The sequence below is a fragment of the Photobacterium sp. Hal280 genome, from assembly GCF_037162255.1.
Classification (GTDB): domain Bacteria; phylum Pseudomonadota; class Gammaproteobacteria; order Enterobacterales; family Vibrionaceae; genus Photobacterium.
Genome location: NZ_JARLUO010000004.1, coordinates 1 through 57,671, shown reverse-complemented (window position 1 = coordinate 57,671; position 57,671 = coordinate 1). Strand labels below are relative to the sequence as shown.

The window sequence follows — 57,671 nt, the reverse complement described above, 5'->3', positions numbered from 1 at the left end:
ACAACTTTGTTTTTAATCATGGTAGTGAATGACCAGTTGGTGTTGTGATGATCGCAAATACGTGAAAGACCAAGCCGGTAAGAGCAACAAAGAGGGCTGAGTCAAAAACGGGCCTTTGCGCGATGAGTCGATAGAAACCTGTCTTTAAAAGTAAGTAGGAGAGTAAGATTCTGAGAAAGAAAGCGAGCACCATGCATAACAGCAATGGTGAAACATATATCCCCAAAATATCGAGTTCGTTAAGCATCAGATGGTTTCCAGTGTGGTGCTGTTGGATAGAGGGCGATTCGCAATCCGGTTAATAGATGTAACACGTCAGTTTGATTTTCATGGTTCGCATGCTGAATGTTGAGATCAATTTGTCTGAGCCATTCGTCGGTCAATTGAGATTGGCTGTCACGGCGCTGGCTGAGGTTTTTCAGCAGTGGTTGCAATGTTGAGGGCATTGAGTGTTCGCTACTTAATTGTCTCAATTTGGCCGTTATGATGCTGGCTCTGAGTTGAGTCAGAAGGATGAGAGTGTCTTTACCGAGCGTTGCGCCTAGCCTTGATAGCTGTAAAGCTATTCTGTCTAAGGAGCGAATCACGTAGTTTTCGATTGCTACGTCATCAAACCTGTGCGTCAGTGCCTGTTGATCTTTTTGCTCGCGCTCCAACAGTTGGTGCAGTGCATGTTGTGCTCCCCAGCGGCGGCATAATGCGACGGCAACGAAAGCGACAAAGATACCTGTTAACGTTGCGACAGAGCTTTCCAAAAAGATGCCAATGTCGAAAGGTGCGTAATGATTTTGGAAGTTGATGTTACTCAGACTCAATGCCAGAACCAACATCGCGAACGGGTTTCTTGATGCCCAAATTCCCATTGGCAACATAAAAGCAGCCATGATCACCAGAAAGCTGGTTTGGTTATTTGCCAGTGGTAACAACAGGTATCCCAAAATAAACGCGGTAAAGGTGGCGATAAATGCAAAGCGTCCAAACTGAGTGATAGCGAGACCGGGTTCATCGCTGGCGCCAAAAAAGCTAATCGCCACCACACCCAGCAAGACTAAGTTGGGGCCCTGAGTCCATCCTGTCAGATACCAGACGGCACTGAGCAACGAGTACGTCAGTAATATCCCGACGAACATGCGTGACATCAAGCCCGTGTCTGGCAGAAGCGGAAATGCTCTGGCCTTCATCGCCGCGTAGCGCATGAAACCGTGAATGGGCTTTCCTTCCATAAGGCGTTGAAACGCAATGACATACTCCCAGTCTTGAATGTGCTGGTTGAGCAGTATCTGAATTCGATTGAGCACCAGTTTTTCCCACGGGGAAGATTGATGATAAACCGCGGCAGGTATCTCAATCGGTTGAATTTCCGATGCTTCGTTATTGGTTTTCAGGCTTTCCGAACTGGGTAACAGGCGTTCACGTGTTTCAGAAGATAAGTTGTGTATGGCATGACCCAGTGCAGAAATCGTCGGAATCATCTTCATGATTTGTCTTTGCAGTGCGATGACGGCTTGGCGTGTCTGCCGATCAACAGCGTGGTCACGCTTGATGGTTGAAACCAACAGAGACAATGATGAAATGTCGTTGAGAACTGCCAATCTGTCAGAGTCTGTCGAATGATCGGCAATGCCAGCGAGGCAATCATCACGCCATGTTTTAAGGTCACGGACCCAGTTATCCACTCGAGATTGAAGCATGGGTTGCGTGGTTCCCGGAAAAAACAGCGTATCGACGAAGGTGACCGATAATATACCAATGCAAATTTCGACAACTCTCGTCACAACCATCGTAAATATATGTTCTGGCTGACCGATGTACGCAACCAGCACTAACATCATGGTGACGCCAGCCAATTGCAGGCTGTAAGCGCTTGGTGTTCGGTCGGCAAAAGACAAAGCAAGGGTTGTAGAGGCAACCAGGCCTGTAACGATCACCAAAATGAAAGGTTCACTCGCTAGCCAGGCTGAGAGTAGCAGTGAGACGAGGCCAGCAAATAATGTTCCTGCAAACCGGTATGTGGCTCGGGCACGGACAGCGCCGGACAAAGGGTTGCTGAGCACACAGCTCGTCACCATCGCCCAGTAAGGGTTCGCTAATCCAATCTCTACCGCGACAAAATAGGCGAGCATGGCCGATACATAAATTTTGGCGGCAAATAGCCATTGTTGACGCGTGATGTTCATTTATTGGACTTGGATTGCAGCACAAACTCGTTGGCCCGCTTTTCAAACAACCGCAATACTTGAGTTGCTTGTTCAATCGCTGCCAAATCAACGTCATTCATCAGCTCAAGGCGCAACGCGTCCGCTGCCCGCTCTATGCTTACCGCGATCTCGGTTCCCTTTGGCAAGATATGCAGAGTTTTGATTCGGCGATCGGCAGTATCTTCACGGCGTTCCAGCAATTGTTCATTGCTAGCCTGATCCAATAGTCGAACTAAAGCGCCAGGATTGATGCCAATTTCCTCAGCTAACAATTTCTGATTTAAACCTTGTGGATTTCGATACACCAGAACAACGGCGCTTGCCAGGGACATCGAAATACCGTAATCCGCGATAATTTCAGATACGGCTCGTTTCCAGGCGCGTCTGACTGGTTGAAGACTATTCGTGAGTTCGTGAAGAAGTGCGATTTTTTCTTGCATAGTCATGCCTCATATCAAGATTTTTGTATGCCATTCGTGGTGGCGTGGAGCGGATGATAGGAAAATAATGTTGCTTTAGCAATAGTTTTAAAGGCAATGTATTTTTTGTGTGGCAGGCAGGATGAGGATTAAAACCCCAGTATTTTGGGGCTACTTTTTTATGGCGTGAAAAGTGCCCGTTTTTGTATCAGAAAGTCCATGAGAACTGTGATTGATGAGCGACCACACAAGGCCACGGAGGTAAATCCCCCTTTGATGGCTGCTTAACTTCTACTTTTAACTGCGGTTAAAAATGGGAGAATTGCCATAAATTGAGTCATTTCAAAAAAGAAAGACGTCAACCCTGACGTCTTTTCTTTTGAGTCACGTATTAGTCCATCAAGTGTTTTTGGTAAAACGGCACCAATTGCTCAAGTGCTTTTGAGGTCGCTTCTGGCTGATCATAAAGGTCATAGTGACTCGCACCATCAACAACCTGAATTGATTTTTCACTTGAGCGTGCTTTCGTGTACAGTTCGAAACCATCTCGGTATGAGCCAAAGGCACCTGCAACACTGCCTAATACGACATGTAATGGTTGTGTTAGCAGTTTATCTGCAAGATGAAAAGCATCCCAACCGACTGCAGGCCCAGTGCTTGATAAACGTAGTTTGTTCGGCGAACCTGCCGCTTGGCCTCGTGGTGTCAGGTAATAATCAATCGCCTCGATCATATCAACATCCTCGATTCCTGCCGCCTCTCGCTCTGCCTGATTATTGAATGGAATATAGCCAACGATAAGCGGGTCTTCTCCACGAGCCTCGGCTGTACGTAATTGGCCAATCGTTTCCAGCAAGTTCAGAGCAGCGTCGGGTGACATGTCTCCCTCACGCATCATGCGACCATAATTGGTTGCTACAACCGTACCAACCGCTTTGATACGCTTTTCTGTCATCGCCACGTTAGCTGCATAAGCACCGCCACCACATACACCCAGTACACCGATTCGTGCCGCATCAACATAATCCAGTGTCACGAGATAATCGACCGCACAGCGAAAATCTTCTGTTCGCGTACCTGGATCTTCACTGTATTGAGGCTGGCCACCACTTTGACCTTGGGTTGAAGCGTCGAACGCCAGTGTAATAAAACCAGATTTAGCCAATGCCTCACCATAGACGTTCCCAGCCGTTTGTTCTTTACAGCTACTAATTGGATGTGCACAGATAATCGCGGGATAACTTTTCGCGGAGTCAAAATTATCCGGGAAACGTATCGTCGCGGCGACATCCCAGTCGCGATTTTTAAAAGTGACGTTCTTCATTTTATCGGCCCTCGTTTGATGCATTGAATAGGTGTCCTGAGACAGTGAACTCAGTATAGGCTTGGACCGTTTCTTTGATTAGATGCCATAATGAGAACTCAGATATAAGTAATTCTTATGAATAAAGCGCGATTACTTGAAACAAAAAAAGCTACCTTTTCTCAGGTAGCTTTCGAGTGTTAAAAAGACGGTAATCAAGTTTCTACTACGGCCAGCATAATTCAATGATGACCTATAGATGACGAAGGAAGAATGGCGCAAGTTTGCTCATCGCTTCGGCTACGTTGTCTGGCTTGTCATACATACTGATATGCGTTGCCCCATCAACGATATGAAGCGATTTGTTTTCACTTGCTGCTCGTTCAACAATTTGTTCGCTTAACCAGCGAGTACCTGCTTCACTGCCGGCAATGATGCACAATGGCTGCGTCAGGAAAATTTCAGCATGATTGAATGCATCATAGGTGACGAGTTGTGCCAAACTGCGGGTCGTCATTTTACTCGGTGCATTACAGTGCCTGGCCCGTTCCGTACGGTAGTACTCATAAGCTTCTGCAAAGTCTTTATTGGGTGCTTCTTCTGCTGAGGCTGGTGTTGTCGGAAGATAGCCCACCTCAGCCCCTTTAGCTTCAGCGCTCATCTGCTCTGCGGCCATTTCTAGTAATGGCATCGCCTGATCAGGCGTTTGAGTGCCATCCCAGCCAAAACGATACATATCGCCATAGTTGACGGCACTCACCGTGCCTAATGCTTTCACTCTGCGGTCAACCATGCTTGCATGAGTCGCATAACCACCGCCAGCGCATACCCCCATAAGACCGATGCGCTCAGAGTCAATGCAATCTAAAGTGATCAGATAATCAATTGCAGCCCTGATATCGTCAACGCGTTGGTAAGGATTTTCTATGTGACGCGGCGCTCCTTCACTCGCACCCTGACACGAAGCATCATATGCCAATGTGATGAAGCCATGTTGTGCCAGCTTTTCAGCGTAAAGCCCTGCAGTTTGCTCTTTTACACCACCACTTGGGTGGACGAGAACTATGGCGGGGTATTGATTTCTTTCATCAAAATTGTCCGGAAAGAACAGGTTTCCAGCCATTTTGATTTCAGCCTTCATAAAGTTCACTGGTTTCATGATGAATCCCTCTCTGGTGTCGTCTGTTTTGTTGAGAAAGATTTTAGGTCTAGACATACCCTTTGATTAGCGCGAATAATGTGAACATTCTTATAAGAAGAGCTTATGAATCTATGAAAGAGAATTTGAGTGACCTGGTGACTTTCTTGAATGTGGTCAAAGAGGGGAGTTTTACCCGGGCGGCGGCACTCGCCGGAACCTCACAGTCGGCAGTGAGTCAAACAGTAAGCAACTTGGAACAGCGTCTGCAACTCAAACTGCTTCACCGAACGACGCGTAGCCTTACGCTGACAGAAGCTGGTGAAAAGTTAGTTGCATTAGTGGGACCAGCAATCGAAGACATTAACATCGGTCTAGAACAGTTAGGGGAACTCCGTGATACGCCTTCTGGAACAGTGCGTATCTCAGCCGATGAATATGCCATTCAACAAGTACTTTGGCCTAAGCTTTCCCCTGTCATTAAGCAGTTCCCAGAAATAAATCTCGAGTTGATGACGGATTATGGTTTAGTGGATATTGCGAAAGGCGGGTTTGATGCCGGAGTTCGTCGTGGCGGTTTAATTGCAAAAGACATGATTGCAATGCAAATCAGTAATGAGCATAAAATGTCCCTGGTTGTTTCTCCAGATTGTGCACAGCAAGATACTTTGCCTGAAGTGCCAAGTGATTTAGTCTCGTTACCTTGTATTAATCTAAAACTTCCTACTCACGGTGATCACTTCCCTTGGGTCTTTATTGTTGACGAGCACGAATATAGGATCCGTGTAAAAGGACAAATCGTCGTCAATGGTGTTAATCAAGTGGTACAAGCAGCTCTTGATGGTTATGGCTACGCGTATGTGCCAGAGGCGTTAGTGTTGAAGTTTATCGATTCAGGCCAACTCATATCTGTCTTGCCGTCTTACTGTATTACACATCCCGGCTATTACCTCTACTACACCAGCAGGCTTCAATCATCCGCGGCTTTTAAGGTAATCCTAGACGCACTCAAACATTCTAAATAATGAATAAAGTGTCTTTCACCTGGATGTGGATGCGAGATACTTTTCTATTCTGAATGTAACGATTTAGGGCAATCCCCCTGAGTCGATTTATCCACAACCGCATTGCGGCTTTCCATAGCAATGGGCATTGTTTCGTTGTCGTGACGATATGAAAGAAAAAATCTTACACGCTCTGGTGTAGGAGTTAAGCGAAGGCAAGGTGATGTCACCTTATGCTTCATTTCTATGTTAGCGTAATTCACATCTCCATATATTGATCGATCCTGTTCGAGTATGGACAGCTCTTTGATGTCACGATAACGATGTTCAATCCCAATTAACAATTATCAATATATGCATTTGACATCATAATTGAAGCCTTCTAGCCTTAGATGGCTAGTTTGTTGTCGTATATACGAAATTCAGCAATTTTTTTGACCCCAAACTTAAACTTATATCAATATTTATACGTTAATTATTAACTAAATTGACAATGGGAATAACTGAATGAAAAAATTCATCTTCGCAGCGGCAGTTGCTGGTGTGCTCGTTGGTTGTGATTCTGAGGATGTAGAACAGGCCCTTTCCAGTGAATTATCCAGTTCTGAAGCAAGAAGTGCTGCAGAGGACATTTTAGACGCGACCAGCTTGTTAATTGGTGACATATTATCTACATGTAACATTACAGCAAGTACAGATGTGTGTAATCAAAGCTATGATCCAGCCTCTCTCTAACTTTGGTGATAATGATGCGGACTTAAAAATTACGACGAATAGTAATATTATCATGTTAACTTCAGACGATTCTGGAAAATACTTTAAATATACACCACGGAACTTGAAAATATCTTATTCAAGTGAAGGAAGCCTAGACCATTTCCTGAAAATTGACATCAGCAATTATCCAGTTATTGCGGTGAGCTTTGATGCTCATAACATTAATGACGATGGTAACTTTGGTTCTTCAGCAGGGTCATTAGATTATAATTATAATGGAACTAATCAACTTAGCGGTCATATCAAGGTTTCTGAAGATCAATTCACTTGTTCAGATAACGCTTGCTAGTCGACTTCATATTATCATGAGATGTTAATTAAATTGAAAATATACAGTATGTAGCCGAGTAGTTATGCAATTTATGAGAAATTTATAGGTTGCAGAACAGCAAGGTTGTTTACATATTTAACCCAATCATGGGCTAGCTATCATGGCTAGCTCAGATCTGTTCCGTTGCTTTATTTGACACTGGTTTTATAAAAGGGTGAGTGCCTGTATCCACTGTCCCCGATTACTTTGAGTGCAGTTGTATCAATGGCAAGGTGGTGGATTTCGCCTCATACAGGTATTTCTATCGGCACATCAACAAATTTTAGCTCGTTTGCTATGGCGACTGTAGTTTGGACTGTTTTGTGGCGAATTCTTTAGCTGAAAGAGAGAGTCGGTAAACCTTTGCAGCGCTCATAATGACAGATTGAACACTTTCTGATTGTTGCAGAGAGAGTGTTTCAGCAAGATTTGAAATAGGCATATTGATACCTAGCGTTATGTTGTATTTTTCGTTGTTTACATACGAAGGAATCGTTTGGAATGAACGAAATAAGCATAAATCCAGAATAAAAAAATAAAACGGAATTATTTCGAATAATAGCTTTGTAAATAAGACATGCGGTAAGGGTAAACCATAAAGCCAGCATTCAGGCAAACCGACAATGGCTAAATCGGTGAAAACTAGAAGACTATATAAGAGACACACAATATCACGTTTTCACTCCGGGCAGTAAACCAGGCTAATAAGCAGAGTCGTTCCCTATGATTGAATCTCCTTGCATTAGTATTTGATAAGCGTGTTGTTGCATTTGTGAGCGGTAATGGATTAACAAGTTCTCATTTGTTAATTGGGTAGATGTCTACAAATGGGCTTAAAATATAAATCTGGGCTTCTGAGGGGGAGTGGGCATGTCCATACCACACAATAGTTCTAGGCGTAGGTTCATTAAACAATGCGTGATTGGTGGCGTTACCATTTATAGTGCTCCAATGTTGCTAAGCAGTGTCCATGCCTCGGAAAACAACCAGATAGAAAAATTCCGCGCGAACTGGAAACAAGACAATAAAACACATTTTCGTTTCGATGCCATCGAAAAAGTCACCGGGAAAAAAATTTATAGCCGGGATTTTCGTGCCGTCGATATGCCGGGCTGGCCCGATGAGCAGCATCATGCCCTGATCATACGCGCCTCGGTCGCCAACCGTATTTATCAGGGATTTGATCTCTCATTCCTGCCGGCTGGTATGCAGCCTTACAAAGTCATTACCGCTGACGATCTTAAATCGCATCACATTGATTTAATTGAAGAGTTTGGTGGGAACATGTTGCTCGAAAAGGGCCGTACACCAGATTATCTCGGTCATGAAATTGCCGTACTTTTATTTGATTCATTTGACGCCTTCAATAAGGCAAAAAGCCGCATTCAGTTCAATAAAGATGTGGTGCAATATGGCGAACAAACACCTCTGGTAGCCGCTTCAAGAGATCCCTATGCTTCCTGGCGTATCGTTCGTGAGCAAGGCCCGTCGGGGCAAAGGGATCGTTACAGCGCATTACAAGACGGCTTGTTTTTTCCAGATTATGCAGAACACAGACCCGTATGGCCGGATGCGGAAAACAGCCCGGATGATAACGGTAAGCGCGGCATGTTCTATGCGCAGCAGTTACAAAATGATATGGCTGACCACGATGAGTGGTTTGTTCTGAATCGTACTTATCATACCCAGTCGATTGAACCGATGGCATTCGAGCCAGAATCTTTCAATGGCTGGTATGACAAGGCGTCTAAAACCATGCACATAGTGATCTCAAGCCAGTCAGCGCAACATTTTTACTACGAAGCTGGCAAAGCCATCGCCAAGAGTTCACTGGCCAGTGATATTAAAAACGTAGTGGTGCATACGCCTTACATCGGTGGCGGTTTCGGCTCGAAGGACCACACCCATTTTCCTTATTATGGCATCCTGGCTACGCTCTTTGCGAAAGCTCCGGTACGTCTTGCAAATGACAGGTTCGAGCAGTTTCAGTACGGCCTGAAACGCCACCCATTCAAGATGGTGAACCAGCTTGCCTTTGATAAAAAGACCAAGAAAATTGCTGGATTGGTTTCAGATATGGAAGTAGACGGCGGTGGCCGAATCAACTTCTCGCCATCAGTGACTATGGTTGGCGCCAGCGCGCTTCAGGGAATCTATTACATTCCACGTAATGATATCGCCGCGGTATGTTACCCGTCACAAACGCCTCACGCGGGATCAATGCGTGGCTACGGCACATTACAGTCGATGTCTGCAATGGAAATGATGTTTAATGAAGCCGCCGCCGAGCTGAATATCGATCCGATAGCACTGCGTAAAATCAACGCCCTCCGGCCGGGAGAGAGGAATACGCAGGGCGCACGGCCCAATGGTGATATGCGTTATGTCGAGATGCTGGAGCTGGCTGAGAAGCACCCCATCTGGGTGAATCGACAATCGGCGAAAAAACGTTTGAAGCGGAGCATCCTGGGAAGCTCTATGGCGTGGGGTTTGGCATCGTCTCTAAAGATTATGGTACGGGTGCAGCAGCACCGTCTTCAAGTGTCGAGCTGACCCCGGAGGGTAAGATCATCGTGAAGACCTGTTCCGTGGAAATGGGCACAGGCATCGACACATCGCAAGGCGCCCTGGTGTCTAAATATTTAGGGGCCGCCGCTGATGAAGTGCAAATGGCAGTCACGGAAGAATTTGATGCCATGGAACTGTTCGCCACCGATAACCCGTATATCACTTCGCAGGAACGCCAGGAGGAAATGGCTAAGAATCCGCGCTGGACGCCTGTCGTATCTATGTCAACAGCGGCCAGTATGTCGAGCTTTTATCAGGCCCAAACCACAGAGAATGCAGCGCGCATCCTGTTTGAACACGCTCTGTTTCCAGCGGCGGTCGAGATCTGGAAGACCCGCTATTTTAACGGTGAATTAGCCACCCCTGATTTTGTCGATATTTCTGAGGCTCACTGGAGCAAAGATGGCCTGACGATAAAAGGTTACCCGCCCATAGATTTAGCCACACTGGCAAAAAAAGCACATCTAGATGGCGGGATAACTGCTGTGATGACCCATGCTTTTAACCGCTGGGCTTGGGCAACGGCCGAGTTTGAAGTCAATGGTGTTACCAAACGCTATCCCTTAGATGCGATCGCCGTCAAACGTGGCATTGGCGCCCGTAATGTGGCGACGAACCGCTTTGGATATCAGGTTATTGAACGCAAGAATGTCGATTATCCCAGCACTCAGCTGAACAATGCCATGGTGACTTATTACGCACCCTGCGCCACCTTAGCTGAAATCTCGGTAGAGAAAGCGTCGGGTAAGGTGGAAATCTTATCGACCCACACTTGGTTGGAGCCGGGGACCGTGTTGGTTGAGCCGCTCGTTGAAGGCCAAATAGAAGGCGGCCTGACGATGGGGGTGGGTCATGCGCTATATGAATACCTGCCAAGTGATGAAAACGGTGCCGGCAATGGTACGTGGAACCTGAATCGCTATCAGGTGCCGCTGGCAAAACATAATGGTGTGTGGAACCTCACACACACCATGCTGCCGCCGTTATCTGAGTCAGATCCTGCCAAAGGAATTGCGGAAGTGGTCATGATCCCTGTGGTGCCTGCATTGATAGAAGCGATTTATCAGGCCACCAATATCCGCTTTTACCGTACCCCAGTCAGGGCACAAGATATTGTCGAGGCAATGAAGTCATGAGTATGATCAGTGTAACCATCAACAATAAGTTGTACGGTCCGTTGGACGTTGATCCTGAAGTGAAAATGACCGACTTTCTGCATGAGTTCTTAAACTTAACCGGCACCAAATTCGGCTGCGGCCAGGGGGTATGTCAGGCATGTACCATCATCGTGGATAACGAAGATGGTACCAGTGACACAGTGAGAACCTGCATCACGAACGCCGTGGTCTTTCATGGCAAAAAGCTGCGTACGATTGAAGGCCACGCTACCACCAACCAAGCCGGTGAAATTATTGCACTGCACCCGGTGCAAGAAGCTTTTGTGACGAATTTTTCCTTCCAGTGTGGCTGGTGTACATCCGGCTTTACCAATAAAACCGTGGCTTTAATTGAAAAATTGAAACGTAATCCGATTCCCAAAGATCAGGTTCAGCAGGTCATTGAAGCTGAACTCAAAGATCATATTTGCCGCTGTACTGGCTATGTGAAGTACTACAAAGCAGTCAAAGAGCTGATCTTAGCGACTGAAGGAGCGACGGTATAATGCAGAAATTGGTCACTCTTGCTCTGCTATTGGTTATCAGCCAGCTGGCCATGGCCGATGCGGATACCGGGCTTGTCAAACAAGGCAAATACTTAGCCGAGATGGCAGACTGTTATGCCTGCCATACCGCGGAGGGGGAGAACCGTACGCGGGCGGATTAGCATTTAAAACCCCGTTTGGCACCATTTATTCAACCAATATCACCTCAGACAAACAGCATGGCATTGGCGACTACAGCTTTGAACAGTTCGACAAGGCTGTGCGCTTGGGTGTTGCTCCGAAAGGGAACTTATACCCGGCCATGCCCTATACCTCTTTCGATAAGATCACCCATGAAGACATGCAAGCGCTGTACGCGTACTTCATGGACATCAAGCCCTCAACGCAGCCCAATCCTGATAATGATGTGATGTTTCCGGCGAATATCCGTATGGGTTTGAAAGCATGGAATTTTTTCAATTTCAGTCCGCAAAAATATGTGATGGATAACAGCAAAAGCGAAGACTGGAACCGGGGGAACTATATCCTTAACAGCTTTGGGCATTGCGGGGAATGCCATACTCCCCGGGATATAACCTTTGCGATGGAAGAAGACAAGCATTATCAGGGGGCCATGATAGGCAATGTATGGGCACCGGATATCACCTCAAAAAGCTTGATTGCACAAGGCTGGAGCACCCGGGATGTGAAGGATCTGCTGAGCACGGGTTACTCACGCAAAGGGACAGTGGTGGGAGAAATGTACACTGCAATTTATCACAGCCTGAGTAAGTTTGATGCGCAGGACTTACAAGCGGCAGCAGTGTATTTGCTCGACAGCGATAAAGACGTGGCAGGCACGGCCCTGACCGTCAATAGTGAGGCTAACCAAGGTGCAGGCTACCAGCTTTACCTGGGCTACTGTGCCGGCTGTCACGGTATTGCAGGAGAAGGTAAGCCCAACTTTGCTCCGGGCCTGGCGGGCAATGGCTCTCTGGCCCATGACAATAGTGTCAACTTGTTAGTGGCGACGCTGTACGGTATTCAGCCCCAGCATTACTCGACCTTAGTGTCGTTTGATGATATGCCGGCTTTTGGCAACAAACTCAGTGATGCCGAGCTGACAGAGCTGGTGAACTACCTCAAGGCCGCTTTTACTGAGTCGCCGGTCCGTTACACAGTGGCGCAGATGGGCGCTTTACGTAAAGAAGTCGAGGACAATCAGAAACAGGCAACCCACTGATCTGAGTCTGTTGAAACGCTGAGCCATGCCCAGGCGGTCTTATCCTTTTGGTTGATGTGGCGCTTGTTTGAGCAGATTTCAGAAGGGAAGGCGTTTGATTTCAATGTACCGTGTTTAAATACTTTTGGGAGCAAACATGTCTCATCACTTGTTGTCTTTGCTGACCCAATGGCGTGATCTGAAAGATGTAGCAAACTGGGTTCTGGGTACCGTATATCAAACGGAAGGGCCGGCTTACCGTAAATCCGGGGCCATGATGCTGTTCAGTGATGCAGGGCACCAATTGGGCATGCTGAGTGGTGGCTGCCTCGAATCAGATATTCATTTGCACGCTCGTAAAGCAATTGTCAGTCAGCGAGCAGTGACACTGACGTACGACGGCAGCGATGAAGATGATGTCGCGTTTCAACTTGGCATCGGTTGTGGCGGAACTGTCCATATTCTTTTGCAGCCGTTGGCAGCCAGTAATCAATACCTCGGCCTTCTGCAGATTGTCGATGCACTGCAATGCCATCGCAAAGGCTATTATTTTCAAAAAATCTCCAATAAAGACATTGCTGCACGTTTTATGGCAGAGCCGGTGCACGGTGATCATCATAGCTTACGCGCTCAGCTTCTTGAACAGGACGACGGTCTGTGGTTGTGCACCCCGGTTGAAGCCCCTCTGCATTTGCTGATAGTCGGCGGCGGTATTGATGCCAGACCGGTTGCTCAGCTGGCATATCATCTCGGATGGCGTGTCAGTTTGTGGGATCCCAGGCCCGCGAATGGCCGCAGGGAATATTTTCCGCATCTGGCTCAGCGGCTGAGCGGAAAAGCCTGCAAACTCAGTGATTATTGTCTGACACATCATGTGTCGGCGGCAGTATTGATGAGCCACAATGCAACGCTGGATGCAGAGGCACTGGCGGCTCTGGCCGGGGTTGAGCTCAAGTATATGGCACTTTTGGGGCCGGTGAACCGCCGTGAATGCGTGATTGAACTGTCGGGGATCGATACCGGCAAGTTGCCGGTACCGCTCTCAGGACCCGCCGGGCTGGATCTGGGAGCTGAACTGCCTGAAACGATCGCGTTGTCGATTCTCGCCGAGTGCCAGGCTGCAATTACTCGTACCACTGCCCGGTCGCTAAGCGGGATATCAACAGCAGGTGAGATGAGACGGCATGGAAATTAAGAGATGCAGATCGCTGTAATGATCATGGCTGCCGGAGAGGGAAAGCGCTTCGGAGGCTGCAAACTGCTGAGCCAGCGGGATGCCAGACACAGTCTGTTGTCGTATGCCGTTGAGATGGCACTGGACAGTCAGGCAGGGCCGGTGTTTGTCGTCACTGGCCGGTGGCATAACGAAATTGCGCATGCGCAAAAGCAGGGGCTTCTGGCTCAGGTACCTTTGTTATACTGCTCCCGGTGGTCGCAAGGGTTAGGCCGTTCGATTGCACACGGAACCCAAATGTTAGCCTCTGATTTTGACGCAATTATGATCACCCTCGCCGATCAGGTCGCGCTGAGCAGTCAAGACTTCAAACGCATAGCGGCATTTGCGGCACCTGAACACATTGTCTGTGCAAGATATAACGACCGGCGAGGGGTGCCCGCACTCTTTCCTGCCCGTTGCTTTTCCCGGTTAACCCAATGTGAAGGAGAACACGGTGCCCGCCACTTGTTGCGCAGTGATATTTTCCCGGTACATGAAATTCCATTGCCTCATGCCGCCGATGACATTGATACACAGGAAGCATTCGTTGGCTGGCGACATCGCCTGCAACGTTAAGTCTCTGTCACATTGATGCAAAGGCGCGCATTGAAAATACGCCGGATCAGCGACCACGCCTTATCGAACTGGCCACCCATCTAAAGCCGGTCCCTTACCTTTAGGTTCACTAATTCTGCCAAGTGAGCCGATTTGGCTGGCGATGCATTCAGCTCTGGCACACGCCAGAAGAGTAAGGTTTGTTGCCGATTTTCTGAGTGATCTTGTGCTTCAGAATAACGGACTGTTGTGAACCGCACGCATTATGAATCCTGAGTGTTTTAGGGGAGTCCGGTTTTTTCTGTTTAGTCGCTTACTTTAAGTCTTCCCCCTTTTTATTATTATTTTAAATCGATGACATCGTTCTAACGCGCATGGCGTCCGTCAGCGTTTTAATCTCTGCTTGAGCGAGTGCGGCCAATACCACCAAGAAAGTTCGTGTGGTTTATTTGGCTCGTGCGGTGTTTTTGCATATTAAGATCGCGTTTGTATTTCATTTTGTGACCCAGACAGACCCCCATCCCCACGGATTCCTAACTGTCGCAGTAGTATTCTTTATCTCCTGCCTTTTTACGCTTTTTTTACGCGAACTCTCAGGGGCCATTTGCTAGAGTGTCCGTACTGATTGTTCTCTGAATCCGACTATGTTTACTGATTGGCGATACAGCCATTTTCTGTTTTCTTTCATGGCGTTGGCGAGTGCGCTCTCGGCCTCGTGGCTGGTTGATCAGGCGCTTGGCTCTACGATAGCGGTTTTGCTGATTTTACAACTTGCCGTTGTGGTGGTGGCGTTACAATGTACGGCGCGTTTTGCTTACGGTTTCGCGGTCATTGAAGCGCTGAGCTTCAACTTCTTGTTTACCACGCCCCGTTATTCACTGCAGATGTTCCATGCGGAAGACATCATTAATCTGGCTGTTTTTATGATTGTGGCACTGACAACCAGCCAGCTTGCAGAGCATTATCGCCGCCAGCAGGATGAATTAAAACAAGCCAAACTGCGCAACAGTATTTTGCTCTCGGTATCCCATGATCTTCGCACGCCACTGGCGACGATTATTGGCACACTCACCACGCTCAACGAATATCTGCCCAAACTCAGCGAGGGTGAAAAAAGAGAGTTGCTGAACAGCGCGACCGCAGAAAGCCATCGCTTACACCAGTATATCGAGAACCTTCTGCAAGCAACGAAGCTGCAGCATGGTGCGCTGAAAATCACCCGAAATGACGAGTCTCTGGCTGATCTCGTGCATCAGGCGGTTTTGCGATTACCCGATGTCCAAAGCAGAGGCAGGGTGCAGGTACACGGCCAGGTATCCCGCCTTTCGGTGAGCGGTGTGCTCATCGAGCAAGCTTTGTTCAATGTACTGGATAATGCGTTACGTTTTTCACCTGCGCACCAGCCTGTGGTTGTCACACTCTTTCAGGAACCGGCTGTTATCGGGATTGATATACAAGACAGAGGCGTCGGCATTCAGCGCGATGAAGCGGCGCGGATCTTCGATCTCTTTTATTCCAGCGCAGGCAAGAAAACGGCAGATTCAGGCTCAGGCATAGGTTTAGCGGTCGCAAAAGGCATTATTAGCGCGCATCAGGGCCACATTGAGTCTGTGCCTGTGTCGGAAGGCTGCCTGATCCGAATCTGTTTACCGAACGATCAGACCCCAAGCGGCCCTCAAGGTGAAAAATCATGAGCTATAAAATTTTAGTGGTGGATGATGAGCCACAGATTCACACCTTTATCCGCATCTCCCTTGCCGCTGAGGGATTTGACTATCTGGGAGCTGAGACTGTTCAGTCGGCGACAGCGTGTTTTGAAGCGCATGCTCCCCATGTGGTCGTTCTGGATCTCGGCCTGCCGGATGGCGATGGCGCGGCGTTTCTGGCCCGTCTTCGTCAGTCGCATAAAACCCCGGTCCTGATTCTGACAGCCCGCGATCAGGAAGAAGAAAAGATCCGCTTACTCGAAGCCGGTGCGAACGATTATCTGAGCAAACCCTTTGGCATCAAGGAGCTGATCGTGCGCATCAAGGTGCTGGTCAGAGATTTGGTTGATGATCCGGCAACTGGGGATGAAATGCACTGCGGCAGGCTGAAAATCCTGAAAAGTACGCATCAATTCTGGCTGGACGACAATGAAATACCGTTAACAAAGAAAGAGTTTGCTTTCATTGAGCAGCTGATTCAGCAGCCGGGAAAATTGGTGAAACAGTCGTCTTTGCTCGATGTGATCTGGGGAGCGACCCATCGTGATGACACACATTATCTGCGTATTCTGGTCAGCCAGCTGCGTAAAAAACTCAGGGACAGCGCAGATGAGCAACAGTTGATTAAAACCGAATCCGGGCTCGGTTATCGTTTGGTTCTCGGGCCATCGGATAGCGGTTAATCCAACACATATCAGCCATTTCGCATGCTTTGCGGGGCTGGCGAGATCACTCCCTCATTTTTGGAAAAAATAACGAAGGTATTGTATGGCACATTTTACAGTCATTGGCTTAGGGCGCTTTGGCGTGTCCGCCAGCCTGGAATTGATCCACCTCGGGCATACAGTGACAGGGGTCGACAGAGATCCGAAAATTGTCGAGAAGTATGTTGAAGATCTCACGCAAGCCGTGATTTGCGACTCAACCGATGAAAGCGCGTTAAAGGAGCTGGATCTGGCGAACAGCGAAGCTGTGCTGGTGGCGATTGGCGAAGACATGCAATCGAGCCTGCTGTGTACGCTGGCACTGAAGAACCTCGGGGTGAAGGAAATCTGGGTCAAAGCGAGTACCAAAGCGCATCACACCATAGTGTCGAAACTGGGTGTACAGCGCATTATTCACCCGGAAGAAGAGATGGGGATCCGCGTTGCCCAGTCGCTCAATTATCCGATGGTCAATAACTACCTGGCGATCGGGCACGGGTTATATGTGGTGGAAATCCATGTGAAACCTGCGCTGCATGATGTGCCGGTTTCCCGGGTACTGGGGGATGCGCGCGGCAGTGTGCAGGCTGTGTTGGTGAAGCGGGAGCAGGAAGTGTTCACCGGTATTCAGGCGGATTTTCTCTTCAAGAACACGATGTACTTTTACTTTGCGGCACCCGGGCGGAGCTGAAGTATATCGCGCCAAGGTTGGTGTAGCATGGTGTTGTGGCATCCTTCCGTCTCTCCCATAGAGCGCCGCCCCAAAGCTGGTAAAAAACTGCTGGGCGCACCGCCTTTCATCCTCAGCGCCAGCTTTTTGCTGTTAATCCTGATGGGGGCCGGGCTGCTAAAACTGCCGTTTGCGACTCACGAGCCCATCAGCTGGGTACAAAGCCTGTTTACGGCAACATCGGCGGTGACGGTGACCGGGCTGGTGGTGGTTGATACCGGCACTGTGTTTACACCATTTGGTCAAACCGTGATTGCCCTGCTGATTCAGTGCGGCGGGCTGGGTTTAATGACTTTTGCCGTTGTGACCCTGATTGCGCTGGGGGGGAAAATCGGCTTTTTAGAACGCACGGTCGCACGGGAAGCCTTTAACCAGACCGATTCATCCACACTGGCCTCTACGGCGAAATCGGTGCTGGGGTTTGCGCTGGTCGTCGAGCTGATAGGGATTACTGTGCTCACCCTGTACTGGCGGGAAGAACTGGGCTGGCAGACGAGCCTCTTTCACGGCTTTTTCTATACCATCAGCGCCTTTAACAATGCCGGATTTGCGCTAAGTGCCGACAGTTTAATGCCTTATGTGGATGACCCTGTTGTGAATATCACGATTACCGGCCTGTTTATGATTGGCGGTCTGGGCTTTTCGGTCTGGATGGATCTCAGGCGCAATCGCTGCTGGTCACGCCTGACGGTATACAGCCGGATGATGATCTCAGGCACGGTCATCATCAATCTGGTGGCATTAATCGCTATTTATCTGATTGAGTACGACAACCCGGATACGCTGGCCCCTTTGAGTGAATCCGGCAAGTGGCTGGCGTCCTGGTTTCAGGCGGTGACGCCGCGCACGGCGGGCTTCAATACCCTGGCCATTGATCAGTTAGAAGATGCGACCACTTCAATGATGTTAGTGCTGATGTTCATTGGTGGCGGCTCTCTGAGTACCGCAAGCGGGATTAAAGTGGTGACTTTTATCGTGCTTATTCTAGCGACATACGCCTATTTACGGCGCGATGAAGCGGTGGATGTGTTTAAACGTGAGATCACTAAAGAAACCATCAGCAAGGCGCTGGCACTGACCTTGATCTCTGCCGGCGTGACCTGGCTGGCCATTTTTGCCCTGTTACTGAGTGAAAACGCGCCCATGCTGGATATCGTCTTCGAAGCCGTGTCTGCGCTGGGAACGGTCGGTCTGTCGAGGGGGCTCACCGGCAATCTTTCCGCCGCGGGAGAATTCATCATTATCTTTATGATGTTCATGGGCCGGTTAGGGCCGCTCACGCTGGCGTATTTTTTAGCCAGCCCCAGAAAGAAAAAATCCGCTACCCCGAGACTAAACTGGCGATTGGTTAGTGTGGACTGTGCTGGTCGGGAAGCAGTCAACGCACTCCGGCCAGCACATCGGTCAGGCGTTGATGGGCAAATATTCCCAACATTTTCTGCAAGTGGCTCATTTATCGCCATAATTAGACGTAGTCATCATCAAAAAGTGACAACACATTTTTCGGACTAAGTGGGGTAGGGAGGCCAAATGAAGCAGCAGGCATTAGGGATGTGTTTGACGGCGGTATTAACGATACAGCTGTCAGGGTGTGGTGTGTTGTTACACCCGGAGCGAAAAGGTCAGCGGGGCGGTCAGGTGGATCCGGCTATTGCCGTTTTGAATGCGGCGGGCTTGCTCCTGTTTATTGTGCCCGGTTTGATCGCTTTCGGGGTGGATCTGTATTACGGCACCATTTACTTACCGGGCACGGCCAAGACTTTAAGTGAAGCAGATCTCAACAGGCTCAGGTCAGCCGATGGGCAGATCCAGCCAGAACAGCTTGCCAGATTTGTTTCAGAACAAACCGGTCAGACTATCCCTGCTGAAGAGATGGTGTCCTATCCGGTCGGCTCAGTGGACGAATTGACCTTGATGCTCACAGAGGTACAAAAGCGGACATCCTCTTAGATAATGGTCAGGCTGACGATGGGGGCGCGTAAGTCGGGAAGCAATCTTTCCACGAATGTTCCCCCGGCTGACGGGAATCACTGCACATAGCGTGAGTGTCAAACAGGCGATGGCATTGTGATTCTGGTATTAATCCGGAACAGGACTGGCAATCTGATCTTTGACATGCTCTATGAAAAGCGCGACCGATCGGGAGAGCCGGTTTGGACTCCAAACCATATGAATATCCCAGCTTGTCTCTTCTGGAAACGGGATTAATTGTATGGCGTCATAAAAGCCGAGAATGGCTTTTTTCGGCAAGATTGCCACACCCGTATTGGATGAAATTAGTGTAATTATGGTTTGCAAATCGGCTGAAATATTGGTGATATTGTATGTTCTGTTTTTTAATAAAGACATAGTATTGACATTGATCTGAGATTTACTGTGATTACTCATCATCAATAAGTTATATGTCTGTAAATAGAAATCAACATTGTCATTGTTATATTGGTTTTTTGACACAGCTAAAACAAACGCATCACTTGAAACAGGAATGCTGCAGAGTGACTGAGAGGACGGTTTTCTCATGAATCCAATATCTAAAGAACCTGAAAGTAATTGCTCCTCTTGATCCTGTGAGCATATATCTGACAGGGAAATAGAAATGTTACTTTGTTTTTTCTGGAACTCACGAATAAAAACCGGCAGGAAATCATTACTTGATTTACCAAAACCAATCGATAAAGGTGTCAGGTTATTCTGCGAGATGCTGGATATTAATTCATCTGTTTTCTTGATATGCCGATTTAACGCAGTAATTTCGTCAATCATGAGCTTTCCAGCATCTGACAGGGTGACACCCTGGCTGTCTCTGACAAAGATTTCGATTTCATAGGCATCTTCAAAGTTTTTGATCTGCTTTGACAGTGCGGGTTGTGAAATACAAAGTATCTGTGATGCAACCCTGAAGTTCTTCACGCTGGCAAGGATTTCAATCGAGTGTAAATATTTCGGATTAACCTTCATAACTTTACGTTATCGCCATAAAAATAAAATCACTATGCACTATAGCATAAATGGCGATAATTCTGATATCGACATTGATGAATGGGGTTTAAATGAAATATTGTGTGCTGGTGAAAGAAGACGTGCTGGTTTTTGAAGCACTTCATACGGAAAGTGCATCGGATATCATCTTGAGTTTATTCAGGCAGGGATTTGTATTAGCACCTGTATTAATTGAGGCAAACAACGCAGAGAATGCTAGAGCGTGTTACCAAAATCGTTATGAATGGAATGATGTTTCCATCGCATTTCAGCAGAAAAAGGTATTGGTCTGTTAGATTTTTGGATGTATGCCTGAATCCATAAAAATAGGGCCGAAGTTGTGGTTAATCGCTTATGCCAACAGTAAAAAAGAAATCCGTGTGCACCCTGTCGGATGGACTGACTGCGGAGCACACGGAAATCGACATGAAAGCGTTGGCGGACTATTTCAGGGCAGCATTCAAAATCGCATAGGCCGCTTTGATGCGTTCTGCGTTGGGGTAATTTTTGTTGGCCAGAATCACGATGCCGGTTTGTTCGGCAGGGATATAGGCGACGTAAGCACCAAACCCGCCGGTTGAGCCCGTTTTATTCACCCAGATCTGTGCAGGGAGTGGCTCGGGATCATCAATGGCCTGAATTGGCATCGGGTTGAGAATCATCTCGGTTGCGTTGCCAGCCAGCAGGGTGTCCAGCGTTACCGGATACGGATACATTTCCCAGCCCAGTCCCTGGGTTAGCGGACCGGACTGATAATACCCGGTTCTGGTATTTGCCAGTGCTTGCGACATGGCGGGGCTCACCTGCGCCGTCCCGACGTTTGCTTCGATATAGTGCACCATATCGGCAACCGTTGATTTAATGCCGTAGGCTTCGGCGTCCAGTACACCGGGAGTCACCCGAACCGCATCGCCAGCGGCGTTGTAGCCGAAGGCGTAGTCAGCCAGCTTGCTGGTGGGCACATTCACAAAGGTACGGGTCATGCCAAGCGCCGGCAGGATGCGACTTTCCATCAGTGTTTGGTAGGACTCTCCCACACTCAGTGCCGCTATATGGCCAAAGAGGCCAATACTCGGATTTGAATATTGCCTGCGGGTTGCGGCCGGAAATGCGGGTTGCCAGTGGCGGTAGTAGTCCAGCATGGTCGAGTGATCCGTCACCGGGTCCGGAAACTGCAGCGGTAATCCGCCTGCGGTATAGGTGGCAAGCTGGATTAAGGCGGTGTCGCCAATGGCACTGCCTTTCAGCATTGGCAGGTATGTCGATGCCTTATCTTCAAAAGACAGCTTTCCCTGAAGCTGGGCATCGCTGGCCAGCGTCGCGGCAAAGGTTTTGCTGACCGAGCCCAGCTCAAAAATCGTGTTTTCTGTGACAGGAAGATCACGCTGGACATCTGCCAGACCATAGTTGTAGTAATATGCTTTGCCATGAAGGGTGATGCCGATAGCCATGCCCGGAATCTGATAAGCAGCCATAAGTCTTGCTGCCTGCTGATCAACGACTTGTCTGATCGGGTCGGGCGCTGTTGTGGTTTGACTGTGAACCGGCGCAGCGGCTGATGCCAGACACAGGGCAGATAAAATCAATGTTCTGGTGTTGCAGAGAATATGGTTCATGGTGACTTCTGACTCGGTTAAAAGTGAATGGTTTTGATCGGAACCCCGGAGCGATGGGCGGATATTAAAGTGAGTTCATTTGAGGCACAATGTGCGAAATCTAAGAAGAGCAATAAGAAAATCTAGGGTCTTGAGATGAATATTACCCATCTGCCGCTGAATGCGATGCGTGCTTTTCTGGTGTCGGCAAAACATCTGAATTTTACCAAGGCGGCGGTCGAACTGTGCGTCACTCAGGCTGCTGTCAGTCAGCAGGTCAAAATGCTCGAAGCGCAGTTGGGCGTGTCTCTATTTATCCGTCAGTCCAGAGGACTCAATTTAACGGAAGAAGGGAGCATACTGCTGCCTGTGGTGAAAGGGGCGTTTGATCACTTGTCTGAAGCGATGGATATGCTGATGCAGGGGATCCACAGAGAAGTCGTCTCTGTCGGGGTTGTCGGCACGTTTGCGGTGAACTGGCTGCTGCCTCGCCTGGCGGATTTTCAGACGCGTTATCCCCTGATTGACCTGCGTATCTCAACCCATAACAACAAAGCCGATCCGGTGGCAGAAGGCCTGGATTATCTGATCCGTTTCGGGAAAGGCAGCTGGCATGCCACGGAGGCGACTGAGCTTTTTCCCGCGCCGTTGACTGTCTTGTGTCCGCCGGGAATCGGCCAGGCATTGTCCTCACCAAGAGAAGTGCTGAACTACACCTTATTGCGCTCCTATCAACCCGATGAGTGGTCATTGTGGCTGAGCGAAGCCAAAGTGGCAGTGCCAAAAGCGAAACTGAGTGCCATTGTTTTTGATTCCTCCATTGCCATGGTTGAAGCGGCAATGCAGGGCTATGGTGTGGCACTGGCGCCACCTGCAATGTTTGAAAGACAGCTTGCGGAAGAAAAGCTGGTGCAGCCGTTTGATATTTATCTGCATAAGGGGTCTTACTGGCTCACCAAATTGCATGCGCAGAAAGAAAGCCAGGCTCAGATTCACTTTAAACTATGGTTGCTCGCACAGGCGGGGGCGGGGAATCCGGCGAGCGCCTGAAGCTCGCCGGACTGTCTAGGCCCGGTTGAAGCAGGTCGTTGCCAGAAGCTGGCTTATCCAGGCGCGAAACACATCCACCCGTAAGGATAAATTTTTCCGGCTTGGATATAAAAACGAAAGCGGGAGTGCGCTGGGTTTGCAGTCGGGTAATATTTCCTGCAGCGAGTTGTTTTCCAGTAAATGCTGCACATCATATTTGGGAATTTCAATGATGCCCATCCCAGCCAGAGCACTGGCGATATAAGCTTCCGCATTATCAACCGTGATTCGGCTTTGCATGGGAACCGAGACACTTTCCCCAGCGGTTTGGTAGGTCAGCTTGGCCGGTTGTGCCGGCATTTGGATCGCATAATGAATCAGGTGATGATGGCGAAGGGCATCCATAGACGCCGGGAGGCCAAACGCTGCTAAATATTCGGGGCTGGCACAGTAGATGACTTCTAAGTCACCAAGCTTTTGGCAGATCAGCTCTGAGTCTGATAATTCACCCACCCGAATGACACAATCCACACCGTCTGCAATCAGATCCACCATTCTGTCTTTCATGCTGAGTTCAATGTTGAGCTGCGGATACAGAGACAAAAAATCAGGCAGCGCCGGGATCACGATGCGACGTGCAATTCGGCTGGGCATATCAATGCGCAGTCGCCCCTGGATTTGGTGGGGTTCAGACTGGAACATCCGCTCTGTTGCGTTGAACTGCTGAATCAGGGTGTTGGCGGTTTCCAGATAACGCATGCCGTCCTGAGTTGCGGTCAGTTGGCGGGTGGTGCGGTGCAGTAGCTGAACACCCAGCCGATTTTCCAGTGTTTGTATCACCGTTGAGATGGTCGAGCGGGGCATGTTTAATGCTTCTGCGGCTTTGGTAAAGCTGCCACTTTCCATGACCTGAATAAATACTTCCATTTGCTGGATTCTGTCCATTGAACCTCTGTGATTGTTCGGATATCCCGACAGGTCCTGTCAGGTTTTCGGATTTATCTAGTGTAGGTCACTCACTATAGTCATCCAATGTTGTTATTCACATGGAAATAGGGAGAGAGCTCATGGCTAGAAATAGTATTGAAGGTAAAGTGGTCTTGATTGCGGGTGGCGCAAAAAATCTGGGTGGATTGCTGGCGCGTGAGTTTGCTCAGAAAGGTGCAAAAGCGGTTGCCATTCACTATAACAGTAATGCGACGCGCGCTGCCGCCGAGGAAACGCTGGCTGCGGTGAAGGCCGCAGGAGCGGAGGCGGTAGCGTTTCAGGCCGATTTAACCCGGGCGGCGGCGATGGAGAAACTCTTCAGCGACGTTACGGCGGCTGTTGGCCGCCCTGATATTGCGACTAACACCGTGGGTATGGTGGTGAAGCAGCCGATGGTGGAAGTCACAGAGGCGGTGTTTGATCAATCTTGTGCCGTGAACGTAAAAACGGCTTTCTTTTTTCTGAAGGAAGCCGGAAAGCATGTGAACGACAACGGTAAAATCTGCACCATTGTGACGTCGCTGCTGGGCGCTTACACGCCGTTTTATGCCGCTTATGAAGGGTTGAAAGCCCCGGTTGAACACTTTACTCGTGCTGCCTCGAAAGAATTCGGGGCGCGGGGGATTTCGGTGACAGCCATTGGTCCTGGCCCGATGGATACCCCTTTCTTCTATCCGGCGGAAGAGAAAGAAGCGGTGGCCTATCATCAAACTGCTGCGGCACTTTCACCGTTCTCAAAAACCGGTCTGACGGATATCGAAGATATTGCTCCCTGGATCGTCTTCATGGTCTCGGATGGCTGGTGGATGACAGGCCAGACGATTCTTGTCAACGGGGGATATACCACGAAGTAAGTCCAATCCGGGAGCGGGAAGCCCCGCTCCTCTTGAAGACCGTGAGGGTCAGGTCCGGCGTTGTCAGGTGGCAATGTAATACTGGAACATCGCGTCAATCGCATTTTTCATCGCTAATCGCAGTGTTTCAGGCTGGATGACCTGAACGTCCGGGCCGAATCTCAGCATTTCCACCACGGCCTGCTCGGTTTTGCCCGAAGGTAAGGTGACGCTTGTCCAGCCGGCATCATCGGTTTGCCCAATCTGCGTATGTTGCCGGACATAAGGCGGACTCAGGCTGCTTAGCATTTTCAGCCCTTTGGCGGTGAGTTTGATCTCTGCGATATCGGGGTAGAGCTCAGCTTCCATCTGGCGGTGGCTTTGCTGCCAGTAGGCGGGTAAGTCAAAGGGCGTCTGTGATTCAAAACACTGATTCAGGATATTCAGGTCCTGGATGCGGGCGACCCGAAAAGTTCTGATCTGGCCTTCAGACTGTGCCACCAAATACCAGTTGCCTGCTTTTAACACCATACCCAGCGGATTGACGACCCGCTGGCTGCTGCCACGCCAGCTTTGATAATGAAACATGATCTGGTTTTTCTGCCAGATTGCGTTGAACAGCTGCGGCAGGTCGCCAACGGTTTCTTTTTCGGTAAACCAGCCTGGGGTATCGAGTAAAAAACAGGACTGAAAACGTTCGGCATGCGTGCGCAGACTGGCCGGAATGGCCGCCAGTAACTTGAGCCTGGCTTCCGACATGGCGGGCGCGAGTCCGAGTTCCTGCACCGGGCCGGACAAGCCGAGCATGAACAGTGTTTCGATTTCCTGTTTCGAGAAACCATTGAGCTGGGTGCGATAGCCTTCCAGCAGCCGGTAACCGCCATGGACGCCCTGTTCACTGTACACCGGAATGCCCAGTGCGCTCAGGCTGTCGATGTCGCGATAGATACTGCGCACAGAAACCTGACAGTCGCGGGCGAGCTCTGCAGCACTGACTTGCTCGCGCGATTGCAGTGTCATCAGAATGGTCAGGAGCCGGCTGGCGCGCATTAGTTTCTCCACCGTTAAAGAAAGTAATCACAAAGAGTCAGGATCGTATTTAAACCTGACAAAATCTGACAGGTATGGCCAATATAGTGACCCGGACTGATAACAACAACAGGAAATCACAATGTCCGATAAAGTACTTGGTAACGAACTAATCTTGTTCCATTCACCGCATACGCGCTCGTCCAGCGTGCTGATCCTGCTTCACGAGTTGGATGTGCCTTTTGAGCTGAACGTGCTGAATATGCTGATGGGGGAAAACAGACAACCCGATTATCTGGCGGTTAATCCGCTGGGTAAGGTGCCGGCTTTACTGGATAACGGCGCTTTGATTACCGACCAGGTGGCTATTTATTTGTATCTGGCTGACTTATTTTCCTCCGGCGATCTGGCACCCGGCCTGAGCGATCCGCTGCGTGGTCCCTATTTGCGCTGGATGCTTTTTTACTCCGCCTGCTTTGAACCTGCCGTTTGCGACAAAGCCATGGGCTGGGTGCCCAGTGCGCAAAAGATCAGCCCTTACGGAGACTATGACACAGTGATCCGGGTACTCATTGAGCAACTCAGCGCAGGCCCTTATTTGCTGGGCGAGCGTTTCACGGCGGCAGATCTGTTATGGGCAACCGCGCTGAAATATTGCACGGCATTTGGCTCGGTTGAGTCAGATCCTGTGATTACTCAGTATCTGGCGCGGGTCACCTCGCGGCCCTGCTTTGCGTATGCCGAAGCTCTGGATACCCGGCTGGCGGCTGAGCATGAGGCCGAGGGGGCAGCGATGCCAGTAGCCGGGAAGTAACTTTGTTGGTCGTGATATTCAGATAATCACACTCACAGAGTATGCGGCTGGCTCAGAGGACAGGCCATAAGAGCCGGCCGCTATTCGTGACAGAGTGTGTGGCGAAGCTCAGCGATTGTGTTTTACTGCGGCATCTCCTCATTGGGGGCCAGCGCATACTTATTGACGATGTCCTGCAATCTGTCTTTGATCTGCTGGCTGGATTCAGTCTCAATCTGCTGACGGAGCTGATCCAGCGTCGTGCTGTCCAGCGCACGGTAACTGAGAGAATTGGCGGCCACTTCGCGGGTGGTGACATTTGCATCATCTTTGAGAGTCTGCAACAAATAGTCGGTGGCATCCGGTCCGGGGACAAACCGCAGGGCATGGGTGGCCCGCTGACGAACGTCGGTATTGGGTTGTTCGGTATACGTTTGTAAATCGCCGAAGCTCAGGTACTGCCCCATATTGCCCAGCACGGTCAGATGATGAAGTGTCGCCGAGGTATCGGCTGCAGACTTGAGTTCCCGCAACTGATCAGAGACATAAGCGTTGGCTGTAGTGCTATCTTCCACGCCCATGCGCTGAACCATGGCACTTTTGGCCAGATCGACATTGGTTGCCATCGACTCTGCCAGCGGGCTGTTGCCGACCATATTGGAGAAGCGTTCAAAGGTTTGCGTATTGCCCTGCGGCGACAGCGCCAGCGACGCCATGATTGAGGCTGCCGCCTGATTCTCGTTCATCCGGGCATTCAACGTGGTCAGCATAGCTTCTTGTGAAGCGTGGCTTGCCACCGTACTCAGTGCACTCAGATACAGGCTGAATCCCGGCTCATGCGTGCCAAATTTCGCCAGATCATCAGTCAGCAAATCCAGATCGCCGGGATAGGTGCGGGCAAAGTTCTGCAGCAGGGCGCTCAGCTGACTTTCTGCTTTGACCCTTTCCAGGCCGTCCAGCGATAGCATGGCATCATACAGGTCTTTGATTTCCTGATAAGCGGCTTCCGCAGAAGTGTTCATTCCCTGAGCGTTCTGATCTGATTTTTGCTGTTCGGCAGTTTCTTCTCCTTGAGTCCCTGTACGTTGGCTGGCTTTGCCCCCGGAGGAAAGAAACACCTCAGCGGCGGTTAACTCGATCTGACGCTGCGATTGAACCTGTTGGATCAGGGCAAGTTCGCTCTGGCTGATGTCCTGAGTCCATGACGTCAGGTTCAGAACCAAGCGGTTGTTACTGCTTGCCAGCGGCTGACCATTGAGCTGGTGCTCGACGCTTTCATCAACCGACAGCGACTGCAGCATACGGTGTTGCTGATCCCAGCGGGCCTGATGACTGAAGGAGTAGACGGGCTTGAGCTGGTTTGCCAATCCACGAGCCTGATCTCCACTCACCTGATCATAAGTGGCTTTTTCCAGTTCACGGCGTTTAAATAAGGCGTAACTGTCGGTTGCCGGTGCTGGCGCTGTGTCCGGCTGCAGGCTGTAGAAAGCGGTGAACTCGCCGTTGTAATCCTGTTCGGAACGTTGCCATTGCGCGTTGCCGCTGACCGTTTCCGGAACAATATGCTGCATCATGAAGGCGATCGTTTCCATGGACTTCAGCGACGGATGAGGCTGTGACAGGTAGACTTCCAGGATCTCGCCTTCCGGGGAGCTGATGAACTCTATTCCTTGCTCTACCTGCTGGCGAATTGCTGCCACAATCTCGGGATTGGCCTGCTGATTGACGACCGCAGTAATGTCCGGTGACGGCATTCTGAGCAGTTGATAGGTGTGATCATCGCGGATTTGCCGGTACTGGATCAGGTCGCCGCTGACGTCGAATCGGATCGTTTGCTCAACCGTAGTGCCAGGGGCCGAAAAAGCAATATCGCTACTGTATTGCAGCGCAAAGACGTGTTTGGCAAATGCCTCGGAAGCGGTGTTGTCACTGTGTGAAGGCGGCGTGCCGGTGTCCTGAAATGCTGGTGTATTGCTGCTCGTGCTTGTTTGCGTGGCGGGTGACAGGGCTGAGGCAGAAGCGGATTCATGGTCAGCCAGAGCGGGAGTGGGCGAACCTGAAAGGCTAAACAGCGCGGCGCCTGCGGCAACGCAACAGACCAGCACCAGAATAAAAAGTAATTTGTTCTTCATAGAATATCGACTCATGACACAGAGATGCTCCCCGCACTGTCGGTGCGGGGAGGAAGGGTGCTGAGATTATTGAACGGGCAGGAAAGTGCTTCCTTCCGCTAACGTTTTCTCAAAGGTGTAGCCAGGCCATTCATAGATGGTCAGTTTGTACTTATCGTTCACAGAGCCGTAGATATTGCCACCGGCCAGGTTGGCGGTGTTGGTAATGCCGTAGCCAAATGCAAAGCCGTTCTGCGGTGCGTCCCAGCGACCATAGGTTTCAAAGGCCAGATCATCCGAGATAATAGACACTTCACCACCGAGAGAGATTTTATTGAGCAAAATGCGGGCGGAGGCTTCTGTGAATCCTGTCACATCGGCGCTGGGCACGGCTTTGGCAGTCAGTGCCAGGTTGTCATAACCCGCTTCCAGTGCCACGTTGAGCTTGGTTCTTACGCCGACACCGACATCCAGAATGACAGGTCCCAGCGGGATACCCGCATACAGGCCCAGATCCGGAATCGGCAGGATCGGCAGGTCTTTCTTCAGTGATGGCCCTTCTTCAGCGGACATCGTGTATTCCTGAGAAAGGATATCGGTACCCATGACATTGACGCGCCCGTCAACGCCGAATTGCGCGGTATTGGTTGCTGTGGCCCCAGCGGTGACAGACGCCACCTGAATTTCATTGTTCAGTAATTTGCCATCAATACCGGCCACACCTTCAACACGCAGGCAGCTGCTGCGGCCTTGTACGTTCAGATAGCCTTTGATGGTAGAAGAGGCCAGATCCTGGGAAGAATCATCCACATCTTTGGTGTAGGAGCCTCCGAACCGGGCGTCGACAAGCGCCTCACCAGAGTCAATACAGTCGCCATACAATGAGGCGTGAGCAACCGGAGTCAGGCTGAATAAGGGTAAAGCGATGAGCGCTAATTGCTTAAATTTGACCATAAAGGTTTCCTTATAAAAGAGGAGTGTTAACGCATCTTGAGGTTTTACTGAAATACACGAACGTGGTGGATACCTTTAAAAAGTGAAAAATGAAAAAGTATGTTTCCGCTAATTTATTATTATCTAATGTTGTAATTATCTGACTGATAGTGTTTGCGACAAATAAATGAACTATTCGCCGGATATGTATATTTACCTGAACTAATAAAGGGGTTTCTATTTTACTTTTTTGTTGTTGCAGTGTATTGAGCGCTGTTTTTTATTCTGTCATTGAAATTATCAAAATGAAAAAATAAAGTCTATCTAATTTTCGTTCGCGCATAATTTTTATCTTAGAACCGTTGATGTGAACAAAGTGCGTCAAATGAAACGTCGGTTGATGCCTTGTGATGAATGCTAGCGAAAGGTGATCGGTGTTGGGGGAATATAAGTTTGCCATTCACAATAATTGAATGGTTTTATTTATTTTATTTTAGCGATACCTAATGTATTACCGGGGAATGAAAATGGCAATTGAATTCTGTTTGTTATGAGGTGGCGGCGAAAATTACCCGTGACTAAACCCGTACTCATATCTGTTTTCTTCTGCCGCTATTGGCCTGATGACTGATGTTATCCCTGATCACGGGTATTTCCCCCGATGGCTAACGATTGAAACGACTGAGTCACCAGTCAGCCACTACACTGTCAATATTGTGTCGCTGGTATGCAGATTAATGACAGGTATCGGGCGTAGTGTCAGATCTCAGTGGGCCTTACTGGCCTTAGTGCCGGTGTGTATTACTGCGCCTGCGACTCACGCGGCATGGCGCACATCTGCCTCAGCAGGACTGCATGATACCCGGGTTGCCGAGGCAGACTCAGATACCCTGGGCGTTAACCTTGGCCTCGGCCTCTTTTATGACGGTGCGGCAAACCTGAGCGGGCAAACCGGGATCATCGCGTAATATGATCACGATATTGATCAGCTGGACCCTGATCATGACCCTTTCTGGATGATGGCAAACGGCTCGCTCTCCCAATCTCTGGTTAACCTGGATGATTCTGGCATCACACTTGGCTGGCAGACGGATGTCAGCTGGCTACAGAATACGGTGTCCGGCGTAGAAGAGGCGCTGCAGGCACAATTGGGGATCGGATTGAATTATCAGCGCCAGGCTGACGCTGTCGGGCTGGTGATGGGCGGCGGCTACTACGGGCTGGAATTCGATGACGATGTCCCTGAGGCCAGAGGTTATAGCCGGGAAGCGCTGAAACGCAGCAGTGACGCATTAGCCTGGAAGCTGTTTTTTCAGCGCTCGTTAAAGACGGCACTCAGCTGGGACGGGTACTGGCAGCAGTGGCGCGATCAGGATAACTGGCTGGAAAATAAACTCTTTCTGGCGATCCATTACCCGATTCTCCATCCCGTAATGGACAGCCTGAATGTGTCGGTGTCATACACCCGCTATAATCTGGCGCCTTACCGTGTCCAGGGCAAAGCACCGATCCTGCCCTGGGACGAGAACCTCTTATTCCGGCTCTATGCCGAGATCCCGCTCACTTGGTAAGACTTCGGGTGACGGTGCTGACGTCACCGCTAAGGCCTGCTGCAGATTGTCTGCCATGGCTTCTGAAGCCAGCATGCCCCGGCAGTTGGCCCAGTGATTGCCGTCGACACCAATGAGCTGCCCGCGCGACACGGCCTTCAGCGATTGCCAGGCTGGCTGCTGCTGCCACTGAGCAAGAATACTGTCAGGTGTCATGTTGCCGGAAAGCAGAATGTCGGGATCCATGCTGGCGATATCGTCAAAAGTCAGCTGTCTCAGCGCTCTGTCTTCTTCGCCGACTTTCTCGGGCACCGTCAGCTTGAGGGCCCTCAATACGCCGCCAGGGTAGGCGGCCCCGGAATAGGCATATAAGCCATTTTCGGATGCCACCGCGAAAAGCACGCTTTTACCGTGATAGCGGCTGAGCGCGTCTGCCGCACCTTGCATGGTGTTTTTGTGCTGCAGGAGCCGTGCCTGTATCAGCTCCGGGTGGCCTGCGATGTCGCCAATCTTGAGGGCAACGTCAAGGTTCTCCTGGTAGGTTTCACCGCGGGATGCCAGCAGTACAGTCGGGGCAATCTGGCTGAGCGCGGCATACATCGCCTGATGCCGGTTAACATCGGCGATAATCAAATCCGGTTTCAGCGCTGCGATCTGTTCAAGATCGGGGGTCGCTCTTTCACCGACCGATACCCATCCTTCCAGCTTCGCCAATACCGCAGGGTGGAGATTGAGCGGATCATTATCATCGGCAATACCCACAGGACTGATGTCAATCGCGGCCAGTGCATCAGCGAAGGCATATTCCAGTGTGATAATACGTTGAGGTGGTGTGTCCAGGGTAAACGGGTTCCCAAGACTGTCAGTGATGGTCGTAGAAAAAGCTGTGGGGCTGGTGAAAAGGAAAAGAGAAAAGGTCATCCAGCGCAAATATCCCAACAGTGACATGGTACTCCCTTAAAAGTCAGAGAAAAATTTTACTTTTACTTGATAATGAAGTGCTTTTCATTGCGCGCCATTCTAATGGCTTTTGTTGGCAGTACAAGGGGAGTGATGAGCCAGCCATGAGTATTGGATCGTGATCAATGCCTGTTGCGCATATTTTCGCAACAGCAGAGAAGTGAGAAATACACGACATTACTGCGTATGAAAATACGGCATACTCATGCTAACACATTGAATTTCAGCTCATCTTAGCTAGCTTTTACCTTACGGTCTGTCTTGGAGTGGTGCTTAATGAAATCTGTCTGGTCATTCCCCTTTCTGGTGCTGGCACTTATGTCATTGGCCGGGTGCGACAATCGGCCATCTTCGCAGGCTCTGGGGACTCTGGAGCGCGACCGGATTACCTTGACGGCGACGGCAAATGAAATCATCCGCGACATGCCGGTAGCCGAAGGTCAGCCAGTGAAAGCCGGAGAGGTGCTGGTCCGGCTGGACACGGCACGCCAGGCCGCTACCCTGGCGCAGGTGAAAGCCGAGCAGGCCAGAGCGGCGGCTTATCTGCTCCGGCTCACCAATGGCGAGCGGGTAGAAGATATTGCCGCGGCGAAGGCGCAGCTTGAGCAGGCGAATGCCCGTTTGACCGATGCGGAAAAAACCTACCTGCGCCGAGAGAGCCTGGTGCGGCAGAAACTGATCAGCGTGGCCGAGCGGGATACCGCAAAAGCCGAGCGTGACAGTGCAAGGGCTCAGGTGGCCGAGGCGCGGGAGCATTTCACCAAGCTGACCCGGGGCGAAAGAATTGAAGATATTCAGCAGGCGCAGGCAGAACTGGAAGCGGCAACAGCCAATGTGGCTCTGCAGCAGCGGATTTTCAATGATCTCACGGTCGTGGCAACCCGCGACGGTATTTTGGACAGCCTGCCGTATAACCTGGGCGAGCGAGTGCCCATGAGCGCTGTTGTTGCTGTCATTCAGGCCAGTAGCCAGCCTTACGCCAGAGTCTATGTCCCTGAGCCTTACCGGGTTGCCTTGCAGCCGGGCAGTGTGGCAAAGGTGTATGTTGATGGCGTTTCAGAACCATTTGAAGGCACTTTGCGCTGGATAGCGACTGAGCCGGCCTTTACCCCTTATTACGCTCTGAATGAAGATGACAGGGCGCGGCTGGTTTATCTGGCCGAGTTTGATTTGTCGGATGCCGAGTCTTTGCCTTCCGGCGTACCGGTTCAGGTGGAGATGCCCCTTGAGTGAGCTGGCAATTCAGGCGACTGGCCTGACGCGGCGGTTCGGCGATTTCACCGCAGTGAACAAGCTGAACCTGCAAGTCCCCAAGGGCCACATCTATGGTTTTCTGGGGCCGAATGGCTGTGGTAAATCCACCACGCTGCGTATGTTAACCGGGCTGTTGAGCCCCAGTGAGGGAGAGATTAATGTGCTTGGCCTGCGCATTCCCGAACAGGCGGAAGCGCTGCGGATGAAAATTGGCTACATGACGCAGAAATTTTCCTTGTATGAAGATTTGTCGGTCAGAGAAAACCTGCAGTTTATCGGTCAGATTTATGGTTTGCCAGGCCGGGAGCTGAAACCCAGGGTGGCAGAGCTCGGCAGCATTTATAACCTGAATGAATTGATGAAACAACGGGTCGGCAGCATGAGCGGCGGGCAGAAACAGCGGCTTGCCCTGGCGGCGGCTGTGATGCACAAACCTGATTTACTGTTTCTGGACGAACCGACCTCCGCGGTGGATCCTCAGTCCCGGCGTGATTTCTGGGAGCAGCTTTTTGACTTGTCTGACTCAGGCACCACCATTTTAGTGACCACCCATTACATGGACGAAGCCGAGCGCTGTCACGGACTGGCGATTATGGAAGCCGGTGAAATCAAGGCAGACGGCCCGCCTGATTCCCTGATGAAGCAGATGGGGGTCAGTGTGGTTGAAATCAAAGCCCCGGGACTTCGGCAGATCAAAGACAGTTTGCTGGCCATTCCGGCCGTGGTGTCTGCCGCGCAGTTAGGTATTCGTCTGCGTGTCTTGGTGCGCGCGGAAGAATCTGACCCTGTGGCCTGGCTGAAACGCCAGCTACCGGCCCTGGCTCAGGCTGAGCTGGATGTGGTTCGCCCAAGTCTGGAAGACGTTTTTGTCACCAGCACAGGGAGCAAATGATGAATGCCGTAACGTCCAGCCTGATCAGAATGAAAGCGATTCTGATGAAAGAATTCCGCCAGCTGTCCCGCGACAGAATTACCTTCGGCATGGTGGTGATGATCCCGCTGATACAGCTGTTGTTGTTTGGTTTTGCCATCAATACGGATGTGCGCAATATTCCCGTCGCCATTGTGGATCAAAGCCAGTCTCAGTATGGCCGGATCATTACCGAAGCGGTGAAAGCCACTCAGGTGGTCACTGTGGTGGCGACCTACGCCACGCCCGGCGAAGGCGAGCAGGCCATTACTGCCGGTAAAGTTCGGGGTGTGCTGGTGCTGCCGAGGGATCTGGACCAACGGCTGGCACAGCACAGAAAGGCCGGGCAATGGCTGGTGGATGGCTCGGATACGATGGTCAGTTCCGCCTTGCTGCAATTACAGAATATGCCGGTCGATCATCTGGTGTCGGATTACAAAGCGCAGCAGTCGAGTGTGATGACACCGACCTTTGAAGTTGCGCTGTACTTTAACCCCGAGCGGCGAACGGCGGTCAATATTGTGCCGGGTCTGCTCGGCGTCATACTCACCATGACCATGATACTGTTCACCTCTGCGGCAATCGTCCGCGAGCGGGAAAGGGGCAATCTGGAATTGCTGATCACCACGCCTGTGCATTCCCTTGAACTCATGCTGGCAAAAATCGCCCCTTATATCGTCATTGGTCTGATTCAGGTGGTGATTATTCTTGGTCTGGGTCATTTCATTTTTGCGGTGCCGATTAATGGCCCGGTCAGTCAGATTCTGTTGGGCACCTTGCTGTTTATTGCGGCCAGCCTGACCCTGGGGCTGGTGATCTCGACCATTGCACAGACTCAGCTGCAAGCGATGCAGATGACGGTGTTTATTCTGTTACCTTCGATATTGTTATCCGGCTTTATGTTCCCGTATGAAGGGATGCCTGTGGTGGCCCAATGGATTGCTGAAGTCCTGCCTGCGACCCATTTTATGCGCATGATACGGGGCATAGTGCTGCGTGGCGCCGATGTGGCTGTGCTATGGAAAGACGCACTCTGGCTGCTGGGATTTACCTTGCTCGGATTGCTGTTAGCTTCCTGGCGCTTTAAGAAAACGCTGGACTGACCCGGATCCCATCTTCACAACGTCCTGCATCCCTGACGGAAATTTACATCGCCATTGGCGACAGCGGGCTGATATCATCCTGTGCGTTTAAGCTTGTCGCCAAATGGTTCAGATGTCAGGGGTGTAATGTGGGTAAAGGCGTTTTTCTGTCAGTAATGTCGTCGTGTCTGTTCGGGGCGCTGTATTACTACTCGACCCTGCTGACGCCGCTCAATGGCGAAGCCATTTTTAGCTGGCGGCTGTTACTGACCTTACCGTTTCTGACTGCATTTTTGCTGCTCAGCAAAGAATGGCCGCAAGTAGCCGCCATTGTGTCTGCAGTCCGTCAGCGTCCCCTGTTATGGCTGGGCTTACCTTTGTCGGCATTCTTGCTGGGCGTCCAGTTCTGGCTGTTCATGTGGGCGCCGATCAATGGCCGTGCGCTGCCGGTGTCTCTGGGCTATTTCATGATGCCGCTGGTCATGGTGGTGCTGGGCCGTTTCGTTTATCAGGACAGACTGAGCGGGCTGCAAAAAATCGCGGTGGCCTTTGCGGCGGTCGGCGTTGCTCACAAGCTTTGGCTTTCGGGTGGTCTGTATTGGGAAACGCTGGTGGTGGCGATAGGCTACCCCGGCTATTTTATGCTGCGGCGTAAACTCGGCACAGACAGTCTGGGGGGGCTGTGGTTTGATATGGCCATCATGATTCCCCCGGCCATCTGGTGGTTATTTGTCGAGCATGAAAGCCTGAGCGTTTTTGCTCAGCATCCGCATCTTCGCTGGCTCATCATGGGGCTGGGCATCATCAGTGCTTTTGCGGTCGGGAGCTACATTGTGGCGAGCAAACTGCTGAGTTTCAGTCTGTTCGGATTATTGAGCTATGTGGAACCTGTATTACTGGTGGTGGTGTCTTTGCTGCTCGGGGAAAGCATTGCCGAAGGAGAGTGGCCGACCTATCTCTTTATCTGGATCGCAGTACTCTTTTTGATCCTGGATTGTGCGCGCCAGATAGTGACTCAGACCCAGATTCAGTCGGCAGTGAAAACACAAGAGTGAAGCATGCCTGCGTATTGCAGGCATGCCGGGCAGGAATTAATGATCCAGATACAGGAAGTTCTGCCAGCTCTTCATGCGGATCAAAATCTTACGCATCACCGCCAGATGGTGCGCGTGATCTGAATACACGGCAATTTCCATATTGGCCCCTAAAGGCAGTTGGTATTCACTGAGGTCGTCTATCATTTTAAACCTGACCAGCGGCCGGCCCTGACGCATTAACATATCGGTGCCAATCAGTGTGCCTTGCGCCTGTGCCTGACCTTCACCAATCGCGGGTAAGACGTCGATAATTTCGGCTTTGAAGGTTTTCCCCGGAATAGCACGGAAAATGATATCGGCTTCATAGCCAGGTTTGAGGCGCAGCAGCGAGTTCTGACGGAATGCACCGATGATGAAATCATCGTTGGTGTTGATAAAGGTCATCACCGGACGCAGCGGCAGTGGCACTGCCATCATGCCAGGGCGCAGCAGCACCTGAGTCACAAAGCCATCCGTAGGCGCACGAACGATGGTTGAATCCAGATTAAACCGGGCTTTGACCAGCTGCGCCTGGATTTGAGCCACAGCCGTGTTCTCGCCATTGATGTTAGACTCGTAAGCCAGTTTTGCCCGGCGTTCATCCGCTTGCGCGGCTTCCAGTGCGGCTTCGGCGCTGCGGTAGAATTGCTCACGGTTATCGACATCGGCTTTGGTGAAGGCGCCGCGTTTATAACCTGTGGCATAACGCTGGTACTGCTGATAGGTGCGATCGCGTTCTGCCTGCGCTTTAATGCGGGTTGCCATTGCTGCTTTGTAGCTGGCTTCCTGGCCGAGTACGTTTTGTCTGGTTTCTGCCAGCTGGGCTTCCAGCCGGTCAACTTCCGCCTGGAAAGGTGTGGGATCAATTTTGAACAGTACATCACCTTGCTTGAGCGGGGAGTTCGGAGTGACGGGCACCTCAATGACCTTACCGCGCACGTTCGGCATAATCGGGGTGGAGACGTAATATTCACCGCCCAGGCTGGTGTGCGGGTGGTTATAGTTCATGAACAACACCAAAGCACCGACCAGGACGATACCGCCAAGTACGGCAGTTGGCACAGTCCATTTATTTAACGGTATCCGGAAAACTTTGAAGATAAAAATACAGATGGCTGCGTAGGAGAGTACCAGTAACGTTTCCATTATTGATTACCCTCAGTGTTATTATTGTTGTGATTCATAGGCTGGTGTTGTTGTTTTAATGCGGAGAGCTCAGATTGCAGTTGCTGGAGTTGTATTTCCATTTTGGTTAACTGGGTCTGCAGTAAAACTTGTTCATCATGAACCTGCTTGAAACCCCAGCCTCTTTCTTTACGCCACAAGGTGGCCCATATCCATAAAAATGGCCACAGAGCATGTAATGTGAATAAGCTTACCCAGCCAGCGTAGTGAATCGCATCCTGATGGGGATGTTCTCGCTCTTTGGCAATCTCGTAAGGAATATCGTGAATCGCTATGATGCCGTAAAACAAAACAAGGGCTACAAAAATAAGTAATCCCAATGCAAAATAATCCAAAAACATATATTTACCGTCAAATTTGAACCATGATCTCAAGAATATCGCTATTAAATAATCTTAGCAATTATGAGGTTTTTGTCTTTCAGGTTTAATTCAGATTGCATCAGGCCAGCAATATGCTGGCCCGGCAAATATAGTATCAGATTAATTGCATATAACAGCTATTATGATGCATCTTCAGCGGCTTTTTTTGCCTGACTAATCCAGCTGTTAAACAGTTTCTGGTGTGACTTGATCCAGCCGTTCACATGGTTTTCTATATCTTTCTGGGAATTCTGCCCCTGGCTCATGCGCATATTCTGAGCACTGACGTCATTGATATCCAGTGCCATGACTTCAAACAGTTTGGCCGCCGCCGGGTTGTCTTTCGCGAACTGTTTGTTGGCAACAATACGCATGCTGTTCATTTCAAAGCCGTAGTTTTTACCGTTCGGCAGGGCGGTATCAACGTTTTCCCGCTCGCCCGGTAATGATGAGAACGGCACTTCCAGCCATACGACGTCTTTGCCCGGCACCAGCACACCGCTGACCCAATACGGCGTCCAGGTGTAGTAAAGAATGGGCGAGCCGTTACGGTAGCGGGAGATGGTGTCGGCAATGATAGCGGCGTAGTTTCCCTGATTATGGGTGACTGTGTCACGCAGCCCGAATGCATCGAGCTGGTGTTCGATCACCCCTTCACACCCCCAGCCCGGGTTACAGCCTGTCATATCCGCTTTTCCGTCGCCGTTGGCATCAAACAGCTTGGCCAGCTTGGGATCTTTGAGCTGACTGATATTGGTGATGCCGTATTGATCGGCAGTTTTTTTATCGATCAGGTAGCCCTGAGCAGCGCCGGTAATGTAATAGCCTTTGCGGAAGAATTTATCATCCCCGCCTGATTTGATGAATTTGTCTTTGTGCAGCGGTGCCCAGTTGACAGCCAGGAAGGTGGCGTCGCCATTGGCAATTGAAGTGTAGCCCACGTTATAGTCCACCTCTTTGGTGGGTTGGACATCGTAACCTAGTGCTTCCAGTGCTTTATTAACGATAAGTGTCTGGAAGGTTTCTTCCGCCACCGTACTTTGTACAGGCTGTACGGTAACGCCTTCACCGGGTAAATCTGCGGCCATCGCAGGGAAAGAAAAGGCACCGGCAAATAATGCCGAGCTCAGTGAGAGTGACTTCCAGGACCTTGTCATTATCTTCTCCTCAGGGTTGTGAATGTGTTGTCAGATGGGGAGCCTCGTCTTTTTTGAACCGGCGATAAATAAACCCGATAGGACCGTGTTCATACCAGTGACGATATGACCTGCCGCGCTCGGATGCGCCCATTGCCTGTGTCAGCCTGTCGAGCAGGATAGCCAGGATGACGATCCCCAGCCCGCCAATGGCGGCCAGTCCCATATCCAGTCGACCGATACCGCGCAGCACCATCTGACCCAGTCCGCCAACGGCTATCATGGAGGCAATCACCACCATGGACAGCGCCAGCATCAGGGTTTGGTTCACGCCGGCCATAATGGTGGGCATGGCCAGCGGTAGCTGAACTTTATAGAGCATTTGTTTCGGGTTCGCGCCAAAAGAGTGGGCTGCTTCAATCAGTTCTTCAGGTACCTGGCGGATACCTAAAATAGTCAGTCGGATAATCGGAGGCAGGGCAAAGATGATGGTCACCACGACCCCAGGTACATTCCCGATACCAAATAACATCACGATGGGCACCAGATAGACAAAAGCCGGGGTGGTTTGCATCGCATCAAGGATCGGCCTGACAATTCTGGCCGCTTTTTCACTCCTGGCCAGCCAGATACCGGTGGGTAGCCCAATCAGCAGACAGAAGAAAACGGACGTCAGAACCAATGCCAATGTGACCATTGCCTGATCCCAGGCGCCGATAGCACCTATCAGCAGCAGCGAGATCACACTGGCAAGCCCCATCCGTGGACCGGCAATCTGCCAGGCCAGAATCATGATCAGAAAAATCATCAAGAGTGCCGGTGTGCTCTGCAGCGTTGCCTGAAAGGCGGTGAGGATGTAATCAATCGGCACACTGATCGCCTGAAACGCTGGTCGGAAATTGGCGACCAGCCAGTTGATGCCGTCTTCGACCCATTGATCGAACGGGATCAGGGCATCCTGAAACGGATGTATCCAGTCGATGGACGGGTCAACGGGCGCTGCATCTGCGGTATTGAGCCAGTCGGAACCTGAATTAGGCGTCGAGGTGGCTGAATTGCCCCAGGGGTCGGTATGACTGGTGTCTGCGCTGGCCCAGGGATCTGGTGAGGCAGGCGCTGGCGGGTTGTCCGCCACCGGTGCGGATGACGCTGGGTTATTTTCCTGGCTCATATCAGGCCTCCCGATCTAGTGTCTGTAACAGGCGAGCTTTGGTAATAACACCATGGTAAATCTGGTTTTCATCAACAACAGGCACGCCATAAGGCAGATTGGCAACCTGACCGATTAGTTCACCGACAGGGGTTTCAGGCAGAAAAGTGATGGTATCGCCCAGCAGCGCTTGAGTCAGGGTATGGCCTGCTTTACTGGCCGTTTGCAGGGTGTCCGTCGACACTAACCCGACATACAAATTGCGCCGGTCCACCACAATGCCGTACTCCCTGTCATTATCATTGAGCAGCTTCAGTGCGGCGCGCGGACCGTCAGTTTCGGCTTTTTTTATCACAGTGACGGCTTGTTTGCGGGCGATGTCTTTAGCGGTAAAGACATTGGTGACATCTACGCCTTTAAAGAAAGAGCGCACATAATCATTCGCCGGATGATGGAGGATTTCATCCGGTGAGCCAATCTGAACGACTTCACCATTTTGCATAATGGCAATTCGATCACCAATCCGCATGGCTTCATCCAGGTCGTGTGAAATAAAAACCACAGTGCGTTTGTCATCGCTTTGCAGGCGGATAAGCTCATCTTGCATTTCGGTGCGGATCAATGGATCAAGGGCAGAAAAGGCCTCATCCATCAACAGGATGTCCGGGTCATTGGCCAGTGCTCTTGCCAGACCGACCCTTTGCTTCATACCTCCTGATAACTCGTCAGGGTATGAGGCGGCATAAGCTTCCAGTCCAACCCGTGCCAGTGCCTGGAGTGCGGTATCGTAACGGGTGGCTTTGTCGACCCCCGCGAGATCCAGGCCGAAGGCGGTATTGTCAATCACCGTCATATGGGGCATGAGGGCAAATGACTGAAACACCATGCTGATATTGTTCCGCCGCACAGTACGCAACTCGTCCTCTGAGATGCTGGCGATGTCTTTATTATCAAGCAGTACCTGGCCGCTGGTGGGTTCGATAAGGCGGTTCAGCAGGCGAACCAGCGTTGATTTTCCTGAGCCTGAAAGACCCATGATGACGAAGATTTCGCCTTGGTTAATGGTGAGCGTGGCATCTTTGACGCCGACAGTCAGGCCGGTTTTCTCAAAAATGGCATCCTTATCTAACCCCTGCTCCAGTAATGGAAACGCCCTTTCTGGGGCGCTGCCAAACACTTTGTAGAGATTTTTTACTTCCATTTTGACAGTCATAAATGAGGGTGTCCGCTATTCAATCCTTACAGATAAAATGTTTTGTTATCTAAGTAATTATGGCAGCTGATTCCAAGTGGGTAGGGTTTAATTTGGCCTGACTTGTGTGATTGTGACCTGTGATGGTTTTGTTTTTTGCCTGTGTTTCAGCAGGATAGCTGGTAATCGCATCGCAGGGCAGGCAGCCTGATTCTATGCTTAGTTGACTATTGAATATGGCCGGTTTTGAGCGGAAGGGTGACCAGGAAGCAGTTTTTGCCTGTCGAAGATTGTGGTTCCAGTGAAATGGTGCCGCCATGCAGTTCAGCGATGTCGCGGATGATGGACATGCCCAGTCCCGCACCATCGCCGCGTTCTGTATTGGCCCGGAAGAATTTCTCAAACATCCGCTCGCGAATTGCGTCAGGTATGGGCTGGCCCGAATCACAGACACGAATCAGAACCTGGTCAGATTCCGATGTCTGAACGCTGATGTTGATGTCCGCATGCTCGCCTGCATAGCGGGTGGCATTGTCGATAAGATTGCTGAACAGACTGTGCAGCAGCGGCAGATTGGCCTCAATCGTGAGCGAGGACGGGCCATCCAGAGACAGATTTTGTTCCTGTCTTAACGCTAAAGGCGCCAGTGAAGCAATGACCTCACGCAGGCATTCCATCAGGTCAAGATGGCTGAACGAAAAGGTGTTGCCGCTTTCGACTCTCGCCAGCATCAGTAACTGCTGAATAAGACGGTCAGTCCTGTCTATCCCTTTGAGAATGTGGTTGAGATCGCTCTGAAGATCAGCCGGATTATCGCTGGACAGGGCATTTTCTGCGTTTAGCCGCAGGACAGCCAGCGGTGTTTTCAGCTCGTGGGCCGCTGTGTGGGTAAAGCGTTTTTCGCGCACCCAGGCTTTATCCAGTTCTGACAGCAGGTAATTCAACTGATCGACGAGGGGCTTAAGCTCCTCCGTGGGCTGCGACACCCTGATTGCATGCAACTTATTGATTGTTCTTAGTGAAAGCGCTTGTTGCAGTTCACCGACCGGCTGCATGACATAGTTGACCAGCAGGATAATGGCCAGTGCCAGGCAGGGAATCAGCAATAACTGTGGAATCCCGGTGGAAAAAGCAATTTCGTCAATGAGTTCATCGCGGATGGCTTGTTTTTCGGCCACCACCAGAAATGCGGCAACTTGGCTGTCGTCGCTAAATGGCAGGCGAATCTGAAAACTACGCCAAAGCTGGTCATCAAAGGTAATGGGATGGTAGCCAATGTGATCGGTGGCCGACAGCGGGTGCGATGGTGCGCTGGGAGAGCGCAGCAGAACCTTGCCCTGAGCGTCGAAAAGCTGAAACATCAGCTTTTGTTCATAGGGGTGGCCATAAGGGGTCGGATCATCATCACTGAAAGCGGCATGATTGCTGATTCCCTGATACCAGTCGTTATAAAATTGCTCTATTTGTTCCGGCGGCATGTTGAGCAGTTGCGGTGCACTGAGTGCCAGCAGCTTCGCTGATTGCCCCAGCCGGGCGTCAAAGATCTCATCAATTTCATGTTTGGATTCAGCAAAGATCAGGCTCCATGAAATGGCAATCAGCACAGTTGCAGCCGCCACGGTCAGCGTGATCAGCCTTTTTTTGATGGAAAGAACAGGTGTGGTCTCAGCGGTTTTCAATGATATACCCTACGCCGCGAATATTTTTAATCACAGGACTGCCCAGTTTTTTCCGGATATTGTGGATATGCACTTCAATGGCGTTATCACTGGCGGTGTCATCCCAACCGTGCAGGGCTTGCTGGAGCTTATCTTTGCTCATCACCCGGCCCGCCTGTGCGACCAGCGTACTGAGAATTTTGAATTCATTGCGGGTAAGTTTCACCGGCTCGCCACGAAAGCACACATCATTGTTGAGCAGCGATAAGGTCAGCTCGCCTAACTGAATCTCCGTTTCAGAGCTGCCGGACAGCCGACGTATCATGACCCGCAAGCGGGCCAGTAACTCTTCCAGCGCGAACGGCTTTACCAGATAATCATCCGCGCCGCCGTCCAGCCCTTTCACACGGTCGTCAATCCCGTCACGGGCGGTAAGAATCATGACGGGCAGTTGGTGACCTGAGCGACGAATCTGCCGTAATACCTGCAGGCCGTCAATATCGGGCAGGGTTAAGTCTAAAATAACGGCCAGGAAGTCCTCGGTTTTCAGGGCGAGTTCAACTCCCTGACCTTGCTGTAACCAGTCAACGGTGTAGCCACGGCGGCTCAGTGAGGCCACCATGGATTCACCCAGCATCAGATCATCTTCGATTAGTAAGATGCGCATCGGTTATTGCAGCTCCTTCAGTTTTTGTCGGATTTCCTGCTGTCTGCCTGTATCGGCCAGTTTTCGGCCGGGGCGAGGCTTGGCCTGACTGGCTTTCTTCAGATAGCTGATTGCATCATCACGACGGCCGTTCTGAGCCAGAAAATCGCCATAAAAGTAATTCGGATCGATACCGTTCGGGTTGATTGCCAGTGCCTTTTTCAGCATAGCTTCCGCTTTGTCGTCATCTCCAAAGCCAATCGGCCAGCCCGGCACCTGATAGTATAACGTGCCCAGACTGGTATAGGCAGAGCCGTCCAGCACATTCGGATCGGTGCGGATCACATCTTCTAACAACGACTTAGCTTCTTTTACCAGTGGCAGGGCACTCAGTCCGCCTTTTGCGCCGGCCAGGCTGCTTTTGTTGATGGCCAGCCAGACTTTCAGATCGGAGCGGGTCGGCGCCTGGCGCAGAGCTTGTTGATTGTTGGCGATCACCTGATTGAGACACTGCACTTTGTTGTCTTTGTTAAAGGTATCGTACTGGCATTTCGCCCATTGTTGCTGGATATCACTGAGCTCATCAGCGACGGCCAGACTGCTGAAACTGACGGATGCACCCAGGATACAGGCAAAGGTCAGCAGGGATGTAACCGGTGAAAAGGTAAATGTTTTCATAATGCCTCCATGGATATCAGATGACTTCGGCTTTGGTCAGGTACTGGCGTATTGTGTTGCTTTGTTTGCGGATAGCATTGGCTACCGACGCTGGGAGGATCTGGTTTACCCGAACCCAGAGTTTCTCCGGCCATCCCAGCCAGCGAATTTGTGTTTCATTTCTAAGGCTGTGCAGGACTTGCTCAGCCACCCAGCGGGGAGCATCAATATGATTGCCCAGCTGCTGATTGAGTTCGGTCACTGTGGCTGAGTTCAGTGTGGTGTCCGTGGCCCGCGGGGCGAGGTACAGCACCTGCACGCCGGTTCCGTCAAGTTCGCGGTGCAGCGCTTCACTGAATCTGTGTAATCCGGCTTTACTGGCGCAATAAGTGGTGTAGCCGGGATAACCGATAGCCGAAAACGTTGAGCCTATGTTGAGGATCAGAGCCGGCCGGGACAACCAGTTCAGCGCCTGCTGACAAAGGAGCACCGGCACTGTCAGGTTCAGATGAATCTCATTGCTGATACTTGCCGGTTCACGTTGCGACAGACTGGCAAAGCAATTACTGCCGGCATTGTTGATCAGGCCGTGAATGGGCGTGCCTGCCTGCTTCCATTGCTGGCAGGCCAGATTAATGGTCTCAATGCCTTGTGGTGTACTCAGGTCTGCCACTATCAGCAGGTGCGAGTCAGGCTGGTTCAGTGAAAGCTGTAACGCCCTGAGTTTACTTTCGTTACGGCCGACCAGAATCAGGCTGGCGCCGGCGTCGGCCAATACTGCGGCAATCTCAGCGCCGATTCCCCCGCAAGCGCCGGTCAGCAGCAGGCGTTTATTTTTGATATCCATGCAAGATCTCCTGTGCACGTAAATTTATCGTTCGTTCTGGTTAGTGCAGCCTGGGTATCGGCAGTGAGGCCAGCATCTGGCCATAAAGGCTGTAGACCGTATTGGCACTCTCGATGATGGCGCGTTGATCGGCAGGATCGTTAATGCGGTTCATTAAACCTTCGAAGGTCTGAATATGGCTCTGATCCAGCTCACTGTGTGACTTGAGATAGGTCATGGCGTTATCAGGCAGGCCGAGTACTTGCTGGATGCGCTGCGCGATCGGACCGCCGATACTGACACTGGTCCCTTCCAGCACCCAGACCATGCCGAACAGTCCCATCGGGTTACGGCGGTCAATCTGGTGATAGAGATAGGACACCATCAGCTCTATGGGCAGGCCGACTTTGCCTGGTCCCTGGTTGTCGCGGACCGGATCGGGATTTCCCCCGCAGGCTGCGATGTCGTTCAGTATCCAGGCCTGGTGGCCCATTTCCTCTTCAATGTAATGCCCAATCGCCTGACGGAGCCATTCATAGTCTTCGCTTAATTTGCTGCCACAAGCCATCAGCAGGGGCACAGTATGTTTAACGTGATGGTAAGCCTGGGTCAGAAAAGCCAGATAAGTTGCAGTATCAATCGTGCCTTGCTGACAGGCGGTAAAAATGGGGGCGTCCGCCATACGGCTGCGGGCCGCTTCGGTTTCTGTGATCAGGGTCTGGAAAAATCCCGAACTCATAGGGGTGTCCTCTTTCGTTGTATAAGGAGTGAGCGCAAGCTGGTCAGTGAACGTTTTGGCAGTGTAAAGCGACAGCGACGCCTGGCTGCTGTGCCAAGATCTTGTCTCTGTCTGTGCGGTGAGCAAGGCAGGCATAAAGTAACGATGCAAAGCGTCGCGTTTGGGGCGGCCATTGGCCGTCATCAAGCCCGGGATACGAGACAGGGGCTGGTCTGTGATGATCAGGTTGCCGATTCGGGCATAATCCGGCAGTTGTTGATTCAGTGCCTGTATGGCTGGCGGCACCGAGTCCGGTGACTGGCTGAAGAGAATGCCGCTCAGTGTGAGTTGTGAGTCACCAATCACCACCATGCCAAACAGCGAGGGAAATGCCTGGGCTTCTGATTCAATCCATTCGGGTGAGATATTGCGGCCAAAGCCGGTGATCAGCTGATTCTTGCGCCGACCGGTTACATGGAGAAATCCGTCGTCATCCAGATAGCCGATGTCACCTGTGTTTATTGTGTCTGGGCTTGCCTCTTGGCCGAGGTATCCCAGCATGCTGTTGCCGGTAACCTGAATGTCACCCTCGGGCGTGACGTTGATCCTGGAATGGGAAAGGGGACGACCGCAGCTTCCGGGCTTGTCGGCACCGGGCAGATTGAGGCTGACCACAGAACCGCACTCTGACAGACCATATCCTTCATAAGCGGGAATGTTCAGTGCATGTGCCTGTGCCAGCAGGGCGGGAGCGACCCGTGCGCCGCCGACCGCCACAAATTGCAGCGACCGGGTCAGTGCCGGCTGTTGAGCGGCAATCTGACAAAGCGCCATCAGTAATGCCGGCGTCAGCACCAGGCTTTCCGGCTGATGTTCGGCCAGAACCTGAGCGAAACGCACCGGATCAAAGGCACTGGAGCCTGTCAGGCCGACGTCCTCACCCGGTAATATCACCGAAGTCGCTCCCAGCAGCAGCGGCACATACAGACCGGTGATGTTCTCGAGCAAGGTGGCAAGCGGCAACATCACCAGATGCTTTCTGGGATTGACACTCGGGGTGATAGCTTCCGCTAACCCCTGACTGGTGGTGGCCAGATGGTGCTGACTCAGACATACCCCTTTGGGCTGGGCGGTGGAACCCGAAGTAAAGGTGACTTTACAGGTCTGAGGATGCAACGGGCCGGGCTGGCCGCGAGAAGACAACCGATAGAAAGGCAGATCGGCAATCGCCATTGACTCTGCGTGCTCATCGACTGACCAGTTGCCCCACAGCGCATCAACCTGCGATGCAGTGAGCAGGTGCCGGATTTGTTGATCAGAGAAAAAACGGGAACCGGTATCAGCACTTTTCCGGCGACCATGGCGGCAAGATCGGCAATCGCCCAGGCCAGCCCGTTATCGGCTTTGAGGGCCAGACAATGAACGTCTTGCTGGTTAAGGGTATCGGCAGCACGTATGACCTCATCAGCCAGTTGATGGAAGCTGAGGCTGATGGGGTGACCGGTATCCGGATTACGCCCCTGAAGGGCTGTCTGCCGGGGAGCTGTTTGCGCGAACTGAAACAGCCGCTCAAGGATCAGATTACTCATGCCAGTCCTCCCTGGGTCAGGCTGAGCGCGAACGGTGACGTCTGCTGGTGCTGGATCAGAGTTTGCAGGCCGGCCGCCAGGTTGCCGCCTGAGATTCTGGGCTGGTGGCAATAATAGGTGCCCCAGATTTTTTCAGCATCAGGAATACGATCGGGTGATGCATCTGCCAGTATGTGCGGGTTTAATCCGAACCGGCGCATCATGGCCTGCAATGGCCCGGTCGCAGTGAAAATGCACCAGTGGTAGCCCTGATTGACCATATACCGGGCAATCAGGGTGAAGTGCAAAGATGACATTCCTTTAGAAAATGCAGCGAGCTGGCCAAATTCAATCAATTCGCAACGAGAGACAGGCAAGCCAAACCGCTCAGACATCAGGTGGTCAGCAGGCAGATCCAGATATTGCTCCAGGAACAGCGGTCCGGTGTCAGCAGATTGAAAACCGCAGACTGACAAGAGTTGATTCTGGTCATCGACTAATGCCAGGAAGTCGGGCATGAAGGTGTGGATGCGTGCGTGAAAGGCAGAAGCATAGCGTGAGGCAACATAAGATTCTGTTTTCTCACGTAAAGGATGATCTTTATCAATATGCACCAAGGTTATTTTGTTAAAATTATTCTGATCCATCGCATATTTCCCCTTAAGGTATGTATACACACCTTAGAAAGGGAAACTTAAGACAGACTTAAGACATAAAAATAATCATCTCATCTTCACGGCTTTTCAGTCGCAATGAGGTGATACATTGATTTTAGTTATGTTTCCTATCTTTAATATTTGTGACCTTGCTCGTAGTGATTTAAGAGGTACGTCCAGATTATTGAGGGATATGTCAATTTCTTACAGGGAATTAACGTTTAACATAAATGTCACATTGAGATTTATTATTGTCATATTTTGTTGCGATGATGACCGCCAAGGAAAGGAGTGTAGAAGCGCAATGAACATGAAAATTCGAGCAAATCATCTTGAACCAATGGGATTTGAAGAGTTCTCCCGTTTAATCGACATGATTCCGGCTTCGCGCAGTCCTATGAAAGTTGAACCGCTGCTGGGTAATGTGCTTTCCCATCATTCGGGTGAAGCACGGGAAGGAAAGATTGTGATGCTGTCGTCCGGTACAACTCTGTGGCCGCAACGCCTGCGTACCGCGAACGGTTGATAAGTCAAAAGTTTGACACAGGCAACATTGAATTAAGGATGATTATTTCTTTTCCAGGCTCAACAGGTAATTCCTGAGATTAACCCCTCTGTTAGTGATACCCAGTTTGTTGCGTAAGCTGTTTCTGTGGTTTTCCACCGTCTTGCGCGCCACATTCAGGGTACTGGCAATTTCTTTACTCGACATCCCGCCTCGAATGAATTCTGCAACCTGCAGCTCTGACGGGGTCAGCACCTCCAGCAAACGGCTATTCATTCCCGGTACATCGTTCAGCAGGCTTTCCATATTGGATTTTACAATCTCAAGGCACATTTTCAGCCCGGGATCCTGCACCTGCTTCAGTCGGGCTTCCACTTCCGGTAAATGGGTATCACGCACCTCCTGCTGCAGATGCTCGGGCAGATGATTCTCCGATGCCGTGGTGAGGAAACTCAGAGAGCTGGCAAGTTCGTTGATAATTTTATAATCCTGCTCAATGGCGGACAACTTGGGCTCGCTGGTGCTGTCGTCCTTGGCTTTGATATACAGGCAATAGACCGCCGGGCTTTCTCCATCCTGCAGACACTGGGTCTCGAACTCGAGATTGGCGACAGAGAAACGGCATCGCTCGGTTTGCTGCTGCAGCACTGATCGAATTTGCGCAATATTCGCCGGGCCGACCAGAAAAACAAGATCATTCAGCTGCTTGAGTGTGAGTGTTGCAACCGGATAGTTACTGGCAATCACCTGCTCATGCTGATCGAATGCAATAAAGTAGATATCGTGATGTACCAGTATTTGCTGGTAAATACCGGCAGTCACTTTAGCAGAACTGCTGTTTTGATTAGCGGTGTGCTGACTCATGTTTCCTGATTACCTCTTTTATACAGACCGCGGCCCTGGTCAGTATTTCCCTGCCATGATACCCAGCTTTTACCTATCAATCACCTTGCTTTTTGATTTGTAGGTATTAAATGGGTGTTCTCCCTCGTTTCATTGCGCTTTTTACGGGGATTATTGATAGGGTCAATGATTTTCCCGTTGAATTTTCAATCGTTGTTGTGATTGTTATCACTATGTAAAGAGTATGTGTCGAGATCTTGATCTCATTAAATACCTAAAAAACACCTATATTAATACTCATGTAATACTCAATGGAACAGATGGGGACAGGGAATGAAGATGAAGAAAATAGCTCAGGTATGCCAAACGCTAGGTGTTACTGCTCTTTTGGCCGTGACCATGCCGTCATTGGCAGAAGTCACTTCCACACAAGGACCTAACGGTGAGAAAGCGACGCCTTACACCGAAGTGGTTTTAAATACCTCGCAAGAAAGTGCGATTAAAAGCAAGGATTACACGGCAGCAATTCTGATGCATAGCACATCAGATTGGTCCAACGCCCTGATTGATGGCGCGAAAGACATGTTTGCTGAACTGAACATTGACGTGGTGGCCGTGACAGACGCGGAATTTGATGCCAATAAGCAAAAAACGGATGTTGAAACCACGATGGCCATGAAGCCGGACATTCTGATTGCACTGGTGGTCGACCCGGTGTCAGGGGCTGCTGCGTTTAAACCTGCCGTACAGCAGGGTAGTAAACTGGTGCTCATCAGTAATCTGCCCAGTGGTTTTGAACATGGTAAAGACTATGCCGGGATCGTGACGGATGATTTGTTCCAGATGGGGAAACTGGCTGCCGATATGCTCGCCAAGGCGGTGGGTAATGAAGGGAAAGTCGGGTTTATTTATCACGAAGCTAATTATTACGTGACCAACCAGCGTGATCAAGCGGTACTGACCAATCTGCAGAAAAATTACCCGGGTATTGAGATTGTGGCAAAGCGTGGGATTGCCAATGCGAATGACGGTGAAGTGGTGGCTTCGGCGCTGATTACCCAGTACCCGGATATGACCGCCATTTATGCGCCCTGGGACAGCATTGCCGAAGGCGTCGTCGCGGCAACGCGCGCTGCGGGACGTAAAGACATTAAAGTGGTGACCATGGATCTCGGCGCTGCCAATGCGCTGGATATGGCCAAAGGCCGAAACGTTGCCGGTATCGTGACCGATTTGCCTTATGACCTGGGGCAGACACTAGCCCGCATGGGCGCCCTGGCGAAATTGGGTGAATACACGCCACCGTTTGTCACCGTCAGTGCCAGTGCCGTGACACGCGATAATCTGGCTGATGCCTGGCAGCAGGCGCTCCGCCGCGAAGCCCCGGCTTCTGTGCAAAAAGCATTGGGTCATTAAATTCGGTTTGCAGGTATGCCAGCGTGTTGTCGGCATACCGCTATAAAGAGGTATTCAATGGAAGTGAATGCAATTGAAGCCCGTCGCCTTAAGAAAGGCTTTGATGGAAATCCGGTGCTGAAAGAGGTTAATTTCACTCTGAAAACCGGAGAGGTACACGCCCTGGTCGGTCAGAACGGGGCCGGTAAATCAACCCTGGTCAAACTGATCAATGGCTTTCATCAGCGGGACGGCGGTGAGATCCGTCTCTTCGGCGAACAGAGTCATTTTGCCACTCCGAAAGAGGCACAGGCGAAAGGGATTGCGATGGTCTATCAGGATCTCAGCCTGATCCCCAGCTTGAGTGTGGCAGACAATATTTTTCTGACTCATTCTCAGCGTTCAGCACTGATATCAAATCGTGACCGGGTACGTCAGGCCGAACCGATTCTGGCGACGCTGGGGGTAGATATAGACCCTCGGCAGAAGGTGGAGACCTTGAGCGTCGGTGAGCAGCAGTTTATTGAGATTGCCAAAGCCATGGCAATGGATGCCCGTATTCTGGTACTGGACGAGCCAACCGCATCCTTGTCGAACAATGAAATCAATGCGCTGTTCACTGTGATCAGAAATCTGAAAAGCAAAGGTATTTCAATTATCTACATTACGCATTATATGAGTGACATTATGCGTATCTGCGATGCGGTGACTGTGCTGCGAGATGGCTATAGCGTACTGGAAACCCAGACGGCAGACACCTCGGTCGATGCGCTGGTTGAAGCCATGCTGGGCAGCAAAACCGACACGGATTTTGTCTGGGAGCGCCCGGCCACATCCACACCAGAGACAGTGCCGTTATTAGAGTTGTGTAACGTTACGACCTGCGATCTGGATGACGTATCCCTGAAGGTGATGCCGGGTCAGGTGGTCGGCCTGGCGGGATTGCTGGGCAGCGGCAGAACCGAAATTCTGGAAGCGATTTATGGCTTAACGCCGATACAGAGTGGTGAAGTAAGGGTGAACGGCCAGGTCGTGAATATACACTCACCCCGGCAAGCAATCGAAAGCGGGATCAATATGGTGCCGGAAGAGCGCCGTTCTCAGGGACTGGTGCTGGATTTTTCTGTCGAAGACAACGTCTTGATGGCGTCGTTTGACCGGATCTCACGCTCTATGGTGCTGGATAAAGCCAAAGGGCAGTCCATGGTGGAAGACACCATTAAAAAACTGGGGGTGAAGACCACAGGTGTGTCTCAGCCGGTACGCTTTTTGTCCGGCGGCAACCAGCAGAAAGTGGTGATTGGCAAATGTCTGTCCACAGACGCGAAAGTCCTGCTGCTTGATGATCCGACATTCGGCATTGATATCAATGCGAAATACGAAATCATGAAAATTGTGAATCAGTATGTCGCTCAGGGGAATGGCGTGATTTTTGTGTCCAGTGAATATGCCGAAGTGGGCAGTTTCTGCGATGTAATTTATGTGGTCAACAAGGGGCGTATCGTTCGCCATTTCAGTGGCCAGCGTATGACGGAAGAAGCATTGCTGGCAGCAGTGCAGTAAGGATAAGGAATTGCGAATGAACGAGAAAACACTTCAGCCGCCACGGACAAGCCGCATTAACTGGCGCGATTACATTATTTATTTTGTCTTTATCGGCATCTTCATCTTCTTTTCGGTGATGCTGCATGACAAAGGGTTTCTGACTTCAGTCAACCTGATGAACATTGCCCGCCAGACCGCAACCATCGCCATCATGGCGGTCGGCATGACCTTTGTGCTGAGTGCGGCGGAGATTGACCTGTCTTTTGGTGCCACTGTGGCTTTAGCCGCCATCGTGTCGGCCCTGACACTGCAGGAAACCGACAGCATTTTGCTTGCTATGTCTGCCGCGCTGATGGTGGGCACCATGATAGGTTTTGTGAACGGGGTTTTTGTCACTCAGGTGGGGATTCCATCGTTTCTGGTCACCTTAGGGACAACTGGCATTATTACCGGTATTGCCCGATGGTCGACGTCGTTGCAGTCGATTCCGATTGATAATGATACCTATACCTTCATCTTTGGCTCCGGCGACATTGGCCCGTTTTCCATCCTGTTTATCTGGACCATTATCGTCACCGTCATTGGTGCCTTTGTGCTGCGCAATACCACCTTTGGGAAACATGTGCTGGCGACGGGGGGCAATAAAGTTTCTGCCATGTATTCAGGGATCAATGTTAACCGTATCAAGCTGTATGTACTGATGCTGAACGGTTTTCTTGCTGCGCTGGCCGGTATTTTGTACTCAGGCCGCCTTTACAGCGCCCGTTACACCTTAGGTGAAAACGACCTGATGCTGGTGATTGCCGCGGTAATTATCGGTGGCACCAACTTGTTTGGCGGTAAAGGAACCGTGATCGGCTCGGTGATTGGGGCGCTCATCATGGGTATGGTGAACAACGGCTTGATTCTGATGGGGCTGAATGTCGATCAGCAGCTGATCCTGCGCGGCATCATTGTGATTGTGGCGGTGACTTTCACCATGGGCCAGATTCGCCAGTTACGTAAGAAATAACGTTTTTACTTTGATTAAGGATGATGGGAGAGAATCATGGCTTCAGAAATACAAGTGGCAGAGCTGATTGCCGGCTGGACACTCAAGGAGAAAGTGGGTCAGCTGTTTATTCTGGCATTTCCCGGCAAATCTGCCGAGGCGACGCGTCAGATGGTGGCAGAGTATAACCTGGGCGGCTGTTACTTAAGCCAGGACAACGCGGAAACGTTCACCGAAGCACATCAGCTGAATCAGTCGCTGGATGTCATCGTCAAGCATCACCATCGCTTGCCTTTATTGCTGGGCGTGGATCAGGAAGGTGCCTGGGGCGTCCTGGTGGGAGAGTCGACGACCGGGCCGGGCAATCTGGCGCTGGGGGTGCCGGACGCCGTGACGGGGACGGAACGCATGTATAAAGTGATCGGTGATGAAATGCGATATGCCGGCTTTAACTGCATCCTCGGCCCTTGCTGTGATGTGAACTTTAATCCGGAATCGCCCATTATCGATACCCGTTCGTTTGGCGATCAGCCGAAGAAAGTCAGCGCCCATTCTGCCGCTGCGGTTCGCGGATTACACCAAGGCGACATTACCGCCTGCGCCAAGCATTTTCCCGGTCATGGTGACACGCAGGGAGACACGCACAGGGATATCCCCCGCGTCAATAAATCGTACGACGAGCTGAAAGCCAATGATCTGGCACCGTTTCAGGCGGCGATCAATGCTGGCGTGGATCTGGTGATGACCAGCCACATTCTTTATCCGCAGCTTGATGACACTTACCCGGCGACACTGTCATCAGTGATCTTGCAGCAGGTGTTACGCAAGGATATGGGATTTGACGGCATTATTATTTCCGACAGCATGAACATGGGCGCCATCCAGCATCATTATACGCCGGTTGAAGCCGCTGTCCGGGCCATGCAGGCCGGGATTACCATGATCATGCTCTCTGAAGAGCACTATGATCACTCAGAGGCGTATCTGGACAAGCAACTGGCGATGATTCACGGTGTGATTGATGCCGTGAAATCTGGCGAACTGTCTGAGCAAGTCATTGATGAGGCATTACAAAAAGTGGTGCACTTTAAGCTGGATAAGCTGCAGCCCATGCCGTTGTTTCACAAAGTCTCTATGCCAGCCGGCCAGATAGTGGCCAGGCAGGCGGCAGAGTCGGCAGTGACCTGGGTGCGCGGCGGCTTAGAGACCCAAGGTCAGAAACTCTATGTGATCAATGCTACGCCGGAGTCCAGTTATCATAACCTGATGAATCCCAGAGGGATTGGCCCGAATCAGTCTCAACCCGCTTATGAGGCATTTATCCAAACCCTGCGTCAGACAGAAGCGGTGTGGCAGGAAGTCAGTGCCGATCAGCTGCCCGAAAGCTGTAGCGACGGTTACTTGGTAGTGGTCACTGAAAACCATCCGCTACCCGGTGAAGACTTTGACCAGGTGCAGGCTCAGCAACTGGTTCAGCAACTCAGCCAGGACTTCAGTCATCTGATCGTTGTGGCGTTGCGCAGCCCCTATGACTTGCTGCGTTATCCCACAGTCTCTCACTACCTCTGTGCTCACTCCTCCCGGCCTGAAAGTGCTGCTGCTGCAGCCAGGGTACTGGCTGGTGAGCATGCGGCCGGACATGGCTGCGCTGTGAACCGGATGAGCTGACCGCTCACATTCTGATCGAATAGACACAGATTAAATTTCCTGCTGGCGTGCGCCAGCGGGGCGGCCTCCCAGTATTTTGCGGTTGGGAGATTTGGGAGAGGGTTCCCCTCAATAGGAAAGAAAAGAAAGGGAAATTATGTTAAAGACAAAATACGGGCTCGTCACTTTGCTGGTGGCCTCAGCATTAAGTGGACAGGCACAAGCAAGCGGTATTCAGGGGTTCTTGGACTCATTGCGTGATTTTGAATCGGGTATTAATCCTGCTCTGGCTGATTTTTATGCCCAGAACCTGGATAATCCTGTGTATACCTATGCGCAAGTGACAGAACCCGGTCGTCTGGTTCGTGACTGTTCAACAGGCACTATGCTCTCTGAGCCAACGACTATCAGCCAGTTCTTTACCAAACTGGGTATTGATAATATTTATAACCCGAACACACCGAATGATCCGGAAATGTTCCGGCAGATGCAGTATAACTCTATGAATGCGTGGGGCTTTATAGGTTATCAGCTGGGTGAGGCCGTTCTGATTGATGCCGGTTATTACAGCCCGAATGTGGTAAACATTGATGGGACTGATTACGACAGTTTTTATATGTTTGTTCCTGATTCAACCTGGATTGGCTGTAAAACCGAAGCCTTAGCAGAAATCGAGGGTTCAGGGGGTAATCAGGTTTATGTGACAGATAATAACCGCTGGGAAGGCACATTTGTCGGTAAAAATGGTGTGAACTCTTTAGCCGATTTGCGTCTGCCTGAAAAGCAAGAACTGGTGATGCGCGATGCAATGCACTTTAACGTCAAAGTGATCAGCAAGTTACTTGATGACGCGAACATGACCTGGGGACAGGCGCTGGCAAAAAGCTGGCCGGGTACAGACGACGACGGTAATCCGATTCAGGTTCAGGCAACAATGTCCGGTATTTTGGCCGCTGCCCACTTACGTGGCGCCTGGGGGACTGCCGCATTGCTGACTAATGATCAGATTACCTGTGACGAGCTGGGGACGTGTATTACCAAATATGTCCATAAGTTCGGCGGCTTCAATACCATTTTTGATACCCCGGGGAACGATGTCATCGAGGGTTCACCTTACGACGAAGTGCTGACTGCTGGTGAAGGTAATGACACTGTGATTACCGGTGGCGGTAAAGATCAGATTCTGCTGAATGAGCAAACGGGTGCGGTCACGACAGTGAACGATTTTACCGTTGGTGATGACATTATTGTGCTGCGCGGCTGGCAAGCTGCGGATCCATTGGCTGGCCTGGTGGTTTCTTCCGTTGCTGGTGGCACAGAGTTACAGTTCTCCGGCCAGACTGTGGTCCTGAATGGTGTGACTGCTGCAGACGTGCAGGCCAATACCGAGCAGGTGATTGTGAAGTCGGATGTCTATACGCTGGCCTGGAACTCAGGCAAGCAAGTGGTTACCGGGTTTGATCCCGCAGTTGATAAGATTGAAGGTAGTGCCGGTATCGGCTTCAAACATTTGAAAGCTTTCGAGACTGCAACCTCAGTGATTATTGGTCCACAGGCTGAAGATGGTGGTATTTATGCCTCTTATGAGCTGGTGGGACTGACCCTGGCTGACCTCACGCCGGATATGTTTGTCAATGTAACAGGTGGCTATGATCGTCTGGGTTATATTGTGCCAATCAATAGTGTGACCTGGGGCTGGAATGTTGAGCTGGTCGTAAATAGTTTTGATGTGGCAAAAACCGTCATTACTACGCCAAGCAATGAAGCGATTCCGTTCAGTGCTGTGAAGCTGACTCAGGAGGGCGCAAACACAGTCATCACCTTACTGGATCCCTTTGCTCAGGGAAATCAGAAGCGTCTGGTATTGAATAATACGGATGTGACGACGCTGTCTGCCAGTAATTTTGCAGGTTTTACCGGTAGTTATACAGAGACGACCATTGATATTCCGGTTTACTTTGAGATTAGTGCCAGTGTCAGTGGTAGTGGGGGTACGATTTCACCAGCACCTGATGCATCCGGTGTCCTGTCTGCAAAAGGTGGCGATGACTTTACGGTCAACTTTGTACCAGACAGTGGTTACACCGTCAGTTCAGTGGTTGTTAATGGTGTCGCTCAGCCTGTGAGCAGCAGTTACACCTTCACCGCTGTGACAGCCAATCAGACTCTGGTTGTAAGCTTTGAACCGGGTTCATCTTGCCCCGCACCTTGGGTCAATGGTCAGATTTATACCGCAGGTGATCAGGCGCTTTATAACGGTAATATTTACGAAGCCAAATGGTGGACGAATAATAATCAGCCGGATCAGGGGGTCCCTGGACATTGATCGGCCCTTGTAACTGATCAGTCATTGATGACGAATAAACGTATTCCTGAGT

55 protein-coding genes and 3 pseudogenes (1 of these 58 running past the window's edge) are annotated in these 57,671 nt (G+C 50.8%); 31 read left to right on the top strand and 27 right to left on the bottom strand.

What is annotated here, in order from left to right:
* The 6 genes from P4S53_RS08740 to P4S53_RS08720 all read right to left on the bottom strand — a co-directional run.
* Positions 1-20: the 5' end (the start) of an HlyD family secretion protein gene (locus tag P4S53_RS08740; RefSeq protein WP_337112381.1), read on the bottom strand. It extends 856 nt beyond the left edge of the window; 20 of the gene's 876 nt are visible here — the first part of the coding sequence; its start codon is at positions 18-20; the stop codon falls past the left edge of the window.
* A complete protein-coding gene (locus P4S53_RS22640) occupies positions 17-247 on the bottom strand; it encodes a DUF1656 domain-containing protein (protein ID WP_442958651.1) in 231 nt (76 codons plus the stop codon). Before P4S53_RS22640 ends, P4S53_RS08740 begins: the two co-directional genes overlap by 4 nt.
* A complete protein-coding gene (locus tag P4S53_RS08735; protein WP_337112380.1) occupies positions 240-2,177 on the bottom strand; it encodes an FUSC family protein in 1,938 nt (645 codons plus the stop codon). The genes P4S53_RS22640 and P4S53_RS08735 overlap by 8 nt, the downstream gene beginning before the upstream one ends.
* Positions 2,174-2,638 carry a MarR family winged helix-turn-helix transcriptional regulator gene (locus tag P4S53_RS08730; protein WP_337112379.1) on the bottom strand — a complete coding sequence of 155 codons (465 nt, stop codon included), beginning with the start codon at positions 2,636-2,638 and terminating at the stop codon, positions 2,174-2,176. Before P4S53_RS08730 ends, P4S53_RS08735 begins: the two co-directional genes overlap by 4 nt.
* 370 nt (positions 2,639-3,008) lie before the next feature.
* The gene (locus tag P4S53_RS08725) at positions 3,009-3,941 is read right to left on the bottom strand and encodes an alpha/beta hydrolase (protein ID WP_337112378.1); all 933 of its coding nucleotides are present in this window, start codon (positions 3,939-3,941) and stop codon (positions 3,009-3,011) included.
* Between the two features lie 232 nt (positions 3,942-4,173).
* Positions 4,174-5,079: an alpha/beta hydrolase gene (locus P4S53_RS08720; RefSeq protein ID WP_337112377.1), complete on the bottom strand. Its 906-nt coding sequence runs from the start codon at positions 5,077-5,079 to the stop codon at positions 4,174-4,176.
* 113 nt (positions 5,080-5,192) lie between these two features.
* On the opposite strand from P4S53_RS08720, the gene P4S53_RS08715 reads away from it, so the two are divergent.
* The 15 genes and pseudogenes from P4S53_RS08715 to P4S53_RS08645 all read left to right on the top strand — a co-directional run bounded on the left by P4S53_RS08715 (position 5,193) and on the right by P4S53_RS08645 (position 19,442).
* A complete protein-coding gene (locus P4S53_RS08715) occupies positions 5,193-6,083 on the top strand; it encodes a LysR family transcriptional regulator (protein WP_337112376.1) in 891 nt (296 codons plus the stop codon).
* 486 nt (positions 6,084-6,569) lie between these two features.
* The gene (locus P4S53_RS08710) at positions 6,570-6,797 is read left to right on the top strand and encodes a hypothetical protein (protein ID WP_337112375.1); all 228 of its coding nucleotides are present in this window, start codon (positions 6,570-6,572) and stop codon (positions 6,795-6,797) included.
* A complete protein-coding gene (locus P4S53_RS08705) occupies positions 6,760-7,128 on the top strand; it encodes a hypothetical protein (RefSeq protein ID WP_337112374.1) in 369 nt (122 codons plus the stop codon). Before P4S53_RS08710 ends, P4S53_RS08705 begins: the two co-directional genes overlap by 38 nt.
* Positions 7,129-8,019: 891 nt before the next feature.
* Positions 8,020-9,702: a xanthine dehydrogenase family protein molybdopterin-binding subunit gene (locus tag P4S53_RS08700; protein ID WP_337112373.1), complete on the top strand. Its 1,683-nt coding sequence runs from the start codon at positions 8,020-8,022 to the stop codon at positions 9,700-9,702.
* A complete protein-coding gene (locus tag P4S53_RS08695; RefSeq protein ID WP_337112372.1) occupies positions 9,633-10,853 on the top strand; it encodes a molybdopterin cofactor-binding domain-containing protein in 1,221 nt (406 codons plus the stop codon). Before P4S53_RS08700 ends, P4S53_RS08695 begins: the two co-directional genes overlap by 70 nt.
* Positions 10,850-11,380 (top strand): (2Fe-2S)-binding protein, encoded by a 531-nt coding sequence (locus P4S53_RS08690; RefSeq protein ID WP_337112371.1) that lies wholly within the window; start codon positions 10,850-10,852, stop codon positions 11,378-11,380. The genes P4S53_RS08695 and P4S53_RS08690 overlap by 4 nt, the downstream gene beginning before the upstream one ends.
* Positions 11,380-11,541, top strand: a complete 162-nt coding sequence (locus tag P4S53_RS08685) for a hypothetical protein (RefSeq protein WP_337112369.1) — start codon at positions 11,380-11,382, stop codon at positions 11,539-11,541. Before P4S53_RS08690 ends, P4S53_RS08685 begins: the two co-directional genes overlap by 1 nt.
* Positions 11,542-11,645: 104 nt before the next feature.
* Positions 11,646-12,602, top strand: coding sequence for a c-type cytochrome (locus tag P4S53_RS08680; protein ID WP_337112368.1), 957 nt, complete (start codon positions 11,646-11,648; stop codon positions 12,600-12,602).
* Positions 12,603-12,738: 136 nt separating this feature from the next.
* Positions 12,739-13,776, top strand: a complete 1,038-nt coding sequence (locus P4S53_RS08675) for an XdhC family protein (protein ID WP_337112367.1) — start codon at positions 12,739-12,741, stop codon at positions 13,774-13,776.
* Between the two features lie 3 nt (positions 13,777-13,779).
* On the top strand, positions 13,780-14,373 hold the full coding sequence (locus P4S53_RS08670; RefSeq protein WP_337112366.1) for a nucleotidyltransferase family protein: 594 nt from the start codon (positions 13,780-13,782) through the stop codon (positions 14,371-14,373).
* 623 nt (positions 14,374-14,996) lie between these two features.
* Positions 14,997-16,046 (top strand): sensor histidine kinase, encoded by a 1,050-nt coding sequence (locus P4S53_RS08665; RefSeq protein ID WP_337112365.1) that lies wholly within the window; start codon positions 14,997-14,999, stop codon positions 16,044-16,046.
* Positions 16,043-16,741, top strand: coding sequence for a response regulator transcription factor (locus P4S53_RS08660; RefSeq protein WP_337112364.1), 699 nt, complete (start codon positions 16,043-16,045; stop codon positions 16,739-16,741). Before P4S53_RS08665 ends, P4S53_RS08660 begins: the two co-directional genes overlap by 4 nt.
* A gap of 85 nt (positions 16,742-16,826) precedes the next feature.
* A pseudogene (locus P4S53_RS08655) lies at positions 16,827-17,479 on the top strand (potassium channel family protein).
* Between the two features lies 1 nt (position 17,480).
* Positions 17,481-18,844: pseudogene (locus P4S53_RS08650) on the top strand (TrkH family potassium uptake protein).
* A gap of 178 nt (positions 18,845-19,022) precedes the next feature.
* Positions 19,023-19,442 (top strand): hypothetical protein, encoded by a 420-nt coding sequence (locus tag P4S53_RS08645; protein WP_337112363.1) that lies wholly within the window; start codon positions 19,023-19,025, stop codon positions 19,440-19,442.
* Positions 19,443-19,571: 129 nt separating this feature from the next.
* Here the strand turns inward: P4S53_RS08645 and P4S53_RS08640 are convergent, their stop codons facing one another.
* The gene (locus P4S53_RS08640) at positions 19,572-20,450 is read right to left on the bottom strand and encodes a LysR family transcriptional regulator (protein ID WP_337112362.1); all 879 of its coding nucleotides are present in this window, start codon (positions 20,448-20,450) and stop codon (positions 19,572-19,574) included.
* 92 nt (positions 20,451-20,542) lie between these two features.
* On the opposite strand from P4S53_RS08640, the gene P4S53_RS08635 reads away from it, so the two are divergent.
* On the top strand, positions 20,543-20,767 hold the full coding sequence (locus P4S53_RS08635; protein ID WP_337112361.1) for a hypothetical protein: 225 nt from the start codon (positions 20,543-20,545) through the stop codon (positions 20,765-20,767).
* 147 nt (positions 20,768-20,914) lie between these two features.
* On the opposite strand, the gene ampC is transcribed toward P4S53_RS08635, so the two are convergent.
* Entirely contained in the window at positions 20,915-22,087 is a 1,173-nt protein-coding gene (gene ampC, locus P4S53_RS08630; protein WP_337112360.1) for a class C beta-lactamase, read from the bottom strand.
* Positions 22,088-22,222: 135 nt separating this feature from the next.
* Here ampC and P4S53_RS08625 point away from each other — a divergent pair, with 135 nt between their 5' ends.
* Entirely contained in the window at positions 22,223-23,116 is an 894-nt protein-coding gene (locus P4S53_RS08625) for a LysR family transcriptional regulator (protein WP_337112359.1), read from the top strand.
* 15 nt (positions 23,117-23,131) lie between these two features.
* Here the strand turns inward: P4S53_RS08625 and P4S53_RS08620 are convergent, their stop codons facing one another.
* On the bottom strand, positions 23,132-24,040 hold the full coding sequence (locus tag P4S53_RS08620; protein WP_337112358.1) for a LysR family transcriptional regulator: 909 nt from the start codon (positions 24,038-24,040) through the stop codon (positions 23,132-23,134).
* A 122-nt stretch (positions 24,041-24,162) separates the two neighbouring features.
* On the opposite strand from P4S53_RS08620, the gene P4S53_RS08615 reads away from it, so the two are divergent.
* Positions 24,163-24,936 (top strand): SDR family oxidoreductase, encoded by a 774-nt coding sequence (locus P4S53_RS08615; RefSeq protein WP_337112357.1) that lies wholly within the window; start codon positions 24,163-24,165, stop codon positions 24,934-24,936.
* Between the two features lie 63 nt (positions 24,937-24,999).
* Here P4S53_RS08615 and P4S53_RS08610 read toward each other — a convergent pair whose 3' ends face one another.
* On the bottom strand, positions 25,000-25,965 hold the full coding sequence (locus tag P4S53_RS08610) for a helix-turn-helix transcriptional regulator (protein WP_337112356.1): 966 nt from the start codon (positions 25,963-25,965) through the stop codon (positions 25,000-25,002).
* Positions 25,966-26,086: 121 nt separating this feature from the next.
* Between P4S53_RS08610 and P4S53_RS08605 the strand changes: the two genes are divergently transcribed.
* Positions 26,087-26,758, top strand: coding sequence for a glutathione S-transferase family protein (locus tag P4S53_RS08605; protein ID WP_337112355.1), 672 nt, complete (start codon positions 26,087-26,089; stop codon positions 26,756-26,758).
* Between the two features lie 122 nt (positions 26,759-26,880).
* Here the strand turns inward: P4S53_RS08605 and P4S53_RS08600 are convergent, their stop codons facing one another.
* Together P4S53_RS08600 and P4S53_RS08595 are read right to left on the bottom strand one after the other, a co-directional pair.
* Positions 26,881-28,869, bottom strand: coding sequence for a HEAT repeat domain-containing protein (locus P4S53_RS08600; protein ID WP_337112354.1), 1,989 nt, complete (start codon positions 28,867-28,869; stop codon positions 26,881-26,883).
* A 66-nt stretch (positions 28,870-28,935) separates the two neighbouring features.
* Positions 28,936-29,802: a hypothetical protein gene (locus tag P4S53_RS08595; RefSeq protein WP_337112353.1), complete on the bottom strand. Its 867-nt coding sequence runs from the start codon at positions 29,800-29,802 to the stop codon at positions 28,936-28,938.
* A 716-nt stretch (positions 29,803-30,518) separates the two neighbouring features.
* Here P4S53_RS08595 and P4S53_RS08590 point away from each other — a divergent pair.
* Together P4S53_RS08590 and P4S53_RS08585 are read left to right on the top strand one after the other, a co-directional pair.
* The gene (locus tag P4S53_RS08590; protein ID WP_337112352.1) at positions 30,519-30,749 is read left to right on the top strand and encodes a hypothetical protein; all 231 of its coding nucleotides are present in this window, start codon (positions 30,519-30,521) and stop codon (positions 30,747-30,749) included.
* Positions 30,750-30,797: 48 nt separating this feature from the next.
* Complete coding sequence (locus P4S53_RS08585) at positions 30,798-31,352, top strand: hypothetical protein (RefSeq protein WP_337112351.1); 555 nt, start codon at positions 30,798-30,800, stop codon at positions 31,350-31,352.
* On the opposite strand, the gene P4S53_RS08580 is transcribed toward P4S53_RS08585, so the two are convergent.
* Complete coding sequence (locus tag P4S53_RS08580) at positions 31,314-32,279, bottom strand: ABC transporter substrate-binding protein (RefSeq protein WP_337112350.1); 966 nt, start codon at positions 32,277-32,279, stop codon at positions 31,314-31,316. The genes P4S53_RS08585 and P4S53_RS08580 overlap by 39 nt on opposite strands.
* Before the next feature lie 288 nt (positions 32,280-32,567).
* Between P4S53_RS08580 and P4S53_RS08575 the strand changes: the two genes are divergently transcribed.
* From P4S53_RS08575 to rarD, 4 genes are all read left to right on the top strand, one after another.
* Entirely contained in the window at positions 32,568-33,524 is a 957-nt protein-coding gene (locus tag P4S53_RS08575; RefSeq protein ID WP_442958650.1) for an HlyD family secretion protein, read from the top strand.
* A complete protein-coding gene (locus P4S53_RS08570) occupies positions 33,517-34,437 on the top strand; it encodes an ABC transporter ATP-binding protein (RefSeq protein WP_337112349.1) in 921 nt (306 codons plus the stop codon). Before P4S53_RS08575 ends, P4S53_RS08570 begins: the two co-directional genes overlap by 8 nt.
* Positions 34,437-35,558, top strand: coding sequence for an ABC transporter permease (locus P4S53_RS08565; protein ID WP_337112348.1), 1,122 nt, complete (start codon positions 34,437-34,439; stop codon positions 35,556-35,558). Before P4S53_RS08570 ends, P4S53_RS08565 begins: the two co-directional genes overlap by 1 nt.
* A 128-nt stretch (positions 35,559-35,686) precedes the next feature.
* Entirely contained in the window at positions 35,687-36,592 is a 906-nt protein-coding gene (gene rarD, locus P4S53_RS08560; RefSeq protein ID WP_337112347.1) for an EamA family transporter RarD, read from the top strand.
* A gap of 36 nt (positions 36,593-36,628) precedes the next feature.
* Here the strand turns inward: rarD and P4S53_RS08555 are convergent, their stop codons facing one another.
* The 13 genes and pseudogenes from P4S53_RS08555 to P4S53_RS08495 all read right to left on the bottom strand — a co-directional run bounded on the left by P4S53_RS08555 (position 36,629) and on the right by P4S53_RS08495 (position 48,358).
* On the bottom strand, positions 36,629-37,759 hold the full coding sequence (locus P4S53_RS08555; protein ID WP_337112346.1) for an HlyD family secretion protein: 1,131 nt from the start codon (positions 37,757-37,759) through the stop codon (positions 36,629-36,631).
* The gene (locus P4S53_RS08550; protein WP_337112345.1) at positions 37,759-38,139 is read right to left on the bottom strand and encodes a DUF3302 domain-containing protein; all 381 of its coding nucleotides are present in this window, start codon (positions 38,137-38,139) and stop codon (positions 37,759-37,761) included. Before P4S53_RS08550 ends, P4S53_RS08555 begins: the two co-directional genes overlap by 1 nt.
* A 161-nt stretch (positions 38,140-38,300) precedes the next feature.
* Positions 38,301-39,317, bottom strand: coding sequence for a glycine betaine/L-proline ABC transporter substrate-binding protein ProX (proX, locus tag P4S53_RS08545; RefSeq protein ID WP_337112344.1), 1,017 nt, complete (start codon positions 39,315-39,317; stop codon positions 38,301-38,303).
* Positions 39,318-39,327: 10 nt separating this feature from the next.
* The gene (gene proW / locus P4S53_RS08540) at positions 39,328-40,467 is read right to left on the bottom strand and encodes a glycine betaine/L-proline ABC transporter permease ProW (RefSeq protein WP_337112343.1); all 1,140 of its coding nucleotides are present in this window, start codon (positions 40,465-40,467) and stop codon (positions 39,328-39,330) included.
* 1 nt (position 40,468) lies between these two features.
* Complete coding sequence (gene proV, locus P4S53_RS08535) at positions 40,469-41,659, bottom strand: glycine betaine/L-proline ABC transporter ATP-binding protein ProV (protein ID WP_337112342.1); 1,191 nt, start codon at positions 41,657-41,659, stop codon at positions 40,469-40,471.
* Positions 41,660-41,865: 206 nt separating this feature from the next.
* A complete protein-coding gene (locus tag P4S53_RS08530) occupies positions 41,866-43,317 on the bottom strand; it encodes a sensor histidine kinase (protein ID WP_337112341.1) in 1,452 nt (483 codons plus the stop codon).
* Positions 43,304-43,963: a response regulator gene (locus P4S53_RS08525; RefSeq protein WP_337112340.1), complete on the bottom strand. Its 660-nt coding sequence runs from the start codon at positions 43,961-43,963 to the stop codon at positions 43,304-43,306. Before P4S53_RS08525 ends, P4S53_RS08530 begins: the two co-directional genes overlap by 14 nt.
* Positions 43,964-43,966: 3 nt before the next feature.
* Entirely contained in the window at positions 43,967-44,620 is a 654-nt protein-coding gene (locus P4S53_RS08520) for a tetratricopeptide repeat protein (protein WP_337112339.1), read from the bottom strand.
* Between the two features lie 16 nt (positions 44,621-44,636).
* Positions 44,637-45,446 carry an SDR family oxidoreductase gene (locus P4S53_RS08515; protein ID WP_337112338.1) on the bottom strand — a complete coding sequence of 270 codons (810 nt, stop codon included), beginning with the start codon at positions 45,444-45,446 and terminating at the stop codon, positions 44,637-44,639.
* A gap of 40 nt (positions 45,447-45,486) precedes the next feature.
* Positions 45,487-46,164 carry a TenA family transcriptional regulator gene (locus P4S53_RS08510; protein ID WP_337112423.1) on the bottom strand — a complete coding sequence of 226 codons (678 nt, stop codon included), beginning with the start codon at positions 46,162-46,164 and terminating at the stop codon, positions 45,487-45,489.
* A gap of 633 nt (positions 46,165-46,797) precedes the next feature.
* Positions 46,798-47,319: pseudogene (locus P4S53_RS08505) on the bottom strand (AMP-binding protein); the annotation flags it as partial.
* Positions 47,250-47,732, bottom strand: a complete 483-nt coding sequence (locus tag P4S53_RS08500; RefSeq protein WP_337112337.1) for a hypothetical protein — start codon at positions 47,730-47,732, stop codon at positions 47,250-47,252. The gene P4S53_RS08500 and the pseudogene P4S53_RS08505, both read right to left, overlap by 70 nt.
* Positions 47,729-48,358, bottom strand: coding sequence for a thermostable hemolysin (locus P4S53_RS08495; protein WP_337112336.1), 630 nt, complete (start codon positions 48,356-48,358; stop codon positions 47,729-47,731). The genes P4S53_RS08500 and P4S53_RS08495 overlap by 4 nt, the downstream gene beginning before the upstream one ends.
* Before the next feature lie 319 nt (positions 48,359-48,677).
* Between P4S53_RS08495 and P4S53_RS08490 the strand changes: the two genes are divergently transcribed.
* Positions 48,678-48,893 carry a hypothetical protein gene (locus tag P4S53_RS08490; RefSeq protein WP_337112335.1) on the top strand — a complete coding sequence of 72 codons (216 nt, stop codon included), beginning with the start codon at positions 48,678-48,680 and terminating at the stop codon, positions 48,891-48,893.
* 42 nt (positions 48,894-48,935) lie between these two features.
* Here P4S53_RS08490 and P4S53_RS08485 read toward each other — a convergent pair whose 3' ends face one another.
* Entirely contained in the window at positions 48,936-49,736 is an 801-nt protein-coding gene (locus tag P4S53_RS08485; protein ID WP_337112334.1) for a response regulator transcription factor, read from the bottom strand.
* Positions 49,737-50,114: 378 nt separating this feature from the next.
* Between P4S53_RS08485 and P4S53_RS08480 the strand changes: the two genes are divergently transcribed.
* From P4S53_RS08480 to P4S53_RS08460, 5 genes are all read left to right on the top strand, one after another.
* On the top strand, positions 50,115-51,131 hold the full coding sequence (locus P4S53_RS08480; RefSeq protein ID WP_442958653.1) for a substrate-binding domain-containing protein: 1,017 nt from the start codon (positions 50,115-50,117) through the stop codon (positions 51,129-51,131).
* A gap of 57 nt (positions 51,132-51,188) precedes the next feature.
* Positions 51,189-52,673, top strand: a complete 1,485-nt coding sequence (locus P4S53_RS08475) for a sugar ABC transporter ATP-binding protein (RefSeq protein ID WP_337112332.1) — start codon at positions 51,189-51,191, stop codon at positions 52,671-52,673.
* A gap of 16 nt (positions 52,674-52,689) precedes the next feature.
* Positions 52,690-53,667 carry an ABC transporter permease gene (locus tag P4S53_RS08470; RefSeq protein WP_337112331.1) on the top strand — a complete coding sequence of 326 codons (978 nt, stop codon included), beginning with the start codon at positions 52,690-52,692 and terminating at the stop codon, positions 53,665-53,667.
* Between the two features lie 36 nt (positions 53,668-53,703).
* On the top strand, positions 53,704-55,314 hold the full coding sequence (locus P4S53_RS08465) for a glycoside hydrolase family 3 N-terminal domain-containing protein (protein WP_337112330.1): 1,611 nt from the start codon (positions 53,704-53,706) through the stop codon (positions 55,312-55,314).
* Positions 55,315-55,450: 136 nt separating this feature from the next.
* Positions 55,451-57,619 carry a carbohydrate-binding protein gene (locus P4S53_RS08460; RefSeq protein ID WP_337112329.1) on the top strand — a complete coding sequence of 723 codons (2,169 nt, stop codon included), beginning with the start codon at positions 55,451-55,453 and terminating at the stop codon, positions 57,617-57,619.
* Positions 57,620-57,671: the final 52 nt, after the last annotated feature.

Coding starts and splice junctions, on each gene's coding strand:
- P4S53_RS08615 (WP_337112357.1), top strand. CDS start 24,163: ATGGCTAGAAATAGTATTGAAGGTAAAGTGGTCTTGATTGCGGGTGGC.
- P4S53_RS08715 (WP_337112376.1), top strand. CDS start 5,193: ATGAAAGAGAATTTGAGTGACCTGGTGACTTTCTTGAATGTGGTCAAA.
- P4S53_RS08550 (WP_337112345.1), bottom strand. CDS start 38,139: ATGTTTTTGGATTATTTTGCATTGGGATTACTTATTTTTGTAGCCCTT.
- P4S53_RS08480 (WP_442958653.1), top strand. CDS start 50,115: ATGCCGTCATTGGCAGAAGTCACTTCCACACAAGGACCTAACGGTGAG.
- P4S53_RS08705 (WP_337112374.1), top strand. CDS start 6,760: ATGTGTGTAATCAAAGCTATGATCCAGCCTCTCTCTAACTTTGGTGAT.
- P4S53_RS08730 (WP_337112379.1), bottom strand. CDS start 2,638: ATGCAAGAAAAAATCGCACTTCTTCACGAACTCACGAATAGTCTTCAA.
- P4S53_RS08725 (WP_337112378.1), bottom strand. CDS start 3,941: ATGAAGAACGTCACTTTTAAAAATCGCGACTGGGATGTCGCCGCGACG.
- P4S53_RS08690 (WP_337112371.1), top strand. CDS start 10,850: ATGAGTATGATCAGTGTAACCATCAACAATAAGTTGTACGGTCCGTTG.
- P4S53_RS08675 (WP_337112367.1), top strand. CDS start 12,739: ATGTCTCATCACTTGTTGTCTTTGCTGACCCAATGGCGTGATCTGAAA.
- ampC (WP_337112360.1), bottom strand. CDS start 22,087: ATGAACCATATTCTCTGCAACACCAGAACATTGATTTTATCTGCCCTG.
- P4S53_RS08525 (WP_337112340.1), bottom strand. CDS start 43,963: ATGCGCATCTTACTAATCGAAGATGATCTGATGCTGGGTGAATCCATG.
- proV (WP_337112342.1), bottom strand. CDS start 41,659: ATGACTGTCAAAATGGAAGTAAAAAATCTCTACAAAGTGTTTGGCAGC.
- P4S53_RS08710 (WP_337112375.1), top strand. CDS start 6,570: ATGAAAAAATTCATCTTCGCAGCGGCAGTTGCTGGTGTGCTCGTTGGT.
- P4S53_RS08575 (WP_442958650.1), top strand. CDS start 32,568: ATGAAATCTGTCTGGTCATTCCCCTTTCTGGTGCTGGCACTTATGTCA.
- P4S53_RS08510 (WP_337112423.1), bottom strand. CDS start 46,164: ATGAGTTCGGGATTTTTCCAGACCCTGATCACAGAAACCGAAGCGGCC.
- P4S53_RS08685 (WP_337112369.1), top strand. CDS start 11,380: ATGCAGAAATTGGTCACTCTTGCTCTGCTATTGGTTATCAGCCAGCTG.
- P4S53_RS08585 (WP_337112351.1), top strand. CDS start 30,798: ATGATGGCAAACGGCTCGCTCTCCCAATCTCTGGTTAACCTGGATGAT.
- P4S53_RS08660 (WP_337112364.1), top strand. CDS start 16,043: ATGAGCTATAAAATTTTAGTGGTGGATGATGAGCCACAGATTCACACC.
- P4S53_RS08645 (WP_337112363.1), top strand. CDS start 19,023: ATGAAGCAGCAGGCATTAGGGATGTGTTTGACGGCGGTATTAACGATA.
- P4S53_RS08605 (WP_337112355.1), top strand. CDS start 26,087: ATGTCCGATAAAGTACTTGGTAACGAACTAATCTTGTTCCATTCACCG.
- P4S53_RS08625 (WP_337112359.1), top strand. CDS start 22,223: ATGAATATTACCCATCTGCCGCTGAATGCGATGCGTGCTTTTCTGGTG.
- P4S53_RS08495 (WP_337112336.1), bottom strand. CDS start 48,358: ATGGATCAGAATAATTTTAACAAAATAACCTTGGTGCATATTGATAAA.
- P4S53_RS08600 (WP_337112354.1), bottom strand. CDS start 28,869: ATGAAGAACAAATTACTTTTTATTCTGGTGCTGGTCTGTTGCGTTGCC.
- P4S53_RS08610 (WP_337112356.1), bottom strand. CDS start 25,965: ATGCGCGCCAGCCGGCTCCTGACCATTCTGATGACACTGCAATCGCGC.
- P4S53_RS08485 (WP_337112334.1), bottom strand. CDS start 49,736: ATGAGTCAGCACACCGCTAATCAAAACAGCAGTTCTGCTAAAGTGACT.
- P4S53_RS08595 (WP_337112353.1), bottom strand. CDS start 29,802: ATGGTCAAATTTAAGCAATTAGCGCTCATCGCTTTACCCTTATTCAGC.
- P4S53_RS08580 (WP_337112350.1), bottom strand. CDS start 32,279: ATGTCACTGTTGGGATATTTGCGCTGGATGACCTTTTCTCTTTTCCTT.
- P4S53_RS08460 (WP_337112329.1), top strand. CDS start 55,451: ATGTTAAAGACAAAATACGGGCTCGTCACTTTGCTGGTGGCCTCAGCA.
- P4S53_RS08635 (WP_337112361.1), top strand. CDS start 20,543: ATGAAATATTGTGTGCTGGTGAAAGAAGACGTGCTGGTTTTTGAAGCA.
- P4S53_RS08470 (WP_337112331.1), top strand. CDS start 52,690: ATGAACGAGAAAACACTTCAGCCGCCACGGACAAGCCGCATTAACTGG.
- P4S53_RS08720 (WP_337112377.1), bottom strand. CDS start 5,079: ATGAAACCAGTGAACTTTATGAAGGCTGAAATCAAAATGGCTGGAAAC.
- proX (WP_337112344.1), bottom strand. CDS start 39,317: ATGACAAGGTCCTGGAAGTCACTCTCACTGAGCTCGGCATTATTTGCC.
- P4S53_RS08665 (WP_337112365.1), top strand. CDS start 14,997: ATGTTTACTGATTGGCGATACAGCCATTTTCTGTTTTCTTTCATGGCG.
- proW (WP_337112343.1), bottom strand. CDS start 40,467: ATGAGCCAGGAAAATAACCCAGCGTCATCCGCACCGGTGGCGGACAAC.
- P4S53_RS08640 (WP_337112362.1), bottom strand. CDS start 20,450: ATGAAGGTTAATCCGAAATATTTACACTCGATTGAAATCCTTGCCAGC.
- P4S53_RS08670 (WP_337112366.1), top strand. CDS start 13,780: ATGCAGATCGCTGTAATGATCATGGCTGCCGGAGAGGGAAAGCGCTTC.
- P4S53_RS08735 (WP_337112380.1), bottom strand. CDS start 2,177: ATGAACATCACGCGTCAACAATGGCTATTTGCCGCCAAAATTTATGTA.
- P4S53_RS08700 (WP_337112373.1), top strand. CDS start 8,020: ATGTCCATACCACACAATAGTTCTAGGCGTAGGTTCATTAAACAATGC.
- P4S53_RS08490 (WP_337112335.1), top strand. CDS start 48,678: ATGAAAATTCGAGCAAATCATCTTGAACCAATGGGATTTGAAGAGTTC.
- P4S53_RS08500 (WP_337112337.1), bottom strand. CDS start 47,732: ATGAGTAATCTGATCCTTGAGCGGCTGTTTCAGTTCGCGCAAACAGCT.
- P4S53_RS22640 (WP_442958651.1), bottom strand. CDS start 247: ATGCTTAACGAACTCGATATTTTGGGGATATATGTTTCACCATTGCTG.
- P4S53_RS08515 (WP_337112338.1), bottom strand. CDS start 45,446: ATGGATATCAAAAATAAACGCCTGCTGCTGACCGGCGCTTGCGGGGGA.
- P4S53_RS08555 (WP_337112346.1), bottom strand. CDS start 37,759: ATGGAAACGTTACTGGTACTCTCCTACGCAGCCATCTGTATTTTTATC.
- P4S53_RS08590 (WP_337112352.1), top strand. CDS start 30,519: ATGACAGGTATCGGGCGTAGTGTCAGATCTCAGTGGGCCTTACTGGCC.
- P4S53_RS08620 (WP_337112358.1), bottom strand. CDS start 24,040: ATGGACAGAATCCAGCAAATGGAAGTATTTATTCAGGTCATGGAAAGT.
- P4S53_RS08465 (WP_337112330.1), top strand. CDS start 53,704: ATGGCTTCAGAAATACAAGTGGCAGAGCTGATTGCCGGCTGGACACTC.
- P4S53_RS08520 (WP_337112339.1), bottom strand. CDS start 44,620: ATGAAAACATTTACCTTTTCACCGGTTACATCCCTGCTGACCTTTGCC.
- P4S53_RS08565 (WP_337112348.1), top strand. CDS start 34,437: ATGAATGCCGTAACGTCCAGCCTGATCAGAATGAAAGCGATTCTGATG.
- P4S53_RS08475 (WP_337112332.1), top strand. CDS start 51,189: ATGGAAGTGAATGCAATTGAAGCCCGTCGCCTTAAGAAAGGCTTTGAT.